Annotated in this window: 53 protein-coding genes (1 of these 53 running past the window's edge); 20 read left to right on the forward strand and 33 right to left on the reverse strand. The window is 72.3% G+C overall.

The window, feature by feature from the left end:
• Both ACGFQC_RS09010 and trpS read left to right on the forward strand, forming a co-directional pair.
• The coding region (locus ACGFQC_RS09010; RefSeq protein WP_393287985.1) for a hypothetical protein at positions 1-217 on the forward strand (217 nt) is incomplete at its 5' end.
• 419 nt (positions 218-636) lie between these two features.
• Entirely contained in the window at positions 637-1,662 is a 1,026-nt protein-coding gene (gene trpS / locus ACGFQC_RS09015; protein WP_363092773.1) for a tryptophan--tRNA ligase, read from the forward strand.
• Here the strand turns inward: trpS and ACGFQC_RS09020 are convergent.
• Entirely contained in the window at positions 1,602-2,627 is a 1,026-nt protein-coding gene (locus ACGFQC_RS09020) for a helix-turn-helix domain-containing protein (protein ID WP_363092774.1), read from the reverse strand. The two genes, trpS and ACGFQC_RS09020, sit on opposite strands and share 61 nt — an antisense overlap.
• A 74-nt stretch (positions 2,628-2,701) precedes the next feature.
• Here ACGFQC_RS09020 and ACGFQC_RS09025 point away from each other — a divergent pair, with 74 nt between their 5' ends.
• Complete coding sequence (locus tag ACGFQC_RS09025) at positions 2,702-3,286, forward strand: cysteine hydrolase family protein (protein ID WP_363092775.1); 585 nt, start codon at positions 2,702-2,704, stop codon at positions 3,284-3,286.
• A gap of 40 nt (positions 3,287-3,326) precedes the next feature.
• Here ACGFQC_RS09025 and proC read toward each other — a convergent pair whose 3' ends face one another.
• From proC to ACGFQC_RS09040, 3 genes are all read right to left on the reverse strand, one after another.
• Positions 3,327-4,139 carry a pyrroline-5-carboxylate reductase gene (gene proC / locus ACGFQC_RS09030; RefSeq protein WP_363092776.1) on the reverse strand — a complete coding sequence of 271 codons (813 nt, stop codon included), beginning with the start codon at positions 4,137-4,139 and terminating at the stop codon, positions 3,327-3,329.
• A gap of 256 nt (positions 4,140-4,395) precedes the next feature.
• Positions 4,396-5,187: an ABC transporter permease gene (locus ACGFQC_RS09035; protein ID WP_363092777.1), complete on the reverse strand. Its 792-nt coding sequence runs from the start codon at positions 5,185-5,187 to the stop codon at positions 4,396-4,398.
• Positions 5,184-6,017: an ABC transporter ATP-binding protein gene (locus ACGFQC_RS09040; protein WP_363092778.1), complete on the reverse strand. Its 834-nt coding sequence runs from the start codon at positions 6,015-6,017 to the stop codon at positions 5,184-5,186. Before ACGFQC_RS09040 ends, ACGFQC_RS09035 begins: the two co-directional genes overlap by 4 nt.
• Positions 6,018-6,262: 245 nt before the next feature.
• On the opposite strand from ACGFQC_RS09040, the gene ACGFQC_RS09045 reads away from it, so the two are divergent.
• Complete coding sequence (locus ACGFQC_RS09045; protein WP_363092779.1) at positions 6,263-7,429, forward strand: SulP family inorganic anion transporter; 1,167 nt, start codon at positions 6,263-6,265, stop codon at positions 7,427-7,429.
• Here the strand turns inward: ACGFQC_RS09045 and ACGFQC_RS09050 are convergent.
• From ACGFQC_RS09050 to ACGFQC_RS09060, 3 genes are all read right to left on the reverse strand, one after another.
• The gene (locus tag ACGFQC_RS09050) at positions 7,393-8,163 is read right to left on the reverse strand and encodes a class I SAM-dependent methyltransferase (RefSeq protein WP_363092780.1); all 771 of its coding nucleotides are present in this window, start codon (positions 8,161-8,163) and stop codon (positions 7,393-7,395) included. The two genes, ACGFQC_RS09045 and ACGFQC_RS09050, sit on opposite strands and share 37 nt — an antisense overlap.
• 190 nt (positions 8,164-8,353) lie before the next feature.
• Entirely contained in the window at positions 8,354-8,926 is a 573-nt protein-coding gene (locus ACGFQC_RS09055; RefSeq protein ID WP_363092781.1) for an EamA/RhaT family transporter, read from the reverse strand.
• Between the two features lie 100 nt (positions 8,927-9,026).
• Positions 9,027-9,365: an SH3 domain-containing protein gene (locus tag ACGFQC_RS09060; RefSeq protein WP_363092782.1), complete on the reverse strand. Its 339-nt coding sequence runs from the start codon at positions 9,363-9,365 to the stop codon at positions 9,027-9,029.
• Between the two features lie 182 nt (positions 9,366-9,547).
• On the opposite strand from ACGFQC_RS09060, the gene ACGFQC_RS09065 reads away from it, so the two are divergent.
• Complete coding sequence (locus ACGFQC_RS09065; RefSeq protein WP_363092783.1) at positions 9,548-11,743, forward strand: PQQ-binding-like beta-propeller repeat protein; 2,196 nt, start codon at positions 9,548-9,550, stop codon at positions 11,741-11,743.
• Between the two features lie 218 nt (positions 11,744-11,961).
• Here the strand turns inward: ACGFQC_RS09065 and ilvD are convergent, their stop codons facing one another.
• The 4 genes from ilvD to ACGFQC_RS09085 all read right to left on the reverse strand — a co-directional run bounded on the left by ilvD (position 11,962) and on the right by ACGFQC_RS09085 (position 16,669).
• Complete coding sequence (gene ilvD, locus ACGFQC_RS09070; protein ID WP_363092784.1) at positions 11,962-13,815, reverse strand: dihydroxy-acid dehydratase; 1,854 nt, start codon at positions 13,813-13,815, stop codon at positions 11,962-11,964.
• 135 nt (positions 13,816-13,950) lie between these two features.
• Positions 13,951-14,556, reverse strand: coding sequence for a TetR family transcriptional regulator (locus ACGFQC_RS09075; protein ID WP_363092785.1), 606 nt, complete (start codon positions 14,554-14,556; stop codon positions 13,951-13,953).
• Positions 14,553-15,377 (reverse strand): sugar phosphate isomerase/epimerase, encoded by an 825-nt coding sequence (locus ACGFQC_RS09080; RefSeq protein WP_363092786.1) that lies wholly within the window; start codon positions 15,375-15,377, stop codon positions 14,553-14,555. The genes ACGFQC_RS09075 and ACGFQC_RS09080 overlap by 4 nt, the downstream gene beginning before the upstream one ends.
• Before the next feature lie 359 nt (positions 15,378-15,736).
• A complete protein-coding gene (locus tag ACGFQC_RS09085; RefSeq protein ID WP_363092787.1) occupies positions 15,737-16,669 on the reverse strand; it encodes a Ppx/GppA phosphatase family protein in 933 nt (310 codons plus the stop codon).
• 95 nt (positions 16,670-16,764) lie between these two features.
• On the opposite strand from ACGFQC_RS09085, the gene ACGFQC_RS09090 reads away from it, so the two are divergent.
• A complete protein-coding gene (locus ACGFQC_RS09090) occupies positions 16,765-17,745 on the forward strand; it encodes a hypothetical protein (protein WP_393287988.1) in 981 nt (326 codons plus the stop codon).
• Positions 17,746-17,827: 82 nt separating this feature from the next.
• On the opposite strand, the gene ACGFQC_RS09095 is transcribed toward ACGFQC_RS09090, so the two are convergent.
• Entirely contained in the window at positions 17,828-19,540 is a 1,713-nt protein-coding gene (locus ACGFQC_RS09095; protein ID WP_393287990.1) for a hypothetical protein, read from the reverse strand.
• 313 nt (positions 19,541-19,853) lie between these two features.
• Between ACGFQC_RS09095 and radA the strand changes: the two genes are divergently transcribed.
• Together radA and disA are read left to right on the forward strand one after the other, a co-directional pair.
• Entirely contained in the window at positions 19,854-21,263 is a 1,410-nt protein-coding gene (gene radA / locus ACGFQC_RS09100) for a DNA repair protein RadA (protein ID WP_363092789.1), read from the forward strand.
• 81 nt (positions 21,264-21,344) lie between these two features.
• Positions 21,345-22,469 (forward strand): DNA integrity scanning diadenylate cyclase DisA, encoded by a 1,125-nt coding sequence (disA, locus tag ACGFQC_RS09105; RefSeq protein ID WP_363092790.1) that lies wholly within the window; start codon positions 21,345-21,347, stop codon positions 22,467-22,469.
• Positions 22,470-22,650: 181 nt separating this feature from the next.
• Here disA and ACGFQC_RS09110 read toward each other — a convergent pair whose 3' ends face one another.
• Positions 22,651-23,475: a hypothetical protein gene (locus ACGFQC_RS09110; protein ID WP_363092791.1), complete on the reverse strand. Its 825-nt coding sequence runs from the start codon at positions 23,473-23,475 to the stop codon at positions 22,651-22,653.
• 313 nt (positions 23,476-23,788) lie between these two features.
• Between ACGFQC_RS09110 and ACGFQC_RS09115 the strand changes: the two genes are divergently transcribed.
• The 5 genes from ACGFQC_RS09115 to cseC all read left to right on the forward strand — a co-directional run bounded on the left by ACGFQC_RS09115 (position 23,789) and on the right by cseC (position 28,566).
• Positions 23,789-24,778 carry an A/G-specific adenine glycosylase gene (locus tag ACGFQC_RS09115; RefSeq protein WP_363092792.1) on the forward strand — a complete coding sequence of 330 codons (990 nt, stop codon included), beginning with the start codon at positions 23,789-23,791 and terminating at the stop codon, positions 24,776-24,778.
• 301 nt (positions 24,779-25,079) lie between these two features.
• A complete protein-coding gene (locus ACGFQC_RS09120; protein WP_363092793.1) occupies positions 25,080-25,622 on the forward strand; it encodes a SigE family RNA polymerase sigma factor in 543 nt (180 codons plus the stop codon).
• Positions 25,607-26,278 carry a hypothetical protein gene (locus ACGFQC_RS09125; RefSeq protein WP_393287993.1) on the forward strand — a complete coding sequence of 224 codons (672 nt, stop codon included), beginning with the start codon at positions 25,607-25,609 and terminating at the stop codon, positions 26,276-26,278. The genes ACGFQC_RS09120 and ACGFQC_RS09125 overlap by 16 nt, the downstream gene beginning before the upstream one ends.
• 230 nt (positions 26,279-26,508) lie before the next feature.
• Positions 26,509-27,210: a two-component system response regulator CseB gene (cseB, locus tag ACGFQC_RS09130; RefSeq protein WP_363092795.1), complete on the forward strand. Its 702-nt coding sequence runs from the start codon at positions 26,509-26,511 to the stop codon at positions 27,208-27,210.
• Between the two features lie 12 nt (positions 27,211-27,222).
• Positions 27,223-28,566, forward strand: coding sequence for a two-component system sensor histidine kinase CseC (gene cseC / locus ACGFQC_RS09135; protein ID WP_363092796.1), 1,344 nt, complete (start codon positions 27,223-27,225; stop codon positions 28,564-28,566).
• A gap of 179 nt (positions 28,567-28,745) precedes the next feature.
• Here cseC and ACGFQC_RS09140 read toward each other — a convergent pair whose 3' ends face one another.
• Positions 28,746-30,335, reverse strand: coding sequence for an MDR family MFS transporter (locus ACGFQC_RS09140; protein ID WP_363092797.1), 1,590 nt, complete (start codon positions 30,333-30,335; stop codon positions 28,746-28,748).
• Between the two features lie 170 nt (positions 30,336-30,505).
• On the opposite strand from ACGFQC_RS09140, the gene ACGFQC_RS09145 reads away from it, so the two are divergent.
• Positions 30,506-31,102 (forward strand): TetR/AcrR family transcriptional regulator, encoded by a 597-nt coding sequence (locus ACGFQC_RS09145; protein WP_363092798.1) that lies wholly within the window; start codon positions 30,506-30,508, stop codon positions 31,100-31,102.
• A gap of 22 nt (positions 31,103-31,124) precedes the next feature.
• Here ACGFQC_RS09145 and ACGFQC_RS09150 read toward each other — a convergent pair whose 3' ends face one another.
• Entirely contained in the window at positions 31,125-31,727 is a 603-nt protein-coding gene (locus tag ACGFQC_RS09150) for a M23 family metallopeptidase (RefSeq protein ID WP_363092799.1), read from the reverse strand.
• Between the two features lie 515 nt (positions 31,728-32,242).
• Here ACGFQC_RS09150 and ACGFQC_RS09155 point away from each other — a divergent pair.
• Complete coding sequence (locus tag ACGFQC_RS09155; protein ID WP_363092800.1) at positions 32,243-32,884, forward strand: HAD family acid phosphatase; 642 nt, start codon at positions 32,243-32,245, stop codon at positions 32,882-32,884.
• 73 nt (positions 32,885-32,957) lie between these two features.
• Here ACGFQC_RS09155 and ACGFQC_RS09160 read toward each other — a convergent pair whose 3' ends face one another.
• The gene (locus tag ACGFQC_RS09160) at positions 32,958-35,483 is read right to left on the reverse strand and encodes an ATP-dependent Clp protease ATP-binding subunit (RefSeq protein ID WP_363092801.1); all 2,526 of its coding nucleotides are present in this window, start codon (positions 35,481-35,483) and stop codon (positions 32,958-32,960) included.
• 430 nt (positions 35,484-35,913) lie between these two features.
• Here ACGFQC_RS09160 and ACGFQC_RS09165 point away from each other — a divergent pair, with 430 nt between their 5' ends.
• Entirely contained in the window at positions 35,914-36,591 is a 678-nt protein-coding gene (locus tag ACGFQC_RS09165; protein WP_363092802.1) for an SCO3374 family protein, read from the forward strand.
• On the opposite strand, the gene ACGFQC_RS09170 is transcribed toward ACGFQC_RS09165, so the two are convergent.
• The 10 genes from ACGFQC_RS09170 to ACGFQC_RS09215 all read right to left on the reverse strand — a co-directional run bounded on the left by ACGFQC_RS09170 (position 36,570) and on the right by ACGFQC_RS09215 (position 44,899).
• Complete coding sequence (locus ACGFQC_RS09170) at positions 36,570-36,905, reverse strand: Lsr2 family protein (RefSeq protein ID WP_363092803.1); 336 nt, start codon at positions 36,903-36,905, stop codon at positions 36,570-36,572. The two genes, ACGFQC_RS09165 and ACGFQC_RS09170, sit on opposite strands and share 22 nt — an antisense overlap.
• Before the next feature lie 227 nt (positions 36,906-37,132).
• Positions 37,133-37,666, reverse strand: coding sequence for an amino-acid N-acetyltransferase (locus ACGFQC_RS09175; protein ID WP_363092804.1), 534 nt, complete (start codon positions 37,664-37,666; stop codon positions 37,133-37,135).
• Positions 37,667-37,675: 9 nt separating this feature from the next.
• Positions 37,676-38,074, reverse strand: coding sequence for a BlaI/MecI/CopY family transcriptional regulator (locus tag ACGFQC_RS09180; RefSeq protein ID WP_393288113.1), 399 nt, complete (start codon positions 38,072-38,074; stop codon positions 37,676-37,678).
• A gap of 219 nt (positions 38,075-38,293) precedes the next feature.
• On the reverse strand, positions 38,294-38,473 hold the full coding sequence (locus tag ACGFQC_RS09185) for a hypothetical protein (protein WP_363092806.1): 180 nt from the start codon (positions 38,471-38,473) through the stop codon (positions 38,294-38,296).
• Positions 38,474-38,549: 76 nt separating this feature from the next.
• The gene (locus ACGFQC_RS09190; RefSeq protein ID WP_363092835.1) at positions 38,550-39,254 is read right to left on the reverse strand and encodes a hypothetical protein; all 705 of its coding nucleotides are present in this window, start codon (positions 39,252-39,254) and stop codon (positions 38,550-38,552) included.
• 212 nt (positions 39,255-39,466) lie between these two features.
• Positions 39,467-40,264 carry a type III pantothenate kinase gene (locus ACGFQC_RS09195; RefSeq protein WP_363092807.1) on the reverse strand — a complete coding sequence of 266 codons (798 nt, stop codon included), beginning with the start codon at positions 40,262-40,264 and terminating at the stop codon, positions 39,467-39,469.
• Positions 40,265-40,279: 15 nt separating this feature from the next.
• Positions 40,280-41,269 carry a carboxylating nicotinate-nucleotide diphosphorylase gene (gene nadC / locus ACGFQC_RS09200; protein ID WP_363092808.1) on the reverse strand — a complete coding sequence of 330 codons (990 nt, stop codon included), beginning with the start codon at positions 41,267-41,269 and terminating at the stop codon, positions 40,280-40,282.
• Between the two features lie 5 nt (positions 41,270-41,274).
• Positions 41,275-42,984 (reverse strand): L-aspartate oxidase, encoded by a 1,710-nt coding sequence (locus ACGFQC_RS09205; RefSeq protein ID WP_363092809.1) that lies wholly within the window; start codon positions 42,982-42,984, stop codon positions 41,275-41,277.
• Complete coding sequence (gene panC / locus ACGFQC_RS09210) at positions 42,981-43,973, reverse strand: pantoate--beta-alanine ligase (RefSeq protein WP_363092810.1); 993 nt, start codon at positions 43,971-43,973, stop codon at positions 42,981-42,983. Before panC ends, ACGFQC_RS09205 begins: the two co-directional genes overlap by 4 nt.
• The gene (locus tag ACGFQC_RS09215; protein ID WP_363092811.1) at positions 43,970-44,899 is read right to left on the reverse strand and encodes a DUF2520 domain-containing protein; all 930 of its coding nucleotides are present in this window, start codon (positions 44,897-44,899) and stop codon (positions 43,970-43,972) included. The genes panC and ACGFQC_RS09215 overlap by 4 nt, the downstream gene beginning before the upstream one ends.
• Positions 44,900-45,129: 230 nt before the next feature.
• Here ACGFQC_RS09215 and ACGFQC_RS09220 point away from each other — a divergent pair, with 230 nt between their 5' ends.
• Positions 45,130-46,236 (forward strand): DUF5937 family protein, encoded by a 1,107-nt coding sequence (locus tag ACGFQC_RS09220; RefSeq protein ID WP_363092812.1) that lies wholly within the window; start codon positions 45,130-45,132, stop codon positions 46,234-46,236.
• Positions 46,237-46,276: 40 nt separating this feature from the next.
• Here ACGFQC_RS09220 and ACGFQC_RS09225 read toward each other — a convergent pair whose 3' ends face one another.
• The 4 genes from ACGFQC_RS09225 to ACGFQC_RS09240 form a co-directional block, all read right to left on the reverse strand.
• Complete coding sequence (locus ACGFQC_RS09225; RefSeq protein ID WP_363092813.1) at positions 46,277-46,456, reverse strand: hypothetical protein; 180 nt, start codon at positions 46,454-46,456, stop codon at positions 46,277-46,279.
• A gap of 133 nt (positions 46,457-46,589) precedes the next feature.
• The gene (locus ACGFQC_RS09230; protein WP_363092814.1) at positions 46,590-47,222 is read right to left on the reverse strand and encodes an AAA family ATPase; all 633 of its coding nucleotides are present in this window, start codon (positions 47,220-47,222) and stop codon (positions 46,590-46,592) included.
• 90 nt (positions 47,223-47,312) lie between these two features.
• Complete coding sequence (locus tag ACGFQC_RS09235) at positions 47,313-47,984, reverse strand: response regulator transcription factor (protein WP_363092815.1); 672 nt, start codon at positions 47,982-47,984, stop codon at positions 47,313-47,315.
• 81 nt (positions 47,985-48,065) lie between these two features.
• Entirely contained in the window at positions 48,066-49,271 is a 1,206-nt protein-coding gene (locus ACGFQC_RS09240; RefSeq protein ID WP_363092816.1) for a sensor histidine kinase, read from the reverse strand.
• Between the two features lie 147 nt (positions 49,272-49,418).
• Here ACGFQC_RS09240 and ACGFQC_RS09245 point away from each other — a divergent pair, with 147 nt between their 5' ends.
• Positions 49,419-50,447 (forward strand): SAM-dependent methyltransferase, encoded by a 1,029-nt coding sequence (locus ACGFQC_RS09245; RefSeq protein WP_363092817.1) that lies wholly within the window; start codon positions 49,419-49,421, stop codon positions 50,445-50,447.
• 10 nt (positions 50,448-50,457) lie between these two features.
• Here ACGFQC_RS09245 and ACGFQC_RS09250 read toward each other — a convergent pair whose 3' ends face one another.
• On the reverse strand, positions 50,458-51,609 hold the full coding sequence (locus ACGFQC_RS09250; RefSeq protein ID WP_363092818.1) for an NADH-quinone oxidoreductase subunit D: 1,152 nt from the start codon (positions 51,607-51,609) through the stop codon (positions 50,458-50,460).
• A 31-nt stretch (positions 51,610-51,640) separates the two neighbouring features.
• On the opposite strand from ACGFQC_RS09250, the gene ACGFQC_RS09255 reads away from it, so the two are divergent.
• Together ACGFQC_RS09255 and ACGFQC_RS09260 are read left to right on the forward strand one after the other, a co-directional pair.
• A complete protein-coding gene (locus ACGFQC_RS09255; protein ID WP_363092819.1) occupies positions 51,641-52,165 on the forward strand; it encodes a PH domain-containing protein in 525 nt (174 codons plus the stop codon).
• Positions 52,162-53,496, forward strand: a complete 1,335-nt coding sequence (locus ACGFQC_RS09260) for a PH domain-containing protein (protein WP_363092820.1) — start codon at positions 52,162-52,164, stop codon at positions 53,494-53,496. Before ACGFQC_RS09255 ends, ACGFQC_RS09260 begins: the two co-directional genes overlap by 4 nt.
• Positions 53,497-53,622: 126 nt before the next feature.
• On the opposite strand, the gene ACGFQC_RS09265 is transcribed toward ACGFQC_RS09260, so the two are convergent.
• The gene (locus ACGFQC_RS09265; protein ID WP_363092821.1) at positions 53,623-55,047 is read right to left on the reverse strand and encodes a hypothetical protein; all 1,425 of its coding nucleotides are present in this window, start codon (positions 55,045-55,047) and stop codon (positions 53,623-53,625) included.
• A gap of 154 nt (positions 55,048-55,201) precedes the next feature.
• On the reverse strand, positions 55,202-55,532 hold the 3' end of the coding sequence (locus ACGFQC_RS09270; protein WP_363092822.1) for an alpha/beta hydrolase-fold protein. Its footprint extends 794 nt past the window's final position; only the last 331 of its 1,125 coding nucleotides appear in the window; its start codon lies beyond the right edge, outside the window — the gene reads right to left on this strand; it ends in the stop codon at positions 55,202-55,204.

Below are 55,532 nucleotides of genomic sequence, written 5' to 3' on the forward strand. Positions count from 1 at the left end.
AGACTCTCTCAGGCTTTCCTCCGGGCGCTTCCCTTCGGTCCTGCGCTTCCGACTCTACCAGACCGTTTCCCGGCCCGATTTCCTCGGCGCTTTCCAGGCTCCCGCTTTTGTTTCGCGGTTTCCTTTCCGGCGGTTCCGACTCTATCAGATCCTTTCGGTTCCGATTCCCCGTCAGAAGGGGTTGCCTTCCCGGCTGTTGGGCCGTTCCGACGAGTGAGACTTTAGCGGATTCCCCGGCCCCGAAGCCAATCGGGGCCGCGCCCTTTCGAACACGGATTCCTCATTTCGCGAATACACACGCCAATGACGCGACGGCAGACGAATCGACTGCTCGCCGAGGAGTGGTTGGTACTTGCGGAATGGCTGTCCGGGGACCGACCGGAGTCGACGCTCACGTCGGACAACTCGGAGAACACTACGTATGCGCCCGGGGTGTGTCAACCCAGCTCCCAGAGGCGCCCGGAGGCGTACGCTGATTCGCATGACTACGCACACGTGCAGCACCCAGCTGTGGTGGGCCGCCTGACGGCGGCCGGACTGACGTGTGCACTCAACGGCCGCCGCCTCGGCGGCCGTTTCTGTTTCTCCCTCCTGGAGGCCGGCCGGGTGCGGCGGCCTCGACCAGGAGGTGGAGAGATGAAGCGGGTCTTCAGCGGGGTCAAGCCGACCGGGCATCTGACGCTGGGGAACTACCTGGGGGCCATGCGGCAGTGGGCCGAGGTCGATCAGCGCCGGGCGGACGCGCTGTTCTGTGTGGTCGACCTGCACGCCCTCACCGTGGACCACGACCCCGCGCGGGTGCGTCGGCTGAGTCGGCAGGCCGCGACGCTGCTGCTCGCGGCCGGGCTCGATCCGAAGTTGTGCACCCTCTTCGTGCAGAGCCATGTGGACGAGCACGCGCGGTTGTCGTACGTACTGGAGTGCGTGGCCACCGACGGCGAGATGCGGCGGATGATCCAGTACAAGGAGAAGGCCGCGCGGGAGCGTGAGCGGGGCGGGAGTGTGCGGCTGTCGCTGCTCACCTATCCGGTGCTGATGGCGGCGGACATCCTGGCGTACGGGACGGACGAGGTGCCGGTCGGGGACGACCAGAGCCAGCATGTGGAGCTGACCCGGGATCTGGCGCTGCGGTTCAACCAGCGTTACGGGCAGGCGTTCGTGGTGCCCAGGGCCACTCATCCGCCGGTGGGGGCAAGGGTCATGAACCTCCAGGAACCGACGTCGAAGATGGGCAAGAGCGACGACTCGGGTCCCGGCGTCGTCTACCTGCTGGACGAGCCGGACGTCGTACGGAGGAAGGTCATGCGGGCCGTGACCGACAGCGGGCGGGAGGTCGTGTACGACCGGGAGGAGCGGCCCGGCGTCGCGAACCTGCTGGAGATCCTCGCGGCGTGCACGGGCGGGAACCCGCGGGCCCTGGCAGACGTATACGAGTCGTACGGCGCTTTGAAGAAGGACACCGCCGACGCGGTGGTGGAGGTGCTGCGGCCGGTGCGGGCCAGGCACCAGGAGTTGTGCGCCGACCCGGTGTTCGTGGAGGGGGTGCTGAGGGATGGTGCGGAGAGGGCGCGGGCGATGGCCCGGCCGGTCGTGGACGCGGCCTACCGGGCGATCGGACTGCTGCCCGCGGTGGCGGAGCCGGCGCTGAACGCGGCGCGGTAGGCGCGTGGGCTGGTGGCGAGGCGCGATGCGAAGTGCTGGCGCATCGTGACCTCGCTGCCGAAGCCCGCGCGGCGGGCGACCTCGGGCATGGGGAGGTCGGTGCGTTCGAGGAGCCTCTGGGCGGCGGCGAGGCGCTGGTCGAGGAGCCAGCGGAGGGGGGTGGTGCCGGTGGCCGCCGTGAAGTGACGGGCGAAGGTGCGCGGGGACATGCCGGCGCGAGCCGCCAGGTCGGCGACCGTGAGCGGTTCGTGGAGGTGGCGGAGCGCGTGTTCGCGGACGGCGGCGAGGGCGTCGGCGTCGCGGTCGGTGTGGGGTGTGGCGTGCTCGATGAACTGGGCCTGGGTGCCGGTGCGGAAGGGGGCGGTGACCATCGAGCGGGCGATGGTGGCGGCCGCTTCCGCGCCGTGGGACCGGCGGACCAGGTGGAGACAGAGGTCGATGCCGGCTGCGGTGCCGGCGGCGGTCCAGATGTTGTCGTCCTCGATGAAGAGGGCGTCGGGGACGACGGTGACCTCGGGATGACGGGCGCGCAGCAGGTCGACCAGGTTCCAGTGGGTGATCGCGCGGCGGCCGTCGAGGAGGCCGGCCTGGGCGAGGGTGAAGGCTCCGCCGCAGAGGGCGGCGATGGTGGTGTCGCGCGCGTGGGCGCGGCGGAGGGCCTGGAGGACGGGTGGTGGTGCGGGGGTGACGTGGTCGTCGAGGCCGGGGACCAGGATCAGGTCGGCGCGCGGCAGCCAGGAGAGGGTGCGGTCGGGGAGGAGGCTGAGTCCGCCGCGCATGGGGACGGGCGTGGCGGTTTCGGGGGCGACGCGGCGCAGGTCGAAGGCGGGTGCGCCGCGGTCGGTGCGGTCGGTGCCCCAGACCTCGGTGATGACGGAGACGTCGAAGGCGCGGACACCGGGGAAGGCGACGAGGGCCACCCGGTAGGCGTTCTGCCGTTCCCTGCGTGCGTCGCCCTGCTCCATGTGTGGCAGTAAACCATCGATCGCCGACTTTTCGCCCTCTGGGACGGGTGGCGTCACGGCGGCAGGATCGGGGCATGGACATCGCCGAGAACGCAGCACTGGTGGTCGTGGACGTACAGAAGGGCTTCGAGGAGGCCGGGTTCTGGGGGCCTCGGAACAACCCCGGTGCCGACGACAACGTCGCCACGCTCATCGACGTGTGGCAGGCCACGGGGCGGCCGGTCGTGTTCGTGCGGCACGACTCGGTCGAGCCGGAGTCACCGTTGCGGCCGGGGTACGGGGGGAACGGCTTCAAGACGTACGTGGAGGACAGGAGGGGCAAGGGTGCCGGTGCCGAGCTGTTCGTCACGAAGACCGTGAACTCGGCCTTCTACGGGACGCCGGATCTGGACGCCTGGCTGAAGGCGCGCGGGGTCGCACAGGTGGTGCTGGCCGGGATCCAGACCAACATGTGCGTGGAGACGACCGCGCGGATGGGCGGGAATCTGGGGTACGACGTCGTGGTCGCCCACGACGCCACCTACACGTTCGACCTGGAGGGGCCGTTCGGCTGGCGGCTGAGCGCGGACGAGGTGGCGCGGGCGTCGGCGGTGTCGCTCCACGGGGGCGGCTTCGCGCGGGTCGTCACCACCGGGGAGGTGGTGGACGCGGCGAAGTGACCGCCCCCGGTGGGGTGGTGGGGCGGTGCGCCCCGTGCCGTCAGTCCTTGGTGCCGGCGGCCAGCTCGCGGCTGCGGTCGCGGGCGGCCTCCAGGGCGGCGATGAGGGCGGCGCGAACGCCGTGGTTCTCGAGTTCGCGGATGGCACTGATGGTGGTGCCGGCCGGGGAGGTGACGTTCTCGCGGAGCTTGACCGGGTGTTCGCCGCTGTCGCGGAGCATCGTCGCGGCGCCGATCGCGGACTGCACGATGAGGTCGTGGGCCTTGTCTCGGGGCAGGCCGAGCAGGATGCCGGCGTCCGTCATCGCTTCGACCAGGTAGAAGAAGTACGCCGGACCGGAGCCGGAGAGGGCCGTGCAGGCGTCCTGCTGCGACTCGGGGACCCGGAGCGTCTTGCCCACGGAGCCGAAGATCTCCTCGGCGTGTGCGAGGTGGTCGGCGCTGGCGTGGCTGCCGGCGGAGATGACGGACATGGCCTCGTCGACGAGGGCGGGCGTGTTCGTCATGACGCGGACGACGGGGACACCGGCGGTGAGGCGCTCCTCGACGAAGGCGGTCGTGATGCCGGCGGCTCCGCTGATGACGAGGCGGTCGGCGGGGACGTGCGGGGCGAGCTCGTCGAGGAGGGCGCCCATGTCCTGCGGCTTGACCGTGAGGATGAGGGTGTCGGCGGTCTTGGCGGCTTCGGCGTTGGTGACCGGGGTGACGCCGTAGCGGGCGCGGAGTTCCTCGGCGCGGTCCGCGCGGCGGGCGGTGACGAGGAGGTCGGCGGGGGGCCAGCCGCCTCGGAGCATGCCGCTGAGAAGGGCTTCGCCGATCTTGCCGGTGCCTAGGACTGCGACTTTCTGGGACATGGCGGGGTCCTCCGGGGGGTTGCGTCGTCCGGGGTCATCCTCGCATCGGGGCCGGTGCGCGGGTGGGAGCTGTCCGGTGGGTGGGCGGTGCGGGCCGTCCCCGCCGCCGCTCCCCCCGCCCGTCCCGCTCCGTTCTTCGGGCCGCGCCGCCGGCGTCCCCCGGGCCGCGCCGCGCCCTCCCCTGTGGCGTTCTTCGCGCCTCGTCCGCGAGGCCCTCCCGGCGGGGGCGGGCCCGGAGCGGGCCGGCACAGGTCCGTCATGTCGTCCTGCGGCGCAGTGTCGCCGCTCCCAGGCCGAGGACCAGCAGGGCGCAGCCCGCCACGACGAGGACGTCACGGACGAAGGCCGCCGTCATGTCCGTGTGGGTGAGGACCTCGTTCATGCCGTCGACCGCGTAGGACATGGGGAGGACGTTCGAGATGGCCTCCAGGACGGGGTGCATGGTGTCGCGGGGGGCGAAGAGGCCGCAGAGGAGGAGCTGGGGGAAGATCACCGCCGGCATGAACTGGACCGCCTGGAACTCGGAGGCGGCGAAGGCCGAGACGAAGAGGCCGAGGGCGGTGCCGAGGAGTGCGTCGAGCAGGGCCACCAGGAGGAGCAGCCAGGGACTGCCCGTCACGTCCAGGTCGAGGAACCAGAGCGCCAGACCGGTGGCGAGGGCGGACTGGACGATCGCGAGGGCGCCGAAGGCCAGGGCGTATCCGGTGATCAGGTCGCCCTTGCCGAGGGGGAGGGCGAGGAGGCGTTCGAGGGTGCCCGAGGTGCGCTCGCGCAGGGTAGCGATGGATGTGACCAGGAACATCGTGATCAGGGGGAAGATCCCGAGGAGGGATCCGCCGATGTTGTCGAAGGTGCGGGGGCTGCCGTCGAAGACGTAGCGGAGCAGGACCAGCATCAGGCACGGGACGAGGATCATCAGGGCGATCGAGCGGGGGTCGTGGCACAGCTGGCGCAGGACGCGGGCGGCGGTGGCGGTGGTGCGGAAGGGGTTGAGGGGGGTCGTGGGAGCGGCGGGGGCGGTGGGCGCCGGTCCGGTGTCCGTGGTCATCGGGTCTCCTCCTTCTTGCGGGTCGCTTCGGCCGCCTCGTCGACCAGGTGCAGGAAGGCCGCCTCGACCGTGTCCGAGCCGGTGCGGGCGCGCAGTTCGTCGGGGGTGCCGTCGGCGAGGATCTCGCCCTCGCGCATGAGGATCAGGCGGTGGCAGCGCTCGGCCTCGTCCATGACGTGGGAGGAGACGAGGAGGGTGGTGCCGCGGGAGGCGGCGATGTCGTGGAAGAGGTTCCACAGGTCGCGGCGGAGGACCGGGTCGAGGCCGACCGTCGGTTCGTCCAGGACGAGGAGTTCGGGGGCGCCGAGGAGGGCCACGGCCAGGGAGACACGGCTGCGCTGGCCTCCGGAGAGGTTGCCGGCGAGGGCGTCGGTGTGGCTGGTCAGGTCGACGTCGGCGATCGCGCGGGTGACGTTGTCGTGGCGGCGGTCGGCCGCCGCGCGGCCGGGGTCGAGGACGGCCGCGAAGTAGTCGAGGTTCTGACGGACCGACAGGTCGTCGTAGACGGACGGTGCCTGGGTGACGTAGCCGATGAGGGTGCGCAGGGCGGGGTGGCCGGCCGGGTGGCCGAGCACGTCCAGGGTGCCGGTGACCTTGGCCTGGGTGCCGACGATCGCCCGCATGAGCGTCGACTTGCCGCATCCCGAAGGGCCGAGGAGGCCGGTGATCCGGCCGCGCGGGACCGCGAAGTCGAGGGTGCGCAGGACCGTGCGGGGGCCTCGGACGACGGTGAGGGCGCAGGCGCGCACGGCGGCGGGGGTGGTCGTGGTGGGGTCGCCCGGTCCCGTGTCGTCAGGAGGTTCGGGGGTCCGGGTCCTGTAATTCATCATGCGATGAATAATCTCTCCGTGGGACGGTGGTCGTCAAGCGGCCGGGGGCGCGTCTGCGCGGCGCGGGCGCACGGCGGCGTACGGGAGGCGGAGCGGTTCTGCCGGCACGCTTCCCCGTTCGTGTGGTGATCGGCGGTTCCCGGTGCGCGGCCGGCCGATTTCGTGAAGATGGGATTCAGATCGCCGTGTCCTCCTCCGGCACGGCGCCCACGCATCTCCCGTTCCCGGCCGGAGGTGCCGTCGTCATGCGCCATGGTGTCCGTGAAACCGAACTGCCGGCTTTCCCCGTCGTCCTGCTCGTCGCGCTGCCCGTATGTGTGGGCGTCGCCCTGATCTGCGGAGTCCCCGCCGAGTCGGTACTGGTCACCGGCCTGGGCGGCGCACTGGCCGCCTCACTGGTGCGGCTGGGGAGGTGGTTCCGGATCGTGCCGGTGGCGGTCGTACGGGGGATGCTCGCCGGGATCGGGCTCGTCCTGGTCGCCGGGCAGGCGTACGCCCTCGGGGACGCGGCGGTGCCGGTGAGCGGGCTCGGGAAGATCACCGGGCTGACGGGCCTGCCCGGGCGAGTGGATCCGGTGGCGTTGTCGGTGGGGGGTGCCACCCTGGTCCTGTCGTTGCTGTGGCGGCGGTGGCGGTGGGGTGCGCGGCTGGTTCCGGCGCCACTGGTCGCCGTGGTGTCGGCGGCGGCCGTGACCTGGGCGTTCGACCTGGAGGTGCGGCGCGTCGAGGTACGCGCACCGGGAGGTGCCGCAGGCCTGCCGGACGTGGCGGAGTTCGCCCGGCTCGCGGAGGCGGGGGTGACCGGGGCCGTCGTGGCGCTCGTGCTGGTCGCGTCGGCGCGGTGGTCGTTCGCGCGGGTACCTCATCGCGTGGGGCCGCCGGCGGTGGCGGTCGTCGTGGCCGGAGCGCTCACGGCGCTCGGGGTGGCGGGGGTGGTGCCGGCCGCGGCGGTGGCCGTCCTGGTCCTGTACGTCGGCTGCGGCCTCGTTCCCGTCCGTGAGGTGCGGGCGTGGTGGCGTGGGCATCGCGGTGAGGTGGCCGTGCTGGGCGCGACGGCGGTCGTGGTGGCCGTGGGGAACCTGTTCGAGGGGGTGCTGGCCGGGCTGGCGCTGGCCGTGGCGAAGACGGCCTGGGAGGTCAGCCAGGTGCACGTGGAGACCGAGGACCGGGGTGACGCCGGGATCGTCGTACGGCTGCTGGGGCATGCGACGTTCCTGCGGCTGCCGAAGCTGCTGGACGCCCTGCACGCGCTGGACGTCCTGCACCGGGACCGGGAGGTACGGCTGGAGCTGGCCGGGCTGCGGCATGTGGACCACGCGTGCGCGGTGGCCCTGGAGGGGTGGGCCGCCGCCCGCGAGAGGCGGATGTCGCGGGGTCAGGGGCGGATCGCGAGCAGCAGTCCGACGTCGTAGGTCTCCTCGACCACGCCGTCGGGGAAGACGGCCAGGAGGTGTCGGCGCTCCCCGTCGAGGAGGGCGTCGGTGCTCTCCTGGCCGTGCACCAGGAACAGCGAGTGGCTGCTGATGTTCGCCAGGTGCGTGTCGACGTGTACGCGACGGCTCCAGCGGACTCGGCGGCGCGCGAAGCCGAGGCGGCCGGCGGAGGCGGCGAGGGCGTGGTGCGTGCCGTCGCCGTTGCCGCCCACGGCCCGGTCGAGACCGAAGTGACGCTCGACGCGGGCCGTCTGCGCGTCGATCCACGGTACGTCGAGCGCGGCGGCGTTCCACCAGAGCGCGAGGGCGCCGCCGGGCCGCAGGACGCGCAGGGCCTCCGGGATCGAGCGGTCCGGGTCGCTCCAGTGCCAGGACCGGGCGTAGGTGAGGAAGTCGAGGGAGGCGGTGGCGAGGGGGAGGTGATTGCCGTCGCCGCGGACGATCGGCACGTCGGGGAGGTCCCGGCGGAACTGCTCCGCCATGCCGTCCCCCGGCTCGACGGCCACGACCCGGGCGCCGCGGGCGTGCAGGAGGGCGGTCCCGATCCCGGTGCCGGCGCCGACGTCGGCGACCCGCGCGCCGGACAGCGGGCGGCCCGCCATCTCCTCGACCGCTGCGAAGAGTGCCGCCGGGCAGGAGGGGCGGTTCGCGGCGTACTGGGCCGCGGCGGAGCCGAAGGAGAGGGCCCTGGGTGTGCTGGAGGCGGGGGTCATGAGGGCCATGGTGTCGGGAGGGGGGAGGGGAGGCCAGAAGGCCGGGTGCGCCGGAGCTGCGTGGCGGCGGCCGGCCGGGGGCTGTTGGCGGCGGCCGGCCGGAGGCTGTTGGCGGCGGCCGGTGCCGCTGTGGAGGTGCGGTTGCTCGGCCGCTTCACGCTCCGTGAGGCCGCCCGCGCAGGGGGCGTGCTCAGGAGCGGCGGCGCTTCTTCGACGGGTTGCGGGTGCGGCGGGCGGTGCGGCGTTCGTGCTCGGCGCGGGCCGCCTCGTACTCCTCGCGGTGCAGCTTCTCGCCGGGGGCCTCCGTGAGCGAGCGGAAGAAGTAGGCGAGGAGGGAACCGACGAAGCCGATGGCCAGCAGTCCGCGCAGGGAGGCCTGACGATCGGGGTCGGGGCGCTTGGTGAAGCCCTCCCAGGTGTTCCGGAAGGCCAGGGCGCTGGAGATCGCGAACATGACGGTGACCAGCACGGTCACGAAACCGCCGGTGCCGGCGAGCGCGACGCCCTCGTAGGCCAGGCGCAGGACGAGGCACGAGGCCACCGCGGCGGCCAGCGAGCCGACGGCCACGCCGATGCGGCGGAACGGGTAGCCGTGGTCGTGGTCCACCCAGGTGGTGCCGAAGAAGCGGAGGGGCTCCGGGCGGGGCCCGGCGGGGGCGCCCCCGGCCGGGGCACCGGCCGGGTGGGCCGGCCGGCCGGAGGGGCCCGCCCCGGTCTCCGGGGAACCCGCCTCGGCGTCCGGCATGCCGTTCTCGTCGCTCACGGGACGATTATGGCTCCGGGCCGGGCGGGCTCCCCGGCAGGGTGCGCGGTGGAGCGCACGGGATGCGCACGGGATGCGCGCGGTGGAGCGCGCGGTCGGGTCAGGCGCAGCGGGGGGCTACGTAGCCGTCGCTGCCCGTCCTCACGTACGCGTCCGAGACGAACTGGCCGTCGGCGATGTTGTCCCAGATGTTCGTCGTGCCGTACGGGCCGCTGACCGAGGTGCCGGACGTCTGGCAGAAGATCGGCACCCTCGTGCCCTCGGGCAGCACCTTGACGATCGGGTAGCTGGTGGCCGGTCCGCTGCGCACGTTGAGGCGGACACCGGGCGCCACCGGGTAGTACGTCAGCGCCGCCGTCACGGCCTGCGCCTCGGCGCCGCCCCCGGCCGCCTCGGTTGCCTGGGTCTCTTTCACTTCTTCCACGCGGTCGACAGACATGAAAAAACCTCCCCCGTCGGACCCCATGACTGCCATGGGGTCCCGTTGATTCCCCGGAATCACGACATGAAACACATGTACACGATTCGCACAGGAGGACCAGCAAGCCGCCTCGGCCGCGTAAACGCCATCGACTAGGCTCCGTGCGTCGCGCGCGCGGACGAACAGCACGGGGGTGGTCCATGGCGCCACAGCACGACACCGGGGCGGACGCGGAAGCGGAACTTCCGGAGTACGCCGGTCACTACCACCTGGAGTCCTGCCTGGGCTCGGGCGGCATGGGCGTGGTCCACCTGGCCCGCAGCACCTCGGGCATGAAGGTCGCGGTGAAGGTCGTACACGCCGAATTCGCGCGGGATCCCGAGTTCAGGGGGCGGTTCCGGCAGGAGGTGGCGGCCGCGCGGCGGGTGAGCGGCGCCTTCACCGCGCCCGTCGTCGATGCCGATCCGGAGGCCGAACGGCCCTGGATGGCCACGCTGTTCATTCCCGGCCCGACCCTGTCCCAGCATGTGAAGCGGAACGGACCCATGGGGGCGGGCGAGTTGCGGCGGCTGATGGCCGGGCTCGCGGAGGCGCTGCGGGACATCCACCGGGTCGGGGTGGTGCACCGCGATCTCAAGCCCAGCAACGTCCTGCTCGCCGAGGACGGCCCGAAGGTCATCGACTTCGGCATCTCACGGCCGAAGGACAGCGAACTACGCACCGAGACAGGCAAGTTGATCGGGACACCGCCGTTCATGGCGCCGGAGCAGTTCCGGCGGCCGCGGGAGGTCGGGCCCGCCGCGGACGTGTTCGCGCTGGGATCCGTGCTGGTGCACGCGGCGACCGGGCGGGGGCCGTTCGACTCGGACAGCCCCTACGTCGTCGCCTACCAGGTCGTGCACCACGAGCCGGATCTGACCGGTGTGCCGGAGAGCCTGGCCCCGATGGTGCTGCGCTGCCTCGCGAAGGAGCCCGGGGAGCGGCCGACGCCCGACGAGCTGATGCGGGAACTGCGGTCGGTGGCGGCCTCGTACGACACGCAGGCGTTCATACCGGCACAGCGTTCGCCCGACGACGGCGTACGGGGGTCCGAGCGACCGGAGCCGGCCGGGTCGCCGCGTTCCCCGGGGGCGGGGAGCTCTCCGGGGTCCCCGGCGGACCGGGCCGGTGGCGCGGCTCGGGTGGGCGTGCGGCGGTGGGTCCGGCGGCAGGGGGGCCGGCGGCGGCAGGTCGCGCTCGCCCTCGGCTCGCTGGTGCTCGTCACGGGCGGCGGGCTCGCCTCCGTCCAGGCGTTCGGCGAGGACACGGCCGGGGCGGCGTCCCGGGGCACGGACGGCTCGCGGTCCGCCGCGGACGTCCACGCGCCGTGGGCGACGCGCCCGGCGGAGGGCGGCGGGCTGCCGCAGTGCGCGTACGACGCCCGGCGGCTGCTCTGTGTCCAGGCGGGGCAGGTGTCCGCCCTCGACGCGTCCGACGGGCGCGTGCTGTGGCGGCACGCCCTGTCCGCCGGGGACAAACCCCACGGGGCACCGGTCGTCGCGGGCGGGCTGGCGCACGTGCTCACGCACTCCGGCAAGCGCGTCGAGGCCCTCGACCCGGCGTCGGGGCGGGTGCGCTGGGAGCGGGACGTGTCGACGTACCGGGGGGTGCGGTACGCGGGCGGGACCCTGCTGCTGACGGCCGCCGACGGCACGGTGACCGGGGTGGACGCGGCGTCCGGGCGTACCGGATGGAGCCGGCGGATCCCGGGGGCGGGCGATCCGTACTTCGTGTCGTTCCCCGGGGACGCGCTGGTCTACGCGACCAGCACCTCCGGCGAGGGCCGGACCCGGGTCACCGCGGTGGACCCCGTCACCGGAGAGGTGCGCTGGGACGAGCGGTTCGACGAGACGGTGACGCCGGTGGGCGCCGCGGACGGCAGCGTCGTCCTGCTGGCCGAGGACGGCGACGGGGGTTACGGGACGGCGGACGCCGTGATCCACTTCTCCCCCGCGACCAAGGTGTCGCGGCGGGTGGCGCTGTCCGTCGCGCTCCAGCAGCCGACCGCGGCCGTCGACGGCGACCGCGTCTACCTCATGACGTACGACGGCGCCCTCGTGGCCGTCGACACCCGCGAGGAGAAGCGGCTGTGGTCCCTCCAGACGGCCGTGAGCAGGGGGTCGGTGCCGACCGTGGACGGCACGCACGTGTTCTTCAGCGCTCCCGACGGGCGTCTGCTCGCCGTCGACGCGGAGGCGGGCGAGCTCGTCGGCCAGACGGAGCTGCGGCTCGGCGCGCGGTCGGACGAGGTGGTCAGTACACTGCCCGCGCCCGAGGCGGCCGAGGGGCGGGTGTACGCCGGGGCTCCCGACGGGACGGTGTTCGCGGTGGACGGGCGTGATCCTGCGGGCTGGTGAGGCTCGTGAGGCGAGCGCCCGGACTTCCCGGGCTTCCCGGGCTTCGTGAGTTCCCCGGGCTTCGTGAGTTCCCCGGGCTTCGTGAGTTCCCCGGGCTTCGTGAGTTCCCCGGGCTTCGTGAGTTCCCCGGGCTTCGCGGACTTCGTTCGTGGACCTCGGCTCGTGCGGAAGGGCCGCCCCCGGTCGACGGAGGCGGCCCTTCGGCGTCCGGTCGGGCGTCAGCCCAGCTTCGACACGTCCCGCACCGCGCCCTTGTCGGCGCTCGTCGCCATCGCGGCGTAGGCCCGCAGGGCGGCGGAGACCTTGCGCTCGCGGTTCGAGGGGGCGTACGCCCCGTTCAACGCCTCCTCGCGGCGGGCGAGTTCCGTCTCGTCGACGAGCAACTCGATCGTGCGGTTCGGGATGTCGATGCGGATGCGGTCGCCGTCCTCGACGAGGGCGATGGTGCCGCCGGAGGCCGCCTCCGGGGAGGCGTGGCCGATGGACAGGCCCGAGGTGCCGCCGGAGAAGCGGCCGTCGGTGATCAGGGCGCAGGTCTTGCCGAGGCCGCGGCCCTTGAGGAAGGACGTCGGGTAGAGCATCTCCTGCATGCCGGGGCCGCCCTTGGGACCCTCGTAGCGGATGACGACGACGTCGCCGTGGGTGATCCGCTTGTTGAGGATCTTCTCGACGGCCTCCTCCTGCGACTCGCAGACGACCGCGGGGCCCTCGAAGGTCCAGATCGACTCGTCCACGCCGGCCGTCTTCACCACGCAGCCGTCGACGGCGAGGTTGCCCTTGAGGACCGCCAGGCCGCCGTCCTTGGAGTAGGCGTGCTCGGCGGAGCGGATGCAGCCGTTCTCGGCGTCCTCGTCGAGGGTCTCCCAGCGCTCGGACTGGGAGAAGGCCTCGGCGGAGCGGACGCAGCCGGGAGCCGCGTGCCACAGTTCCACCGCCTCGGCGCTCGGCGAGCCGCCGCGGACGTCCCAGGTCTTCATCCAGTCCGCCAGGGACGGGCTGTGGACCGTGTGCACGTCCTCGTTCAGCAGGCCGGCACGGTGCAGCTCGCCGAGGAGGGCGGGGATGCCGCCGGCTCGGTGCACGTCCTCCATGTAGTACGTGCGGTCCTTGGCGACGTTCGGCGCCACCTTGGCCAGGCAGGGGACTCGGCGGGAGACCGCGTCGATCTCGTTCAGTCCGAACGGGACGCCCGCCTCCTGGGCCGCCGCCAGCAGGTGCAGGATCGTGTTGGTCGAGCCGCCCATCGCGATGTCCAGCGCCATCGCGTTCTCGAACGCGGCGACGGTGGCGATGTTGCGCGGCAGGACCGTCTCGTCGTCCTGCTCGTAGTGGCGGCGGGTGATGTCCATGACCGTGCGGGCGGCGTCCACGTAGAGCCGCTTGCGCGCGGTGTGGGTGGCCAGCACCGAGCCGTTGCCCGGCAGGGAGAGGCCGATGGCCTCGGTCAGGCAGTTCATCGAGTTGGCGGTGAACATGCCGGAACAGCTGCCGCAGGTCGGACAGGCGTTCTCCTCGATACGGAGGATGTCCTCGTCGGAGATCTTGTCGTTCACGGCGTCGGAGATCGCGTCGACCAGGTCGAGGGTGCGGACCGTGCCGTCCACGAGGGTGGCCCGGCCGGACTCCATCGGGCCGCCGGAGACGAAGACCGTCGGGATGTTCAGGCGCAGGGCCGCCATGAGCATGCCCGGGGTGATCTTGTCGCAGTTGGAGATGCAGACCAGGGCGTCGGCGCAGTGCGCCTCGACCATGTACTCCACGCTGTCCGCGATCAGGTCGCGGGAGGGCAGGCTGTACAGCATGCCGCCGTGACCCATCGCGATGCCGTCGTCGACGGCGATCGTGTTGAACTCGCGCGGGATGCCGCCGGCCTCGGTGATCGCCTCGCTGACGATCCGGCCGACCGGCTGGAGGTGCGTGTGGCCGGGCACGAACTCGGTGAAGCTGTTGGCCACCGCGATGATCGGCTTCCGGCCGATGTCCGCACCGGGTACACCGGAGGCGCGCATAAGGGCGCGGGCGCCCGCCATGTTGCGGCCGTGGGTGACTGTGCGGGACCTCAGCTCGGGCATCGTCGCTCGCTCCTTCAGACAGGTATGGCTGTCCCCGAGCGTACGCCGGTCATCCAGGGGGCGGGACGAGGTGTCCGGAATGCGGGATACGCATCTCGTGCCGCACCCCGCGCCGGCCCGTGCGGCACGTCGCGCTCAGGACCCGGTGAGGTGGCCCTGCACCACCGGTGCCAGGCGCGCGATGATCTGCTCGATGTCCACCGACGCCAGCGGCTCCACCTTGATCACGTACCGCAGCATCGCCGTCCCGACCAGTTGCGCGGCCGCCAGCTCGGCCCGGAGTTCGGCGTCCGGCACGTCGAGCTGCGCGGCGATGCGGCGCAGCAGTTGCGCGGCGACGAGACGGCGGAAGACGGCCGCGGCGGTCTCGTTGGTGACCGCCGAGCGGACGATCGCCAGCAGCGGCAGGCGCGTCGTGGGGTTCTCCCAGACGCCGAACATGAAGCGGGTCAGCCGTTCCCCGACCTGGTCCAGCGGGGCGTCGGCCACCGCGTCCGGTCCTTCGAGGACGGGCGCGACGGCGATCTCGACGGCCGCCGCGAAGACCTGTTCCTTGGTGCCGAAGTAGTGGTGCACCAGCGCCGCGTCGACCCCGGCGGCTTTGGCGATGCCCCGCACCGTCGACTTCTCGTAGCCCCGCTCCGAGAACTCCTCGCGGGCCGCGACGAGGATGCGGTCGCGGGTGTCGGCGGACTCCGCGCGCGGGGGGCGGCCGCGGCGGCGCGCGGCGGTGTCGGTCACCGGCCGGTCACCTTCGCCGCCGAGGCCAGGTGCAGGCGCGTGAAGGCCAGGGCCTCCGCGAGATCGGCCTCGCGTTCGGCGCTGGACATCGCGCGCCGGGTGTTGACCTCGATGACGACGTGCCCGTCGAAACCGCTCAGCGCGAGCCGTTCCAGCAGCTCGGCGCAGGGCTGCGCGCCACGGCCGGGCACGAGGTGTTCGTCCTTGGCGGAGCCGTTGCCGTCGGCCAGGTGCACGTGGCCCAGCCGGTCGCCCATGAGGTCGAGCATGTGGATCGCGTCCGCACGGGCGGTCGAGGCGTGGCTGAGATCGATCGTGAAGTGCCGGTAGTCGTCCTTCGTCACGTCCCAGTCGGGCGCGTACGCGAGCATCTCGCGGTCGCGGTAGCGCCAGGGGTACATGTTCTCGACGGCGAACCGTACGTCCGTCTCGTCCGCCATCCGCCAGATCCCCCGGACGAAGTCACGCGCGTACTGGCGCTGCCAGCGGAAGGGCGGGTGCACGACGACGGTGCTCGCGCCCAGCTTCTCGGCCGCCGCGCGCGCCCGCTGGAGCTTGACCCACGGGTCGGTCGACCACACGCGCTGCGTGATGAGCAGGCACGGGGCGTGCACGGCGAGGATCGGGACGCGGTGGTAGTCGCTGAGTCTGCGGAGCGCGTCGATGTCCTGGCTGACCGGGTCGTTCCACACCATGACCTCGACCCCGTCGTAGCCGAGGCGTGCCGCGATCTCGAAGGCCGTCGCCGTCGACTCCGGGTAGACCGAGGCAGTCGACAGGGCGACCTTCGCATTCGGAATGCGCACGACCGGCTCTGCCATGGGGGACAGGTTACGGGGTGCGGCGACCGGACTGCCGGGGGTCCGTACGCCGTTGTGGCGCATGCCACGGGTGGGGTGGCCGGGGTCGGCCGGTCGCGGCGGCCGTATGCCCAGCGGGCCGATCACCTCGCGGCTCACACGCGCGTGCCCACCGGGCCGGCCGCATCGCGCATCACGCGTGCGTGCCCACCGGGCCTGGTGGCGTCGCGGCTCACGCGCGCGTGCCCACGAGGAGCAGGGCGACGTCGTCGCGGTGGGCGCCGAACACCCCACGCGCGCGTGCCCACGGGGTCCGATTCACCCATGCGCGCGTGGGGTCCCGGCACGCCGTCCCGCCCCGGCCCCGCCCCGGCTGTGCGCTACGGCGAAGGCATGTGGTCGAGCTTCCGGAGGATCACGCCCTCCCGGAGCGCCCACGGGCAGATCTCCAGAGCCTCCACCCCGAACAGGTCCATCGCCCCCTCGGCGACCAGCGCGCCCGCCAGCAGCTGGCCCGCGCGGCCCTCGGAGACACCCGGCAGCTCGGCGCGCTGGGCGGTGGTCATGCCGGCCAGGCGTGGCACCCAGGCCTCCAGGGACTCCCGCTTCAGCTCTCGCTGGACGTAGGGGCCGTCGGCGAAGGGGGCGGCGCCGGCGAGGCGGGCGAGCTGCTTGAAGGTCTTGGAGGTGGCGACGACGTGGTCGGGGGAGCCGATGCGGCTGAATTCCCCGACCGTCCGGGCGATCTCGGCCCGCACGTGCCGCCGCAGCGCCCGTATCCGCTCGGGTTCCGGCGGGTCCCCGGGCAGCCAGCCCGCGGTGAGCCGGCCCGCGCCGAGCGGGAGGGAGACGGCCGCGTCGGGCTCCTCGTCGATGCCGTAGGCGATCTCCAGGGAGCCGCCGCCGATGTCCAGGACCAGCAGCTTGCCGGCCGACCAGCCGAACCAGCGGCGGGCCGCGAGGAAGGTGAGCCGGGCCTCCTCCTCGCCGGTGAGGACCTGCAGCCGGACACCGGTCTCGGCCTGCACGCGCGCGAGGACGTCGTCGGCGTTGCCGGCCTCGCGCACGGCGGAGGTCGCGAACGGCAGCACGTCCTCGACGCCCTTGTCCTCGGCGGCCTGGAGCGCCTCCTGGACGACGGTGATCAGCTTGTCGACGCCCTCACGGCCGATCGCGCCGGACCCGTCGAGAAGTTCGGCAAGGCGCAGTTCGGCCTTGTGCGAGTGGGCGGGCAGCGGGCACGCGCCGGGATGCGCGTCCACCACCAGCAGGTGCACCGTGTTCGATCCCACGTCGAGGACACCGAGTCTCATGGAGGGCACGCTACTGCCAGCCGTCCTGACCTCGACCCCCGGTGCGCATCCTGAGACAGTCCCGTTGCCGCGCGCGGGCGACTTACCCTGGTCGGGTGCCAAAGACGAAAAAGGCGAAGGACGAAAAGGCCGACAAGGCCGCCGAATCCGCCACCGGTTCCCCGGGTTCTTCGCGGGTGAAGTCCCCGAAGAGGTCACCGAAGAAGTCGCGCAAGGCCCTCGAAGCCGACGAGAAGGGCCTCGACTTCGCGCGCGCGTGGGTCGAGTTCCCCGATCCGGCGGACGACGACCAGGTCTTCCGCTGCGATCTGACGTGGCTGACCTCGCGCTGGAACTGCATCTTCGGCAGCGGCTGCCAGGGCATCCAGGCGGGCCGCGCGGACGACGGCTGCTGCACGCTGGGCGCGCACTTCTCCGACGAGGACGACGAGAAGCGCGTGGCGGAGCACGTGGCGCGGCTCACCCCCGACGTCTGGCAGCACCACGACGAGGGCGTGCGCGGCGGCTGGATCTCGGAGGACGACGAGGGTTCCCGGCAGACCCGCCCGTTCAACGGCTCGTGCATCTTCCAGAACCGCCCGGGTTTCGCGGGCGGCGCCGGCTGCTCCCTGCACATCCTCGCCCTCAGGGAGGGCCGCGAGCCGCTGGAGACCAAGCCGGACGTCTGCTGGCAGCTGCCGGTGCGGCGGACGTACGACTGGATCGACCGGCCCGACGACACGCGCGTGCTCCAGGTGTCGATCGGTGAGTACGACCGGCGGGGCTGGGGTCCGGGCGGACACGACCTGCACTGGTGGTGCACGTCGGCCACCTCGGCGCACGGCGCGGGCGCCCCGGTGTACGTCTCGTACCGGCCGGAACTGATCGAGCTGATGGGCAAGGCCGGCTACGACCGTCTGGTCGAGCTGTGCGAGGAGCGGCTCGCCTCGCAGCTGCCGCTGCTGGCCCCGCACCCGGCGGACCCGGTGCCGGCGCCGCACGCGGCGGCGGAGAGGCCGGCCACGGTGGATTCCGTCGATCCGGTGGGTCCAGGGGATCCGGGGGGTCTGGAGGGTCCAGGGGATCCGACCGTCTGAGGCCGTCGGCCCGGCTCTCCGGAGCCGGGCCGACCCGCTTCGCCGACCGTGCGGCCGCACCCGCGTCGCGGCCCGCCCCGGCCTACGGCGTCGACGGGCTCGGGTCGCCGTTGCCGTCGGACGGCGGGGTCGAGCCGCCCGGGTCGGACGGGGACGGGCCGGTGGACGTGGGCTCGGGACCGGCGGAGGTCGGCGGGTCGCTCGGCGTGGGACCGGTGGTGGGCGGGGCCGTCGGGGTCGGCTCCGGGTCGGGCGAGGGGGGTGGCCCGCTCGGCGTGGGCCCGGGGTCCGAGGGGGTGGGTGCGGCGCCGTGGCCCTCGATGGAGACGACGGCGCCGGCCGGCGAGACCGCCACGCGCGCGTGCCAGGGCCCGGTGGGCTCGCGCAGGTGGTCGACGTACACCTTGACCGTGATCGATTCGCCGGGCCGGAGGGTGCCCGTGGTGCGGCTCAGGTAGAGCCAGGAGGCGCCGGTGGTCGCCGACCAGTGGACCGGTCCGTCCGCGTCCCGTGCCGTGGTCAGGGTGATCAGGGTGGTGGCGCCGCTGTTCCCGGCCGTGACGGACAGGTGTCCCGCGCCCTTGTCGCCGAGTCCGGGGACGCTGACGACCTCCACGGAGACGCCGGGCTCGCCGCCCTCGGGGAGGCGGGAGCCGGGCCGGGTGCTGGCGTTGCCGGCGTTCTGGTAGCCGCCCGACCCGTCTCCCTGGAGACCGTCGGGTCCCTTGGTCTCGCTGGTGGTGGGCGAGCGGCTGTCGGAGTCGGCGGTCGGTGTGCCCCGGTAGGCCGCCCACAGGGCGAGCACGGGCGCGGCGACGACGGTGGCGACGACCGTCGTGGTGACGGCACGCGCACGGATGCGGTCCCGCCGGGCGGCGCGGTCCTTGGGGTCCATCGGGAAGCCGCGCCGGTCGAAGCGTGGCACGGCGGCCCCCCGCGCGCGCGGCAGGTGCGCCAGGACGGTGTGCAGGGCCGCGCGGGGCGCTTCCAGAACCGGCAGTTCGGCGGGTGTGACGCCGGCGCCGGGCCAGCGGCCGGGGACCGCGCACTCCGCCGCGCGGCGGCAGCGCGGGCAGTCGTCGACGTGCCGGACGAGTTCGCGGCGCAGCGCGGCACTGAGCACGAACTGGTGGTCGCCGGTGAGGCGGGCCACACCGGGGCAGCCGCCGGTCTCGACGACGGCCAGGGCCGCCCGGGTGCGTTCGACCTCGCAGGCGGCGGAGGCGAGCAGCTCGCGGGCCGCGGCGACCTCCATGCCGAGAACGGCCGCCACCTCGTGGGCGGCGAGGTGGTGCCGTACGGCGAGCTCGAGCGCCTCGCGCTGTTCCGGGCTGGTGCCTGCGGCCTCCGGCCAGGCGAGCAGGGCGAGTTCGCGTCGCCGTCGCTCCTGGAGGCCGTCGGGCACGGGCTCGGTGGCGGGCTCGGCGCCGCTCTGCCGGTGGGCGCTGTGCCGGCCCGGCGCGTGCGTGCCCTGACGTTTCTGCTTGGCCTCGGCGAGCTTGCGCAGGCAGGCCCAGCGGGCCAGCGCGTAGAGCCAGGCCCTGCGGTCGCCGACGGCACCCGGGACGCGTTGTCCACGCCGCTCGGCGAACGCCAGGACGTCACCGAGGGCCGCCGTGGCGGTGTCGTGATCGCACAGGACGGACAGGCAGTAGGTGAACAGGCCGTCGAGGTAGGGCTCGTAGCGCGCGGGCGGGCGCTGTGCCGCCGCGCGCGCCGCAGCGCGGTCTCGCGCCTCCCTGTGCGCCCGGTGTGCGCCGGTCGTGCGGGTCGAGGTTTCCGGACTGCTGCTCATCACCCGTGCGACCGTAGGCGTCACGGAACGACCTCTTCTGCCCCCTTGAGTCCTTTTAATCCGTACGGGTGAAACGATCCCTCATAAGGGGACAGGAACAGAGGCTCGGGGGGCTCATTCGTGACGGGGCCGGCCGGTTCACAGGGGGTGAGGTGGCCCGGCCGGGGGGAATGGCCGGGCACACCTCGCCCGGTGTCCGCCGCCCCGGGGGGGGTGGGAGCGGTGGACGCCACCTCGGCTCTCGTGTGCCCCGGCGGGCCCGCTTCATGCACGGGCTTCTCGCGTTGTCGGACCCGGCGGTTACGGTTTCCCCATGGCTGCCCGCACGAAGACCACCAAGGACCGCCCGTCGTACCGCTGCACGGAGTGCGGGTGGCAGACGGCGAAGTGGCTCGGCCGCTGCCCCGAATGCCAGGCCTGGGGCACGGTCGAGGAGTACGGCGCGCCCGCGGTCCGTACGACGGCGCCCGGCCGCGTCACCACCTCCGCCCTGCCGATCGGCCAGGTCGACGGCCGTCAGGCCACCGCCCGCCCCACCGGGGTCCCCGAGCTGGACCGCGTGCTGGGCGGCGGGCTGGTCCCCGGCGCCGTCGTCCTGCTGGCCGGCGAGCCGGGCGTCGGCAAGTCCACGCTCCTGCTCGACGTGGCCGCCAAGTCCGCGAGCGACGAACACCGCACGTTGTACGTCACGGGCGAGGAGTCGGCGAGCCAGGTCCGGCTGCGGGCCGACCGCATCGGCGCCATCGACGACCATCTGTATCTCGCCGCGGAGACCGATCTGGCCGCTGTCCTGGGCCACTTGGACGCCGTGAAGCCGTCCCTGCTGATCGTCGACTCGGTGCAGACGGTGGCCTCCCCGGAGATCGACGGCGCCCCCGGCGGCATGGCCCAGGTCCGCGAGGTCGCCGGCGCGCTGATCCGTGCCTCGAAGGAGCGCGGCATGTCCACGCTGCTGGTGGGCCATGTCACCAAGGACGGCGCGATCGCCGGCCCGCGCCTCCTCGAACACCTCGTGGACGTCGTCCTGTCCTTCGAGGGCGACCGGCACGCGCGCCTGCGTCTGGTGCGAGGCGTCAAGAACCGCTACGGCGCCACCGACGAGGTCGGCTGCTTCGAGCTGCACGACGAGGGCATCACGGGCCTCGCCGACCCGAGCGGACTTTTCCTGACCCGTCGTGACGAACCGGTCCCCGGCACCTGCCTGACGGTCACCCTGGAGGGGCGCCGTCCCCTGGTCGCCGAGGTGCAGGCGCTCACCGTCGATTCGCAGATCCCCTCACCCCGCCGCACCACCTCCGGCCTGGAGACCTCCCGCGTCTCGATGATGCTCGCGGTCCTGGAGCAGCGGGGCAGGATCAGCGCGCTCGGCAAGCGGGACATCTATTCCGCGACGGTCGGCGGCGTGAAGCTCTCCGAGCCCGCGGCGGACCTGGCGATCGCCCTCGCGCTGGCCTCCGCGGCGAGCGACACCCCCCTGCCCAAGAACCTCGTCGCGATCGGCGAAGTGGGCCTCGCGGGCGAGGTCAGACGGGTCACGGGCGTGCAGCGCAGGCTCGCCGAGGCGCACCGCCTGGGCTTCACGCACGCGCTCGTACCGGGCGATCCCGGCAAGATCCCCGCGGGGATGAAGGTCCTGGAAGTCGCGAACATGGGGGACGCCCTGCGGGTGCTGCCGCGCTCCCGTCGGCGAGAGGCCCCGCAGGAGGCGGAGGAGCGCCGGTAGACTTTGCCCAGGTCTCGCCCGTCCGTACGAACCGAGTGCGCGAAACGGGAGCATCCCAGAACCTGTGACCGGAGGAGTGCAGTGGCAGCCAACGACCGGGCGGCAGCTCCCGGAAAGTCCGGTGGGAGTCCCGGTGCCGAAGGCCTGATGCGTGCCGCGCTGAGCGCGGTGGCTCCCGGCACGGCCCTGCGCGACGGCCTGGAAAGAGTGCTCCGCGGCAACACCGGTGGACTCATCGTGCTCGGCTCCGACAAGACGGTCGAGACGATGTGCACGGGCGGATTCGTCCTGGACGTCGAGTTCACGGCCACGCGCCTGCGCGAGCTGTGCAAGCTCGACGGCGGCATCGTGGTCTCCTCCGACCTGTCCAAGATCCTGCGGGCCGGCGTGCAGCTCGTGCCGGATCCCACCATCCCCACGGAGGAGACCGGCACCCGTCACCGCACGGCGGACCGCGTGAGCAAGCAGGTCGGCTTCCCCATCGTCTCGGTCTCCCAGTCCATGCGCCTGATCGCGCTCTACGTCGACGGCCAGCGCCGCGTCCTGGAGGACTCCGCGGCGATCCTGTCCCGCGCGAACCAGGCACTCGCGACCCTGGAGCGCTACAAGCTCCGCCTGGACGAGGTCGCGGGAACGTTGTCAGCGCTGGAGATCGAGGACCTGGTGACGGTCCGGGACGTCTCGGCGGTGGCGCAGCGCCTGGAGATGGTGCGCCGCATCGCCACCGAAATCGCCGAATACGTGGTCGAACTGGGCACCGACGGCCGTCTTCTCTCTCTCCAGCTCGACGAGTTGATCGCGGGCGTGGAGCCGGAGCGCGAACTGGTGGTCCGGGACTACGTCCCGGAGCCCACCGCCAAGCGTTCCCGCACGGTCGACGAGGCGCTGTACGAGCTGAACGCGCTCAGCCACGCGGAGCTTCTCGAGATGTCCACGGTGGCGCGCGCGTTGGGTTACACCGGCTCCCCCGAGGCCCTCGACTCGGCGGTCTCCCCGCGCGGGTTCCGTCTGCTGGCCAAGGTTCCCCGCCTCCCCGGCGCGATCATCGACCGTCTGGTGGAGCACTTCGGCGGCCTCCAGAAGCTCCTGGCTGCGAGCGTCGACGACCTTCAGACGGTCGACGGCGTGGGCGAGGCGCGGGCGCGCAGCGTGCGCGAAGGCCTGTCCCGCCTGGCGGAGTCGTCGATCCTGGAGAGGTACGTCTGAGACCGGTGGCCCCTGAGGCCGACGGCGTCTCCGGAACCGGTGGCGCCTCGGAGACCGACGGTGGCCAGGAGACCGACGGTGGCTACGAGACCGGCGGTGTCTACGAGCCTCTCGGCACCTGTGTCGCGTGCGCGGGCCCGACCGCGTCCCGGGTGAGGAGTGACGGCCGGGCGGCCCTGCCTCAGTCCTGCTCCAGCACGAAGGAGGTCTGCGCCTTCGTGAAACCGGGCGCCTCCGCCTCCACCAGGTAGGTCCCGGACCCGGCCACCCCTGCCGGAGGCGTCGCGCACTCCGGCGCACTCGGCTTCCGGTCCCAGGTCACGGGGTACGTGAAGCTGCCCCCGGCCGGCACCCGGTACAGAAGGCTCGTGGCCCCCTTCGGGCAGTCGGCGGACGACCAGTAGTCGTCGGTGCCACCGGCCCGAGTGATCGTCAACACCGCCTTCTTCGGCCCGAGATCGACCTTGCAGTCGCTTCCGGAGGAGTTCTTCGCCGTCAGCCGGAACATGGGCTTCTGGTCCGGCGAGTACGTGTTGCGGACGCTGCGCAGGCTCAACGTGACCACGCTGGCGGTGCAGTTGGGAAGTGTCGTACCGGCCGGCAGAGTCATGCCCGACCCGCTGCCGTTGGCGCCGTCGTCCGAACCACCGGATCCCGCCGAGCCGGCACCGCCCGTGTCCGCGCCGCCGGACCCGGACCCTGCACCGCCACCCGAGCCCGAGCCCGAACCGGAACCCGAGCCGCCGGAGTCCTCGTCGCCCGACTCGTCGCGTCCGCCGGGGTTTTGACTGATCGCGGGCCCGGACCCGGACGGACCCGGCGTGATGGAGGACGCGGGATTCTTGCCGTTGGAGCCGTCCGCCCCGTTCCTGCCGCCACCCCCGCCCGAGCTGACCACCCAGGTGACCAGCAACGCCAACAGGGCGACCACGGACAGCAGTACGCCCCTCCGTCGCCAGTAGATGGAGGAGGGAAGCGGCCCGACCGGATTGCGCAGAGATCCCACGGCGCAAACTGTACGAGAGATCCTTGCGTTGTCCGGCGCCACCCGCCGCCCGGGCCACAACTTTTCCGGATCATCATCCCGGACAGGGCCGCTCCGCCGCCGACTTGAGTCCTCGTGCGCCCGCTCCGGCGCCAGGACGTGACAGTGGAGCCACGTGACGCACACGGAGCGTGACGGCGCACGCCTCCGCTCTCGCGCCCCTCGCAGCTGCGGCCGCGCCCGCGGCACACGCGCGCGGACGCCTCGCGCGCCCCGCCCCACCGGTGGCGGTACGCGCGCGTCCCCCTGCCCGCATGGCAGGATCGGAAGGGCCATGACTGCGCCCACGAAGCCCCCGCACAACAGCCCCGCCGACACCGTCTGCGGACCGCCCCCCGCAGAGCGGCCGCGCCAGGCCGCGCCCGGCCCGACGGCGGCCGCACCGGCCTCCGGCGCGCGCCTGCACTCTCCCGTCATCGACTGGTTCGACGACCACGCCCGCGACCTGCCCTGGCGGCGCCCCGAGGCCGGTGCCTGGGGAGTGATGGTCAGCGAGTTCATGCTGCAGCAGACTCCGGTCAGCCGTGTCCTGCCGGTCTACGAGCAGTGGCTCGCCCGCTGGCCGCGCCCCGCCGACCTGGCCGCCGAGTCCCCCGGCGAGGCCGTCCGCGCCTGGGGCCGACTCGGCTACCCGCGCCGTGCCCTGCGGCTGCACGGCGCCGCGGTGGCCATAACGGAACGGCACGACGGCGACGTACCGGCGGACCACGCGCAACTGCTGGCGCTGCCCGGCATCGGCGAGTACACGGCCGCCGCCGTCGCCTCCTTCGCGTACGGACAGCGGCACGCCGTCCTGGACACGAATGTCCGGCGGGTGTTCGCGCGCGCGGTCACGGGGGTGCAGTACCCGCCGAACGCCACCACGGCCGCCGAACGCAAACTGGCGCGCGCCCTGCTGCCCGAGGACGAGAGGACCGCCGCGCGCTGGGCGGCCGCGTCCATGGAACTGGGCGCCCTCGTGTGCACGGCGCGGAACGAGAGCTGCCAGCGCTGCCCGATCGCCGCCCAGTGCGCCTGGCGACTGGCGGGCAAGCCGGAGCACGACGGCCCGGCACGCCGCGGCCAGACGTACGCCGGTACGGACCGGCAGGTGCGCGGCAATCTGCTCGCCGTGCTGAGGGAGGCTCACACGCCCGTGCCGCAGACGGACCTCGACCGGGTGTGGCACGAGCCGGTGCAACGCGCGCGTGCGCTGGACGGCCTCGTCGCGGACGGCCTGGTGGAACCGCTGCCGGGCGGCCTGTACCGGCTGCCGCTCACCTGACGCGCGGTCAGTTCACAAGCGTCCGGCGGCCCGGGGCCGCTGGGCGACCCTCCGGCACGGTCGACCGAAGGGCGAATCATTTCAAACCGCCCGCATTCGGCTCTCCTCCCTACCCCTGACCCGCCTTCGTTACACAACCGACGGACAGCCGACTGCCAGCCGCAGGCTGCCTCGGACAGTGCCGTGACAACAGCTCCGTAGCTTCCTTCGTGTGCCCGACAGCGACACGAGGGCCACAGACCACGAGCGGGAAACCGGCGGACCACAGCCAGCCGGAACGGGGACACGGAGGCGGTTGATCATGGCGCAGGGAGAGGTGCTCGAGTTCGAGGAGTACGTCCGCACCCGGCAGGACGCACTGCTGCGCAGTGCCCGTCGCCTGGTCCCGGACCCGGTGGACGCCCAGGACCTGCTGCAGACCGCGCTGGCACGTACGTACGGCCGCTGGGACGGCATCGCGGACAAGCGGCTGGCGGACGCCTACCTGCGCCGGGTCATGATCAACACGCGGACCGAGTGGTGGCGCGCCCGCAAGCTGGAGGAAGTGCCCACCGAGCAGTTGCCGGACGCCAGCGTGGAGGACTCCACCCAGCAGCACGCGGACCGCGCCCTGCTGATGGACGCCATGAAGGTGCTCGCTCCGAAGCAGCGCAGTGTCGTCGTACTGCGACACTGGGAGCAGATGTCCACTGAGGAGACGGCCACCGCCCTCGGCATGTCGGCCGGTACGGTCAAGAGCACGCTGCACCGGGCGCTCGCCCGGCTCCGCGAGGAGCTGGAAACCCGCGATCTGGACGCACGCGCGCTGGAGCGTGAGGAGCGGGAGCGTTGCACGGCGGCCTGACCGAGGCCGGGCCCCCACCGGCCCGAGGCACCTTCCAGGCGGTGACCACGGCGCTGGCCGTGCTCGCCGCCGTCGGCGTTTTCCTGTCCTCGTGCGCCACCGGCGGCACCGGCGCCCGTGACGAGGGCCCGGCGTACGCCGAAGCGGTCGTCGGCGTCACCGCCACCGCCTTCCCGTCGAGCGCCCCCACCGACGCCCCCGACCGCATCAACGCCGTCCGGCTCGTCAAGGACGACCCCGAGGTCTCGGAGGAGGTCAAGCGCGAGCTGAAGCCGTGCGTCGGCGACGAGTACCCGGTCGACGTCTCCTTCGGCGATCTCACCGGCGGCGCCGAGAGCGATGTCGTCGTCAACGTGCTGACGTGCGGTGACGCGGTCGGCGTCGGGTCGTACGTGTACCGCCGGACGAGCGGCCGGTACGAGAACGTGTTCAAGACCGAGGAGCCGCCGGTCTACGCCGAGATAGACCGCGGCGACCTGGTGGTGACCAAGCAGGTGTACGAGAAGGGCGATCCCGTCTCCAGCCCCTCCGGCGAGAACGTGATCACGTACCGCTGGAGGGCCTCGGGCCGCTTCGTCAAGGAGTACAGCTGGCACAACGACTACAGCAGCGTCGTCGGCGGGGACGACGCGACGCCGGTGCCGGAGAGCGGCTGACGGCCTCCGCGCACCGACGCCGAACGCCCGTACCGCCGTGCCTCCGCGAAAAAATCCTCCACCGCGTGAACCGTTCGGGCCTCTCGGACCGATGAACCAGTGAACGCACCAGGCGCTCCGGGCGTCCCCTCTAGGGACGGCCGACCTGACAGCGGACCGGCAGACAGAACAGACCCGCGACCGCCCACCACCGCCCACCCACGACACCACCGAGGACTGAGAGCACCGGGATGGCAGACCAGACCCACGTCCTGTTCGTCGAGGACGACGACGTCATCCGCGAGGCCACCCAGCTGGCCCTGGAGCGGGACGGTTTCATGGTCACCGCGATGCCCGACGGCCTGTCCGGCCTGGAGGCGTTCCGGGCGGACCGACCCGACATCGCCCTGCTGGACGTGATGGTGCCCGGACTGGACGGCGTGAGCCTGTGCCGGCGCATCCGGGACGAGTCCACCGTGCCGGTGATCATGCTCTCCGCGCGCGCCGACTCCATCGACGTCGTGCTCGGCCTCGAGGCAGGCGCCGACGACTACGTGACCAAGCCGTTCGACGGCGCCGTCCTGGTCGCCCGCATCCGCGCGGTGCTGCGCCGGTTCGGGCACGCGGGCGGACCCGACCGGGGCGAGGCGGATTCCTCCGCCGCCGGGGGCGTGCTGACCTTCGGGGACCTGGAGATCGACACCGAGGGCATGGAGGTCCGCCGGGCCGGGCAGCCGGTCGCGCTCACCCCGACCGAGATGCGCCTCCTGCTGGAGTTCTCCTCCGCCCCGGGCACGGTCCTCTCGCGGGACAGGCTGCTGGAGCGGGTGTGGGACTACGGCTGGGGCGGAGACACCCGCGTCGTCGACGTCCACGTGCAGCGGCTGCGGACGAAGATCGGCCAGGACCGGATCGAGACGGTCCGCGGCTTCGGCTACAAACTGAAGGCCTGAGCGGACAGGGGTATGCGGGGGATGTTGCGGCACCTGGTTCCGGCCCGCCTCGAGCGCACGGGCATCCACACCGGCCTGCGGTGGAAGCTGAGCGCGGCCATCGCACTGGTCGGGGCGCTGGTGGCGATCGTGCTCAGCCTCGTCGTCCACAACGCCGCCCGGGTCTCCATGCTGGACAACGCACGCGACCTCGCCGACGAGCGCATCCAGATCGCCCAGCGCAACTACGAGCTGTCCGGGCGCCCCCATTTCCCCAACAGCAAGATCGACGACCAGGACCTGCCGTCGGAGCTGAGGTTCAAGGTCGAGGAGGGGCGCCGGGCCACGTTCGTCTCCGACCACGGCGGCGGGGCGCCCGACATCTGGGCGGCCGTGCCCCTGAAGGACGGCCGTGTGCTCTCCCTGCACACCGGCTTCACCGACCGCAGCACGGACATCCTGCACGACCTCGACCAGGCCCTGGTGATCGGCTCCATCGCGGTCGTCCTCGGCGGCAGCGCGCTCGGGGTGCTGATCGGCGGGCAGCTTTCGCGCCGGCTGCGCAAGGCGGCGGCCGCGGCGAACCAGGTCGCCAGGGGCGAGGCGGAGGTGCGGGTGCGGGACGCCATCGGCGGGGTCGTGCGCGACGAGACCGACGACCTGGCGTCCGCCGTGGACGCCATGGCGGACGCCCTCCAGCAGCGGCTGGAGGCCGAGCGCCGGGTCACCGCCGACATCGCGCACGAGCTGCGCACACCGGTGACAGGGCTGCTGACGGCCGCCGAGCTGCTGCCTCCGGGCCGGCCCACCGAGTTGGTCATGGACCGGGCGAAGGCCATGCGCACACTCGTCGAGGACGTCCTGGAGGTGGCCCGCCTCGACGGCGCCTCCGAGCGCGCCGAGTTGCAGGACATCCTGCTGGGCGAGTTCGTCACCCGGCGAGTGGCGGCCAAGGACCCGGAGGTCGAGGTGCGGGTGGTGCACGAGTCCATGGTCACCACCGACCCCCGACGCCTGGAGCGCGTGCTGTTCAACCTGCTCACCAACGCCGGCCGGCACGGCAGGCCGCCGGTCCAGGTCACCGTCGAGGGCCGGGTCATCCGGGTCCGCGACCACGGCCCCGGATTCCCCCAGGACCTGCTCGCGGAGGGCCCGAGCCGCTTCCGCACCGGGAGCAGCGACCGGGCGGGCCGCGGCCACGGCCTGGGCCTCACCATCGCGGCGGGGCAGGCCCGCGTCCTGGGCGCCCGGCTGACCTTCCGCAACGTACGACCGGCCGGGGCACCGGTGCACATACCGTCCGAGGGTGCGGTGGCCGTGCTGTGGCTGCCGGAACACGCCCCGACGAACACGGGAAGCTATCCGATGCTGCCGTGAGGGCGGGCCGCGGGCGGGTTGGAGCGGGTGCCCTCGTGTGGCGGCGCGCCGATCACGCGCATCGCCCGCCCCGCGCCGCAGGCCCCCGGGGCGGACACCGGCCGGGGACCTCTCACATGACTTCCACGGCGACGCGGGACCGCCGCTCTCAGCAGGCGGCAGCGGCCCCTCCGGGTGGATCAGACGGGCTCGGCCACCGACATCTCGGGGGCGGTGGACTCGTCCGCCGCGCCTTCCGTCTTCGGTCCGGCTCCGCGGAGGGGGACCTCCTTGACGAACACGGCCGCCACCAGCGCGACCACGGCCACGACGGCTCCGAGGACGAACGCCGCGTGGGTGCCGTCGGAGACCGCGTACTGGTAGGCCTCCCGTACCGGGGCCGGGAGCTTCGCGAGGCCGGCGGCGTCCAGTTGCGCGGACTGATCGGTGATCTTGGAGCCCAGTGCGCCGGCCCGCTCGGACATGGCGTCCTGGACCCGGCTGTTGAACAGGGCGCCCATGATCGCGACGCCGAAGGAGGAGCCGAGCGTGCGGAAGAGGGTGGCCGAGGAGGACGCGACGCCCATGTCCTTCATCTCGACGCTGTTCTGCGCGACCAGCATGGTGATCTGCATCAGACAGCCCATGCCGAGGCCCACGACGGCCATGAACACACCGGAGGTGAACCGGGAGGTGCCGGTGTCCATCGTCGAGAGCAGGTACAGGCCGACGATCATCAGCGCGCCGCCGACGACCGGGAAGACCTTGTAGCGGCCGCTGCTGGTGGTGATCCGGCCGGCGACCATCGAGGTCACGAGCATGGCGCCGAGCATCGGCAGGAGCAGCAGGCCTGAGTTGGTCGCCGAGGCGCCCTGCACCGCCTGCTGGTACAGCGGCAGGAACAGGGTGGCGCCGAACATCACGAAGCCGGTGATGAAACCGATCACCGACATCAGCGTGAAGTTGCGGCTGCGGAAGATGTGCAGCGGCAGGATCGGCTCCACGGCCCTGGTCTGCCAGAACACGAACCCGACGAGCGCGGCGACACCGATGCCGATCAGCTCCATGATCCGCGCGGAGGACCAGGCGTACTCGGTGCCGCCCCAGGTGGTGACGAGCACGATGGCGGTGATACCGACGATGAGCAGTCCGGCGCCCAGGTAGTCGATGCGGGCCTGGGACCGCTTCTTCGGCAGGTGCAGGACGGCGGTGATCAGGCCGAGCGCCATCACGCCGAGCGGCAGGTTGATGTAGAAGGCCCAGCGCCAGCCCCAGTGGTCGGTGATGGTGCCGCCGACCAGCGGTCCGCCGATCATCGCTGTCGCCATCACGGCGGCCATCATGCCCTGGTACTTACCACGCTCCCGCGGCGGGACGAGGTCGCCGATGATCGCCATGACGCCGACCATCAGGCCGCCGGCGCCCAGCCCCTGCACCGCGCGGAAGCCGATCAGCTGGCCCATGTCCTGGGCCATGCCGCTCAGCGCCGACCCGGCCAGGAAGATGACGATGGAGCCGAGGAAGGCGCCCTTGCGCCCGTACATGTCGCCGAGCTTGCCCCAGATCGGGGTGGAGGCGGCTGTGGCGAGGGTGTACGAGGTCACCACCCATGACAGGTGTTCGAGGCCGCCGAGGTCACCGACGATCGTGGGCATCGCGGTGCCGACGATCATGTTGTCGAGCATCGCGAGCATCATGGTGATCATCAGCGCGAGGATCACGACCCGCACGCTCTGCTGTTTCTTCTCCTGCGCGCCGGTGTCCGGCTCAACGGTTCGGGTGTCCGCCATCCTCATCCCACTCCCCCAGGGCAGTTACTTACTTGCCGCCCGGCTAGTTCACTACACTGGGAAAGTAGAACCCCAACTAGCCGGGCGTCAAGTAAGTTTCAACCTGAGCGGAAGGTAAGCGCCTCTTACCTTCCGACCGCCGGTTTCGCGGCGGCGCGAGGAGTACGAGGATGGACGTCACCATGGACGGCACCACACAGCGACGCCGCGGCAACACACGCCAGCGCATCCAGGACGTGGCACTGGAACTCTTCGCCGAGCAGGGCTACGAGAAGACCTCGCTCCGCGAGATCGCGGAGCATCTGCAGGTCACCAAGGCGGCCCTGTACTACCACTTCAAGACCAAGGAAGAGATCATCGTCAGCATCTTCACGGATCTGACGAAGCCGATCGAGGACCTGGTCGAGTGGGGCCGCAGCCGGCCGCACACCCTGGAGACCAAGCAGGAAGTCCTGCGGCGCTACAGCCAGGCGCTCAGCGAGGCGGCCCCGTTCTTCCGCTTCATGCAGGAGAACCAGGCGACGGTCCGTGAACTCCAGATCGGCGACTCCTTCAAGGACCGCATGCGCGGGCTGCGCGACATCGTCATCGACCCGGACGCCCCGCTCGCCGACCAGGTCCGCTGCGTCAGCGCCATCTTCACGCTGCACGCCGGGATGTTCTTCCTGCAGGACCTCGAAGGCGACCCCGAGGAGAAGCGCGAAGCCGTCCTCGAGGTCGCCGTCGATCTGATCACCCAGGCCCATCAGGGCTCGCAGCCGTCCTGACGACGGCCGTCGATCACCGTCGTCAGACGGTCACGCCCTTGCCGCGCAGGAACTTCACCGGGTCGATCGCCGAACCGTAGTTGGCGGTGGTCCGGATCTCGAAGTGCAGGTGCGGGCCGCTGGAGTTGCCGGTGTTGCCGGACAGGGCTATGCGCTGGCCGGTCTTGACGATCTGGCCGACCTTCACGTTGACCTTCGACAGGTGTGCGTACTGGGAGTACACGCCGTTGGCGTGCTTGATGACGACGGCGTTGCCGTAGGCGGGGCCGTCACCGGCACCGTTCCCACCGGCCTTGACGACCTTGCCGCCGTGGGTGGCGAAGACCTTGGTGCCGGTCGCCACGGCGAAGTCCTGACCACTGTGCTTGGAGGCCCACATACCGCCGGCCTGGGCGAAGCTGGCGGACAGCTTGTACTTCTTCACCGGGTCGACCCAGGTGGCCGCCGAGGACTTCTTGGCCACCGACACCGCGGCCGCGGGCGCCGCCGCCTTCGCCTGGGACGTGGCCGCGGACGCCACTCCGCTCCCCAGCACGACCGTGGCGCCGAGAGCGGCGGCGCCGACGGCCACGCGGGTGCGGAGCTGGGGCGTACGGGAAGAACGGAACATGACGCGCTGGAACATCGAAACCTCATGGTGCCGGGGACAGAGAGAACCACCCGACGTACGGACGTCGCCGGATGGCCATCCCTTGGTAACCCGCGACCCGCCAATGCCTCAAACGTGTGATCTACGACGGAAGCTAGTATTACGCACCAAAACGGAACACTTGCCGACAGTCCGCCCTTCACCCGGCACAGGCCCCCGTTCCACGCGGCAGGCCTGCCCCATGAACTCCCGTGGGGCGATAAGTCCCTTTCATCACAATAGGGGTCAGTACTATTCCACGTAGTACGTGACGTAGCTCCTGTGCGACACATCACCGGCCGCCCTCCGTACGGCACTTCGGAATGTGACGGCGGCTACTCCCCCGCCCCCAGAGGCACTTGTGACCCCCGTCACGAAGCACGCACGAGGGTGTGACGGGCCTCTCAGGGCCCTCTACCGTCCAGTAACCCGTTGGTTCCCCTCAGGCCATCCCCAGTGATGAGCATGCTCACGACACCCGCAGCGCCTGGACGCGAGAGGACCCCCACACCATGACCAGAGGCACCTGGACGCGCCGTATCGGCATGACCGCCGTGGCGGCGGCTGCCATCACCGCGATGGCCGTCCCGGCCGGCGCCCAGGCGGCGACGGCCACCGGCACCGTCTCCGTCGCCACCACCACCGCCACCGCGCAGGCCGAGGTCGGCTACGACACCTGGCAGGCGGACTGCCTGGCGGTGATGAACCAGGCCCTGCCGTACCTGAAGCAGCGCATCGCCGCCGCCAAACCGGGCGAGAAGCAGGCTGTCGTCCTCGACATCGACAACACCACCCTGGAGACCGACTTCGGCTTCAGCTACCCGCAGCCGGCCAACAAGCCGGTCCTCGACGTCGCCAAGTACGCCCAGGAGCACGGCGTCTCCCTGTTCTTCGTCACCGCCCGCCCCGGCATCATCTCGGGCGTGACCGACTACAACCTGAAGTACGTGGGCTACAAGGTCTCCGGCCTCTACGTCCGCGGTCTGTTCGACCTCTTCAAGGACGTCGGCGCCTACAAGACCGCCCAGCGCGTCAACATCGAGTCCAAGGGCTACACGATCATCGCGAACATCGGCAACAGCGCCACCGACCTGTCGGGCGGCCACGCCGAGAAGACCTTCAAGCTGCCGGACTACGACGGCCAGCTGTCCTGAGGAACACCACGAGAGGGGCCGCCCCGGGACTGGTGTCCCGGGGCGGCCCCTCTCTCGTGCTCGACCCTTCGGGTCAGGCGTCCTTGCTCAGGTTCGGACCCGCGCCGCCGGCCGCCTGCTCGATCGGCGGGACGTCCGGCAGGGCCGACTTCTCCTCACCCCGGAAGGTGAAGGTCTTGGCGTCGCCCTCGCCCTCGGTGTCCACGACCACGATGTGACCGGGGCGCAGCTCGCCGAAGAGGATCTTCTCCGAGAGCGTGTCCTCGATCTCGCGCTGGATGGTGCGGCGCAGCGGTCGCGCACCCAGCACCGGGTCGTACCCCTTCTTGGACAGCAGCTCCTTGGCGGACGGGGAGAGCTCGATGCCCATGTCCCGGTCCTTCAGGCGCTCGTCGACCTTGCCGACCATCAGGTCGACGATCTGGAGGATGTCCCCCTGGGTCAGCTGCGGGAAGACGACCACGTCGTCGACGCGGTTGAGGAACTCGGGCCGGAAGTGCTGCTTCAGCTCGTCCGAGACCTTGTTCTTCATGCGCTCGTAGTTGGACTTCGTGTCGCCCGCGGCGGCGAAGCCGAGGTTGAAGCCCTTGGAGATGTCCCGCGTGCCGAGGTTGGTCGTCATGATGATGACCGTGTTCTTGAAGTCCACGACCCGCCCCTGGGAGTCGGTCAGACGACCGTCCTCCAGGATCTGGAGCAGCGAGTTGAAGATGTCCGGGTGGGCCTTCTCCACCTCGTCGAAGAGGACGACGGAGAACGGCTTGCGGCGGACCTTCTCGGTCAGCTGGCCGCCCTCTTCGTAACCCACGTATCCGGGGGGGGAACCGAAGAGACGCGACACCGTGTGCTTCTCGCTGAACTCCGACATGTCGAGGGAGATCAACGCGTCCTCGTCGCCGAAGAGGAACTCGGCGAGCGCCTTGGACAGCTCGGTCTTACCGACACCGGACGGGCCGGCGAAGATGAACGAGCCACCCGGACGCTTCGGGTCCTTGAGGCCCGCACGCGTACGGCGGATCGCCTTCGAGAGCGCCTTGACGGCGTCCTTCTGGCCGATGACCCGCTTGTGGAGCTCGTCCTCCATGCGCAGCAGACGCGAGGACTCCTCCTCGGTCAGCTTGAAGACCGGGATGCCGGTGGCGGTCGCGAGGACCTCGGCGATCAGCTCGCCGTCGACCTCGGCGACGACGTCCATGTCGCCGGCCTTCCACTCCTTCTCGCGCTTGGCCTTGGCGGCCAGGAGCTGCTTCTCCTTGTCACGGAGGGAGGCGGCCTTCTCGAAGTCCTGCGAGTCGATCGCGGACTCCTTGTCGCGGCGGACGCCGGCGATCTTCTCGTCGAACTCGCGCAGGTCCGGCGGCGCGGTCATCCGGCGGATGCGCATCCGGGAACCGGCCTCGTCGATCAGGTCGATCGCCTTGTCCGGCAGGAAGCGGTCCGAGATGTACCGGTCGGCCAGGGTGGCGGCCTGGACCAGCGCCTCGTCGGTGATCGAGACGCGGTGGTGCGCCTCGTACCGGTCGCGCAGACCCTTGAGGATCTCGATGGTGTGCGGCAGCGACGGCTCCGCGACCTGGATGGGCTGGAAGCGGCGCTCGAGGGCCGCGTCCTTCTCCAGGTGCTTGCGGTACTCGTCCAGCGTGGTCGCACCGATGGTCTGGAGCTCACCGCGGGCCAGCATCGGCTTCAGGATCGAAGCGGCGTCGATGGCACCTTCGGCGGCACCCGCACCGACCAGCGTGTGCAGCTCGTCGATGAACAGGATGATGTCGCCGCGGGTGCGGATCTCCTTGAGGACCTTCTTCAGGCGCTCCTCGAAGTCACCGCGGTAGCGGGAGCCGGCGACCAGCGCGCCGAGGTCCAGGGTGTAGAGGTGCTTGTCCTTGAGGGTCTCGGGCACCTCGCCCTTGACGATGGCCTGGGCGAGGCCCTCGACGACGGCGGTCTTGCCGACGCCGGGCTCACCGATCAGGACCGGGTTGTTCTTGGTACGGCGGGACAGCACCTGCATGACCCGCTCGATCTCCTTCTCGCGCCCGATGACCGGGTCGAGCTTGGACTCACGAGCGGCCTGGGTGAGGTTCCGGCCGAACTGGTCGAGGACCAGGGACGTCGAGGGCGTGCCCTCGGCAGGCCCGCCGGCGGTGGCGGTCTCCTTGCCCTGGTAGCCGGAGAGCAGCTGGATGACCTGCTGCCGCACCCGGTTGAGATCTGCACCCAGCTTGACCAGGACCTGGGCGGCGACGCCCTCGCCCTCACGGATCAGGCCGAGCAGGATGTGCTCCGTGCCGATGTAGTTGTGGCCCAGCTGAAGGGCCTCGCGGAGCGACAGCTCCAGGACCTTCTTGGCACGGGGGGTGAAGGGGATGTGCCCGGACGGGGCCTGCTGGCCCTGACCGATGATCTCCTCCACCTGCTGGCGGACCGCCTCGAGCGAAATCCCGAGGCTCTCAAGGGCCTTGGCGGCGACACCCTCACCCTCGTGGATCAGGCCCAGGAGGATGTGCTCGGTGCCGATGTAGTTGTGGTTGAGCATCCGGGCTTCTTCCTGAGCCAGGACGACAACCCGCCGCGCGCGGTCGGTGAACCTCTCGAACATCGTTAATCGCTCCTCAGAGCGGTCAGGCAGTGAAGGGAACTTCCCCTCCCTGTCCTTCCGCAGCTTAGTCCCGCAAGCGGGGACCGCTCATTCCAACTGCCGACACCGTCGATGGCCTCCTGACCCCGAACGCCGACATCTGCTCCAACCCGATGGTGCGAGACGATGTTCCCGCAGGCCAGACAGTTACCCCAGTCGCCAGTACGCCGATGGCGAACGTGAGACTCCCGTTTCCTGCGTGTCGCCCCCTCCCACTAGGGATGTCTTACCCGCTGGGACCGACACTCCATGCCGCGGGCGCCCGTTCCCTCCGCTACGGGCGAACAACCCCGCGCCTCCCGGCACCCCCGCACGCCCCCGTTTCGCCACTCTGCGCTCTCGCCTGAGAGCCCAGCGTAACCCTGGAGGCTTCGGGGCCGTTGCACTCGGCATGGTTGGCCCCGTCCTCCCGCCCGCGTCCCGGATCACTTCTTCCACCGCCGCGGACGCCTCCGCGGCGCCCCCTCCGGCAACCGTGTCCCCGGCCGTCGCTGCGGCATCCACGGTCCCCCTTCCCCGCGGGGCGCTCGATCCGGACCGTCCGACCGAGAGCGTCCGCCGCTGGTACGAGAACGAACTGGGGTGGGCGACGGTGCCCGGAGAGCCGGTACGGCTTCGGGTGGGCCTGTGTTTCGACGTCCTGGACGCGCCGGCCGAGGCGGGTCACCCGGCGCTGCGGCACCTGGCGCCGGGTTCTCCGGTGGCCGTGCGGGGCGACCGGATGCGGCTGCTGGTGGCGGCGGGGAGCGCGGAGGAGCTGCCGGGAATCCTGCGGTGGCTGGAGTGGGACGCGTTGCCGCTGGATCTGACGGCGACCGGTGCGGGCGGGGTCCTCGAGGCGCCCCTGCCACCGGGCCTGACGCGTCCCGGAACAGCGCTGCAGGGGGCCGCCGTGTGGATGCGGCCCCCCGTCGGAGGGTGCGGGGTCGAGGCCTCGCTGCCGACGATGTCGGCCTTGGGGGGCGTTGGGGGCGCCCCCGACCTGGTGCGCTTGGTGGACACGCTGGCGACGCACTGTCACCGTGTCCGGCTGCGGCGCGCCTGCGCTCAGCCGTTGGCCTTCTCGTAGGCCTCGCGAATGGTCGCGGGAACACGGCCGCGGTCGTTGACCTCGTAGCCGTTCTCCTTCGCCCACGCGCGGATCTGAGCGGTGTCCTGGCTGCCCCCGGCAGCGACGCGCGCCTTTCCGCGTCCACCCGAAGCACGACCTCCGGTACGCCGGCCGCCCTTCACGTACGGGTCGAGAAGGCTGCGCAGCTTGTCCGCATTGGCAGTCGTGAGATCGATCTCGTACGTCTTGCCGTCCAGCGCGAACGTCACGGTCTCGTCGGCCTCGCCGCCGTCGAGGTCGTCGACAAGAAGGACCTGAACCTTCTGTGCCACGGGATTTCCTTTCATCGATTACGTGAGGGCCGGGGGTCTGCGGCGTTCCGCCGTTTCGCCGCCCCCTGATATATGCAGTACTGCAGTACATCGGAAAGCAAACCGCTTTTGACGAGAAAACACAAACCCTCAGGAGAGACCGGCCGCCCGTCCCCCGCACGGAAACGTGCGCGTTTCGGACATAGGGCACCCGGGCAAGGCGACTCCACCGGAATGGGACCCGGCGATCACAGATGCAGAAGCATCCGGCTGTTGCCCAAGGTGTTCGGTTTCACTCGTTCGAGACCGAGGAACTCCGCGACGCCCTCGTCATAGGAACGCAGTAGCTCCGTGTAGACATCGGTGTCGACGGGCGTCTCACCGATCTCCACGAAGCCGTGCTTGCCGAAGAAGTCCACTTCGAAGGTCAGACAGAAAACCCGGCGAACACCGAGCCAGCGCGCGGTCTGCAGCAGCTTCTCCAACAACTGGTGACCGACGCCGGAGCCCTTCAGGCCGGGCTTCACCGCGAGCGTGCGGACTTCGGCGAGGTCTTCCCACATCACGTGCAGCGCGCCGCAGCCGACGACCTCGGCGTTGTCGTCGCGTTCGGCGACCCAGAACTCCTGGATGTCCTCGTAAAGGGTCACCGTCGCTTTGTCGAGCAGGATGCCGCCGCGGACGTACGCGTCAAGGAGGCGACGCACTGCGGGGACATCACTGGTCCGGGCCCGGCGGACGGTGATGGCTTTAGCGCTGACTTCAGGGCTCTGTGCTGACATGAGCGGACGCTATCGCCCGTCGGTCTCCGTCGGGGACCCGGGGTTCTCCCGCGCGCTCCCGGCTTCCGGGCGTTCGGAAGTTTCGGGTCCCTGGGCGATGCGTACCGCATCGCTCAGGGCGTGACGCTGTTCGTCGCTCATCATGCCGAAGAAGGCGACGAGAGCGGCGGCGGGGTTGTCGCTCTGCGACCAGGCCTCGTTCATCAGGGCGGCGGCGTAGGCGGCACGCGTGGAGACCGCCTCATATCGATAGGCCCGGCCTTCCGCCTCACGGCGCACCCAGCCCTTCTGATGGAGATTGTCCAAAACGGTCATCACCGTGGTGTAGGCGATGGACCGTTCCTTCTGAAGGTCTTCCAGGACTTCTCGAACGGTGACCGGGCGGTTCCACTTCCACACCCGCGTCATGACCGCGTCTTCGAGTTCTCCCAAGGGGCGAGGCACAACTCAGAACAATAGTGGGAGAGAACGCCAATCGCGTGCCGGACGTGAACTTTCCTCGACAAGAGCGAACAAAAAGGGCGTACGGCACCCGTCGGCGGTGCCGTACGCCCGAAGGGCGCCCGTACCCGTCGGCGGCGCCGTACGCCCGAAGGGCGCCCGTGGGACGTGCGAGGACCTGCGCGGTCAGGCCTCGGTGTTCGCGGAGGGCCGGCGCGTGTTCTCCGCGCGCGCGAGGGCGGCGTCGACGGCCGCGTCCTCCTTGGCCTTGTTGGTGCCGCCCTGGGTCTTCACGATCACCCTGATCAAGCCGATGAAGAAGACGGCCATGACGACGGGGGGAAGGAGCGCGGAGACGTAGTCCATGGATCCAGGGTAGCCAGGAAGGTACGGGACACCGGGCCGGGGTCGCGCTACCGCGGATCGTGTCGGCGGTGCCCGGTCAGCCGACGGCGAGCCGCTCCCGGGGGCCGGTGGACGGCGAGGCGGAGGACGGCGGGACGGGCTTGCGCCGCGGGAAGACCTCACCCGGCGTGGGGACGGGCCGACGGGAGGGCTCCGGCTCCTGCGGCTTCACGGGGACGGGCCCGGGAGCGGGCGCGGCCGGCTTCTCGACGGGTTTCCGCCCGGGCCGCGGCGTCGGCTCCTCGGCGGCGACCGCCAGGCGGTCGGGGCCGGCCTCCTCCGTGGCCGCGCAACGGCCCCCGGGAAGGGCCAGGAGGCGCGTACGGGACGCCGGCACCACGGGAGCGGCCGGTACCGCCCGGCGGACCGCACGACGGGCCAGGCGGGCGCGCACGTCCTGCTCCGCGAGGACCTGACAGCGCTCCAGGAGGACGGCCGCCTTCGGGTTCCCGCGCAGGGCGCGCAGGGCGGCGAGGTCGTCGGCCTCGGGCCGGTGGCCGGCGCCGAGCACCTCCTCCAGGAGCGTGAGGTATCCGGCGACGGTGCCGGGGAGGGCGGCGCGGTACCGGGCGAGGTCGGACACCAGGAAGGCCCGCAGCCGGGCGGCCTCGCACACGGCCTCGTCGAGGGACACGGCGAGACGGTGGCAGTCCTGGACGTCCTCGGCCGAGGCGGGACCGGGATGGAGGGCGAGGGCGAGGGCACGGCGGAGCACGCGCAGCTCCTCCGCACCGAACACCATGCCGCCGCGGGATCCGTAGGGCGTGGGCATGCGGCGACGATACGCGCTAATCGGACAAATTCGACACAAGGAGTGGGTGTGGCGCGCCTCGTTCCCCGGGTCGGGCGCCCCGGCCGGGTCGGGCCCACGATTCCGCCGGGTCGGTCCGTCCCTGCCGGTCCGGGCACCCGCTCCGACCGGGGCGTCCCGCCCTCACGTGCCCGCCCACCCGCTCACATCCGCGAGACGTTCCGTTCGTACACCAGGCGCAGCCCGATCAGCGTCAGCCACGGCTCGTGCTCGTCGATCACCGAGGACTCGCCCAGCACCATCGGCGCCAGCCCGCCCGTGGCGATCACCGTCACGTCGTCGGGGTCCTCCGACAGTTCCCTCGCCATCCGGCCCACGACGCCGTCGACCTGGCCGGCGAAGCCGTAGACGATGCCGGACTGCATCGCCTCGACCGTGTTCTTGCCGATCACGCTGCGGGGCCGGGCGACCTCGATCTTGCGCAGCTGCGCGGCCTTGACGCCCAGGGCCTCGACGGAGATCTCGATGCCGGGCGCGATGACGCCGCCGACGTACTCCCCGCGCGCGCTGACCGCGTCGAACGTGGTCGCCGTGCCGAAGTCCACGACGATCGCCGGGCCGCCGAACAGCTCGTTGGCGGCGACCGCGTTGATGATGCGGTCGGCGCCGACCTCCTTGGGGTTGTCGAAGAGGATCGGTACGCCCGTCTTCACACCGGGCTCGACGAGCACCGCGGGGACGTCGCCGTAGTAGCGGCGGGTCACCTCGCGCAGCTCGTGCAGGACGGACGGGACCGTCGCGCAGATGGCGATGCCGTCGATGCCGTCGCCCAGCTCCACCCCGAGGAGGGGGTGCATGCCCATCAGGCCCTGGAGGAGGACCGCCAGCTCGTCGGCCGTGCGGCGGGCGTCCGTCGAGATCCGCCAGTGCTCGACGATGTCCTCCCCGTCGAACAGGCCGAGCACGGTGTGCGTGTTGCCTACGTCGATCGTCAGCAGCATGGCCGGATCCCGCTCCTACTCCGCCGCTCGCAGGTCCAGGCCGATGTCCAGGATCGGCGAGGAATGGGTCAGGGCGCCCACGGCAAGGAAGTCGACACCGGTGTCGGCGTACACCTTGGCGTTGTCCAGGGTGAGCCGGCCGGACGCCTCCAGCAGCGCGCGCCCGCCGACGACAGCGACGGCCTCCACGCACTCCCCGGGCGTGAAGTTGTCCAGCAGGATCAGGTCGGCGCCGGCCTCCACGACCTCGCGCAACTGGTGCAGGGTGTCGACCTCGACCTCGATCGGCACGTCCGGGAAGGCCTCCCGCACGGCCTGGAAGGCCTGGGCGACACCGCCCGCGGCGACCACGTGGTTGTCCTTGACCAGTGCCGCGTCGGACAGCGACATGCGGTGGTTGACGCCGCCGCCGCAGCGCACGGCGAACTTCTCCAGCGACCGCAGGCCCGGCGTGGTCTTCCGGGTGTCGCGCACGCGTGCCCCGGTGCCCTCCAGGGCGTCCGCCCACGCGCGCGTGGCGGTCGCGATGCCGGAGAGGCGGCACATCAGGTTCAGCGCGCTGCGCTCGGCGGTGAGGAGGTCACGCGTGCGCGTGGTGACCGACAGCAGCTTCTGTCCGGCCTCCACGCGGTCGCCGTCCTCGACGTGCCGCTCGACCTCGAACTCGTCCGTGCAGACGACCGAGAGGACGGCCTCGGCGACCCTGAGGCCCGCCACCACGCCCGCCTCGCGCGCGCTGAAGTCGGCGGTGGCCACCGCGTCCTCGGGGATGGTCGCGACCGTCGTCACGTCCACGCCGTGGGCCAGGTCCTCCTGGATGGCGACGTTGGCGATGTCCTCGACCTCGACCGGGTCGAGCCCGGCGTCGGCCAGGAGCTGGGCGAGTGCGGGATCCAGCCCGCACTCCAGGTACTCCTCGTCGGTGAGGCCGGCGTCCGTGCCACAGGCACAGCCGTCGCCGCAGCCGCCGCTCTGGACGAGGGGAAGGTCCTCGGGGGTGCTCACTTCTGTCACTGCTCCTGCTGCCGGGTCGGGGGGAAGTCTGCGGTATCGGTGGTGTGTACGGCGAGCGTCCGGTCCGGATTCAGCCGTACGACGATGTGGCGGCGCCAGTCGGTGTCGTCGCGCTCGGCGCGGTCCTCGCGCCAGTGGCAGCCGCGGGTCTCCTCGCGCAGCCGGGCGGCGGTGACCAGGACACGCGCCACGCACAGGAGGTTGGTGGCCTCCCAGGTGTCGACGCCGGGCTCGGCGGTCTTGCCGTTCTCGTCGAGGGCGTCGCGGGCTTCCGTGTGCAGCCGCTGGAGCTGCTCGGCGGCTCTCCCCAGGGAGTCGGCGGAGCGCAGGACGCCCGCGCCCCCGGTCATGATCCGCTGGATCGCGAACCGGGCCTCGGGGGCGAGGAGGGGGTGCGCGGGCCTGTCGGGGTGCTCGACGGGTGCGGGCACGCGCGCGGGGAGGCCGTCCGCCGACCGGCTCGCCGCGATGTCGGCGGAGATGCGCTCGGCGTAGACGAGGCCCTCCAGGAGGGAGTTGGAGGCGAGCCGGTTCGCGCCGTGCACGCCGGTGCAGGCGACCTCACCGCAGGCGTAGAGGCCCGGCACGGTGGTCCGGCCCTGCGAGTCGGTGCGCACGCCGCCGGAGGCGTAGTGGGCGGCCGGGGCGACCGGGACGGGCTCGGTGACAGGGTCGATGCCGTGCGCCCGGCAGGCGGCGAGGATGGTCGGGAAGCGGTGCTCCCACATCTGGGCGCCGAAGTGGCGGGCGTCGAGGTACATGTGCTCGGCGTCCTGCTCCTGCATGCGGCGCATGATGCCCTTGGCGACGATGTCCCGGGGCGCCAGCTCGGCCAGCTCGTGCTGACCCAGCATGAAGCGCGCGCCGTCGCCGTCGACCAGGTGGGCGCCCTCGCCGCGCACCGCCTCGGAGACGAGCGGTTGCTGGCCCTCCGCGTCCGGGCCGAGGAACAGCACGGTCGGGTGGAACTGCACGAACTCCAGGTCGGAGACCTCCGCACCCGCGCGCAGCGCGAGCGCGACGCCGTCGCCCGTCGACACGGACGGGTTGGTGGTCGCGGAGAAGACCTGTCCCATACCGCCGGTGGCGAGGACCACCGCGGGCGCGTGCACGGCGCCCACGCCGTCGTGCTGGCCCTCTCCCATGACGTGCAGGGAGACGCCGGCGGTGCGGCCGTCGGCGTCCGTGAGGAGGTCCAGGACGAGCGCGTTCTCGATCGTGCGCAGTCCGCGCGCGCGGACCGCCTCGACGAGCGCGCGGGAGATCTCCGCGCCGGTCGCGTCACCGCCCGCGTGCGCGATGCGGCGGCGGTGGTGGCCTCCCTCGCGGGTCAGCTCCAGGCCGCCCCCCTCGGACTCGTCGAAGTGGGCGCCGGTCTCGATGAGCCGCCGTACGGCGTCGGGGCCCTCGGTGACGAGGAGGCGTACCGCGTCCTCGTCGCACAGGCCCGCGCCCGCCACCAGCGTGTCCTCGAGGTGCTGTTCGGGCGTGTCGCCCTCGCCGAGCGCGGCGGCTATGCCGCCCTGCGCCCAGCGGGTGGAACCGTCGTCCAGGCGGGCCTTGGTGACGACGACCGTCGTCAGTCCCGCGGCCTCGCAGCGCAGGGCTGCGGTGAGGCCGGCCACCCCGGACCCGACGACCACGACGTCCGCGGAGATGGACCACCCGGGCGCGGGCGCGTGCAGTCGTATGCCTGTGCTGGTCACGAGGCGGCTCCGAAGGTGAGGGGGAGGTTGTCGATCAGCCGGGTCGTGCCGACCCTGGCGGCGACCGCGAGGACCGCCTCGCCGGTGAAGTCGTCCTCGATGTCGCCGAAGTCGGACGGGTCGACGAGGGCGAGGTAGTCCAGTCGCAGCGGCGGGACCATGCGCGCGGCCTCGTCCAGGACCGTGCGGGCGGCGGCCCGGACGGCGGCCACGGAGCCGGGGGCGGCCTTGGCCACGGCGTGCGCGTCGGCGGCGGCACGGGACTCGCCCAGGGCGCTGAGCGCCTCCGCACGGGCGCGGGTGGCGGGCACCTCACGCGCGCGTGCCCGCAGCGCCTCCTGCGCGGCGTGCCGGTCGCGGCCCGCGAACAGGGCCCGGGACAGGGCGAGCGCGGTGCGCCGCTCGGCCGGTGACAGGTAGCGGTTGCGGCTGGACAGGGCCAGGCCGTCGTCCTCGCGAACGGTCGGCACGGCGACGATGTCGACGCCGAAGTTCAGGTCGCGCACCATGCGCCGGATCAGGGCGAGCTGCTGGGCGTCCTTCTGCCCGTACAGGGCCACGTCGGGACGCGTCAGGTGCAGCAGCTTGGCGACGACGGTGAGCATGCCGTCGAAGTGCCCGGGGCGTGCGGCGCCTTCCAGGCGCTCCCCCATCGGGCCGGCGCTGACGCGGACCTGGGGCTCGCCGCCGGGATAGACCTCGTCGACGGACGGGGCGAACACGACGTCGGCACCGGCCTCCTCGGCGATCTTGAGGTCGGCGTCGAGGGTGCGCGGGTAGCGGTCCAGGTCCTCGCCGGCGCCGAACTGGAGCGGGTTGACGAAGACCGTGACGACGACCTCGCCCCGCGGTCCGGCGATCTCGCGCGCGGTGCGCACGAGGGTGGCGTGGCCCTCGTGCAGGGCACCCATCGTCATCACCACGGCGCGACGGCCCGCACGCGTGCGTGCGTGCAGTTCACCCGCGGTGCGCAGCAGGGTCGTGGTCATCGGGCATCTCCCTCGGCACCGTCGGTCCCCTTGGCGAGCACACCGAGGAGGTCCTCGGCGAGTTCCGGCTTGAGCAGGCCGCTGGCGAGGGCCCGGTCGGCCGTCGCGCGGGCCATCGCCAGATAGCCGTCGACGCTCTGCGGGGCGTGCCTGCGCAGCTCCGAGACGTGAGCGGCGACCGTGCCCGCGTCGCCGCGCGCGACGGGGCCGGTGAGCGCCGCGTCGCCGGAGCGCAGCGCGTTGTCCAGGGCGGCGCCCAGCAGCGGGCCGAGCATCCGGTCGGGGGCCTCGACGCCGGCCGCGCGCAGCAGCTCCAGCGACTGGGCGACCAGGGTGACGAGGTGGTTGGCGCCGAGGGCGAGGGCCGCGTGGTAGAGCGGCCGCCTCTCCTCGGCGATCCACTCCGGCTCGCCGCCCATCTCGATGACGAGGGCCTCGGCGGCCAGCCGCAGTTCGTCGGGCGCGGTGACGCCGAAGGAGCAGCCGGCCAGGCGCTGGACGTCCACCGCGGTACCCGTGAAGGTCATCGCCGGGTGCAGGGCCAGCGGCAGCGCGCCCGCGCGCAGGGCGGGGTCCAGCACGTGCGCGCCGTACCGGCCGGAGGTGTGCACGAGCAGTTGCCCCGGGCGGACGGCGCCGGTCTCGGCGAGGCCCTCGACGAGGCCTGGGAGGGCGTCGTCGGGGACGGTCAGCAGCACGAGGTCGGCGCGCCGCAGGACCTCGGCGGGGGTCACGAGGGGGACGTCCGGCAGCATCGTCGCGGCGCGCCGCCGGGAGGCGTCGGAGACGCCGGAGACGGCGACCGGCCGGTGCCCGGCGAGCTGGAGGGACGCGGCGAGGGCGGGGCCCACCCGACCGGCGCCGACGACACCGACGGTGAGCCGCGCGGGGCGGTCCCTGGGGTCTGGCTGTTGGACTGTACTCACGCGACGGCGGCCTTCCCGTTCCAGTCCGCTCTGGGTACCGGACGATTTCTCGTCATGTTAACGCGATCGGTTGCCGGGGGTCCCGGTCGTCCACAGGCTGTGGGTAACCGCACTTCCTCTCCGGTGCGGAAATCCGGTGCCCGTGCGGCGGGCGAGCCGCGCGTCGCGCCGGTCGGCGCCGTCCGCCGACCAGCGACGGCGTTGTCGGTGGCGGGGTGCACCATGAGGGCATGAGCGTGAGCATCGACATCGCGGGGCTGCGGCCGGAGAGGGTCGCGATCGTGCCGTCCCCCCTCGCCGAGCTCGGCATGGCGCTGCACGCGCTGTCCGAGCCGGGGCACCATCCGGGCCTCCAGGGCTGGGTCACGAGTGTCACCGCGCGCCTGGACCCGCATCTCGCCGACCGGATGTGCGAGGCCGACTTCCTGTGGCGGTCGACGTTCTCGGACCTCTTCCTGCCGTACGCCGGCATCCCGGGTCGCAGCACGCTGCCGCGCGGGACGCTCGCCGAGGAGCTGGACCTCCTCGACAAACTGACGGACGAGCAGTTCGTGGATGCCGCACTGGAGTTCACCTGCGCGATCACCTACGACTCCTACGAACCACTGGCGCTCACGGACGAGCGCGTGCGGCGGCGGGCCCTGGAGGTGGCCGCCTCGCGCGGTCCCCGGCAGGTGCGGTTCACCCAGCGGCTGCTGGACGATCCGCCCAGCGTGCGCGCGTGGCTGCGGCGCTTCCTGGAGGACTGCGACGAGGCGTTCTTCGCGGAGGTCTGGTCACGGTTGGGCCACCAGCTGACGGCGGACGCCCGACACAAGACGGAACTGCTGCGGCACCGCGGACTGGCGGAGGCCCTGGCGGCGGTGTCCCCCGTCCTGAGCCTGGACGAGGCGGCCGGCCGGATCGAGGTCGACAAACTCGTCGAGGGCCGTACGGTCACCGCGGGCGGCGGGCTGCTCCTGGTGCCGACCAGCCTCGGCTGGCCCCACCTCAGCGTGCTGCACCGCAGCGGCTGGCAGCCCGTGCTGCACTACCCCGTCGGCTCCCCCGAGCCGGCCTCGCCGCCGTCGGTCGAGCAGCTCACCCTGCGGATGACGGCCCTGTCCCACCCCGTCCGGATGCGGATCTGCCGCCATCTGGCCCGCAGCGCGTACACCACGAGCGAGCTGGCTCAGGTGCACGGCATGACGGCGCCCGAGATATCGCGGCACCTGGCCGTCCTGAAGAAGGCGGGCCTGATCACCACCCGTCGGCGCGGCCGCTACGTGCTGCACCAGCTCGACGTGACGAGGGTGGCCCGGCTGGGCAGCGACTTCCTGGAGGGACTCCTCAGGTAGGACGGGGGCTTCGCCGTTCCCGGACGGCCGGGCGTCGGCGTCAGCCCGCGGAGCCGCCGGTGCCCGCCGGTGCCCTCGCCGCGCGGTTCCTCGCCCGCCGGCGTCGCAGGCCGTCGCCGAGTTCTCCCGCGAGGATCGCGAGGACGGCGGTCGCGGCACACCCCAGGAGGTCCGGCCGTTGGCCCCCGATGCGGCCCAGGAGCCAGAGGGCCGGCGTCATGGCGGCTCATCACGCGGTCCAGCGGGCGGGCGTGCTCCGGCTCCGTCCCGGAAGCAGTTTCACGCCGTCACCGCAGCCCGCCGGGCCCCGTTCCCGGACGGGGCGGCCGGGCGGCCTCCACCGGAGCCGGTCCTCAGTCGAACCGGACGTGCTTCAGGCCCACCCGCGCCTGGCGCAGTCGGGTGCGCAGCGCCCCGTCCGTGTTCGGCCGCAGGGTCAGCCCGGCCAGGACCGCGATGCGGTCGGCCGTCTTCGGCACGCTCGTGTGGTCCGTCCACAGGTGTTCGGCGAACTCCGGCTCGCACAGCCGCTCCAGGCAGTGATCGAGTCGGCGAACGGCCCAGCTCTCCCCGTCCGCAGCCGGTTTCCTCCCGGTGAGGAACCGCAGGAGGTGCATCAGCCCGCGCTCACGCAGCCGCTTCAACACGGTCTCCCGCTCGGCGAGGAGCGTGAAGTGGTGTACGTCGTGTCCCAGTTCACGCAGTCGGCCGACGGTCTCGGCGAAGTGGCGCGGGTCGGTGACCGTCATGGGGGCGATCACCACGCCGTCGTGCTCGCGGAGCGCCAGGTCGAGGACCTCGACGACGCCCTGCCGCCAGGACGTCAGGTCCTGGAAGTCGCCCCGCAGGTCCGGCGGCAGCATGCGGTGCAGCCCGAAGCCGACGTGTTCGGGGTCGCAGACGACGCTGCCCGGCAACCGGCGCCGGATCTCGTGTGCGGTCTGTGTCTTGCCGCCCCCGAAGGGACCGTTGATCCACAGGAGCATGCGCCGACCCTAGAGCCTGTCGGGCGCGCGCGGGGCGCGTTCGGCGGTGATCCGTGCGCTGCCGGGGAGGCGCCGGCGGACATGTCCCGCTCAGCCGTGGCCCCCCGCCCGCACCAGCCCCGTCTCGTACGCCAGGACCACCACCTGCACCCGGTCCCGCAGCCCGAGCTTCGTCAGGATGCGCCCCACGTGGGTCTTGACGGTCGCCTCGGACAGCACCAGGTGTGCCGCGATCTCCCCGTTGGACAGCCCCTGTGCGACGAGGATCATGACCTCCCGCTCCCGCTCGGTGAGCCGCTCCAGCTCCTTGTGCTGAGGCTCCTTGCCCGCGCTGGGCAGCATCGGCGCGAACCGGTCGAGGAGACGGCGGGTGGTGGAGGGCGCGACCACCGCGTCGCCGCTGTGCACGGAACGGATCGCGGCGAGCAGCTCGCCCGGCGGCACGTCCTTCAGCATGAAACCGGAGGCGCCCGCCTTCAGTCCGGAGAAGGCGTACTCGTCGAGATCGAAGGTGGTCAGGATCAGCACCTTCGGCGGGTCCGGCTCCGCGCAGATGCGCCGGGTGGCCTCGACGCCGTCCAGCTTGGGCATGCGCACGTCCATCAGCACCACGTCGACGGGGGTGGAGCGCACCACCTGGAGGGCCTCGACGCCGTCGCCCGCCTCCGCCACGACGTCCATGTCCGGCTGGGCGGCGAGCACCATCCGGAACCCGGTGCGCAGCAGCATCTGGTCGTCGACGAGCATCACGCGGATCGTCATCGGGTCCTCTTCCGTGGGTGGTGACAGGTGTCGGCACCGGGCGTGCGCCGATGTCGGTGTGCCGGCGTCGGTCCGTCGGCGTCAGTGCGCCGGTTTGAGCGGGAGCAGCGCGCTGATGCGGAATCCTCCGCCGGGGCGCGGACCGGCGTCCAGCGTGCCGCCGACCATGCCGACCCGCTCCCGCATCCCGATCAGGCCGTGGCCCCGGCCGTCGGCGCCGCCCTCCTCGTACAGCTCGTGCGGGGCGCCCTTGCCGTCGTCCTCGACCAGCAGGCCGAGACCGTCGTCGAAGTAGACCAGGCGCACGCTGGCGCCCGCGTCCGGCCCCCCGTGCTTGCGCGTGTTGGTGAGCGCCTCCTGCACGATCCGGTACGCCGTCAGCTCGACGCCGCTGGGCAGGGGCCGCGGGGTGCCCTCGACCTTGAAGTCCACGGGCAGGCCGGAACCGCGGCACTGCTGGACGAGGTCCTCGATCTGCTCGACGTCCGGCTGCGGGACGTACTCCCCGCCCTCCTGGTGCTCGCCGGTGCGCAGGACGCCCAGCAGGCGACGCATCTCGGCGAGGGCCTGCCGGCCGGTGGACGAGATCGTCTCCAGGGCCTTCTTGGCCTGGTCGGGCGCCGCGTCGAGGACGTAGGCGGCGCCGTCGGCCTGCACGACCATCACCGACACGTTGTGCGCGACGACGTCGTGCAGCTCGCGCGCTATCCGGGCGCGCTCGGCGGCGACCGCGACCTTCGCCTGCGCCTCGCGCTCCTTCTCCAGGCGCGCCGCGCGCTCCTCGAGCTGGGCGAAGTACGCGCGGCGGGTGCGCACGGAGTCACCGAGCACCCAGGCCAGCGCGAACGGAACCGTCTGGAAGACGACTATGGCGACGTTGCCCGCCATGGTCGTCTGCTCGTTCGGCCAGCGCAGCTGTGCCAGGGTCGCGGCGATCAGGCCCATGCCCAGCGCGAGCCGCGACGCCCAGCGGGCACCCGTCGCGGCGACCGTGTAGACGATCATCAGCAGGGCGAAGTCGGCGGCCGTCGTGGCGACGTCCAGCACGAGCTGGGCGAGGCCGAGCGCGCCGGCGAGCAGCAGCATCCGCTCCGGCATGCGCCGCCGGAGCGCCATCACCAGGCCCAGCAGGAGCGCGATCGGCACGAGCAGCGCCAGGGAGTCCGTCCCCTGGTGGTTCTGGCCGGAGGTGGTTCCGGCCACCACAGAGATCCCGAACAGGACGAGGGCCCAGAAGCCGTCGACCAGGGTCGGGTGTCTGCGGAGAAAATCGTAGAGGCGCTGCACGTAACCCAGAGTAGGGAAGCCGGATGCGTGCAGGGGTCAACCGGAGGGCCGATCCGGGCCCGGCGCGCGTACTCCGCAAGGTGGAGACCGTGATCACCTGTGCGCCTAGTCTGATCCGGTGGTGGAAACGATCCGGGGGTCGCAACGGTGACGGGCGACGGCGGCTGGCGCGGCTGGCGGGCGGCGGCCGAGGACGCCCTGTACGGGCCGCACGGCTTCTACCTGCGTCCCGAGGGCCCGGCCGGGCACTTCCGCACGTCCGTGCACGCCTCCCCGCTCTTCGCCCTGGCCGTGGCCCGGCTGCTGTGCCGGGTCGACGAGGCCCTGGGCCGGCCCGCGTCGCTCGACTTCGTCGACATGGCAGCCGGCCGCGGCGAACTGGTCACGGGCGTGCTCGACGCCCTGCCGGCCGACGTGGCCGCCCGCACGCGCGCGTACGGCGTCGAGGTCGCCGCCCGTCCGGTGGGCCTGGCCCCCCGGATCACCTGGCTGCCCGAGCCCCCGCCGCAGGTCACCGGCCTGCTGTTCGCCAACGAGTGGCTGGACAACGTGCCGGTGGACGTCGCCGAGGTCGACTCCGCGGGCGTGCCCCGGCTGGTCCTGGTCCGCGACGACGGAACCGAGCGGCTCGGCGAGCCGGTGTCCGGGGCTGACGCGGAGTGGCTCGCGCGGTGGTGGCCGCTGCCGGGCGAGGAGGGGCTGCGGGCGGAGATCGGGCTGCCCCGGGACCGCGCCTGGGCCGCCGCCGTCTCCCGTGTCGCACGGGGGCTCGCGGTGGCCGTGGACTACGCGCACACGGCGCGGGCGCGCCCTCCGTTCGGCACCCTCACCGGCTTCCGGGAGGGCCGCGAGACGGCTCCTGTCCCGGACGGCACGTGCGACATCACGGCGCATGTGGCCCTGGACGCCTGTGCGCAGGCGTCCACCCCGGCGCACGCGCCCGAGCACCCGCTCGTCCTGCGCCAACGCGCCGCCCTGCGCGCCCTCGGGGTGGCGGGCGACCGTCCGGCGCTCGCGCTCGCCTCCACGGACCCCGCCGCGTACGTGCGGGCCCTCGCCGGCGCCGGGGAGGCGGCCGAACTGACCGCGCGGGGCGGACTCGGGGACTTCGGGTGGCTTCTGCGGCCGGTGGGTGTCCCCCACCCGCTCGGTCCGCGCCTCCCGGCCTCCGGGTGAGCCGCGCGGCCTACTTGTCGATGTCCCCGACGACGAAGAACAGCGACCCCAGGATCGCCACCATGTCCGCGACCAGCGTGCCCGGCAGCAGCTCGGTGAGCGCCTGGATGTTGTTGTAGGAGGCCGACCGCAGCTTCAGCCGGTACGGCGTCTTCTCGCCCTTGCTGACGAGGTAGTAGCCGTTGATGCCGAGGGGGTTCTCGGTCCACGCGTACGTGTGCCCCTCGGGCGCCTTGAGGACCTTCGGGAGCCGCTGGTTGATCGGGCCGGGCGGCAGGTCCCCGAGGCGGTCCAGGCAGGCGTCCGCGAGGTCGAGCGCGTTGTGCGTCTGCTCCAGGAGGCACTCGAAGCGGGCGAGGCAGTCGCCCTCGGTCCGGCCCACCACCTCCAGGGTGTCCTGGAGGTCGCCGTACGCGAGGTAGGGCTCGTCGCGGCGCAGGTCGAAGTCGACGCCGGACGCCCGCGCGATCGGCCCGCTCACGCCGTACGCGTGCACGGCCGCCGGGGTCAGGACGCCCACCCCGCGCGTGCGGCCCCGGAAGATCTCGTTGCCGAGCACGAGGTCGTCGTAGACGTCCATGCGCGAGCGCACGGCGGCGACGGCACCGCGCGCGCGGGACGCCCAGCCGGCCGGAAGGTCCTCCTTGAGGCCGCCGACGCGGTTGAACATGTAGTGCATGCGCCCGCCGGACACCTCCTCCATGACGTTCTGGAGCACCTCGCGCTCGCGGAAGGCGTGGAAGACCGGCGTGATCCCGCCCAGCTCCAGCGGATACGACCCCAGGAACATCAGGTGGTTGAGCACCCGGTTCAGCTCCGCGAGCAGGGTCCGCGTCCACACCGCGCGCGGGGGCACCTCCATGCCGAGCATCCGCTCCACGGCGAGGACCACGCCCAGCTCGTTCGAGAACGCCGACAGCCAGTCGTGGCGGTTGGCCAGCATGATGATCTGGCGGTAGTCGCGGGCCTCGAACAGTTTCTCCGCGCCGCGGTGCATATAGCCGATCACCGGCTCGGCCTGCTGGATGCGCTCGCCGTCCAGCACCAGCCTGAGCCGCAGCACGCCGTGCGTGGAGGGGTGCTGGGGGCCGATGTTGAGCACCATGTCGGTGCTCTCCGCGGCACCGCCGATCCCGACCGTGGTCTCCGTCGTAGGAGTCATGGACCCAGTCTCCCCTACGTACGCTGGCCGCATGGAGACGGGGAGCACGGCGGACACCGGCACGACGGCGGACGCCGGGACGACGACGGGGGCCGGGACGCGGTGGACCGGGCTGCCGCCGGGCCTGCTGCGCATGCGGAGGCTGTTGCTGGTGGTGTGGCTGGGGTCGGCCACCGTGGCCGTCGGAGTGCTGCTCGGCCTGTTCGCCGGCCCGGCGTGGGCCGCGTTCGCGCTGCTGCCCCTGGCGGGGACCGTCTGGGGCTGGGCCGGACTCGGCCGCAACTGGCGCTCCTGGCGGTACGCCGAGCGGGCGGACGACCTGCTGATCAGCCGGGGCGTGCTCTGGCGCGAGGAGACGGTCGTGCCGTACGGGCGGATGCAGCTCGTGGAGGTGACCTCCGGTCCCGTCGAGCGGCACTTCGGGCTGGCCAGCGTGCAGTTGCACACGGCGGCCGCGGCGACCGACGCGACGATCCCGGGGCTGGACCCGGCGGAGGCCGAACGGCTGCGGGACCGGCTGACCGCGCTGGGCGAGGCCCGATCGGCGGGACTGTGACGGCGCCGGGCGTCGCGGGGGGCGTACGGCCGGAGCGGGTCGTCGTCGAGCGGCGGCTGCATCCCGTGACGCCGTTCCGGCGGGCGTGGGCGCCCGTCGCCGTGGTCGTCGGGTGGGCGGCGCACGATCCGAACCAGGCGCAGGAGCAGCTGACCCGGCTGACCACGACGACCCTGGTCATCGCGCTCGCGTTGGTCGTACCGGCGGCCTCGCTCTACGGCTTCCTGTCCTGGTGGTTCACGCGCTTCTCGGTGACGGACAGCGAACTGCGCATCCGCACGGGCCTGTTGTTCCGGCGCACCGCGCACATCCGGCTCGAGCGCCTCCAGGCGGTCGACGTCACCCAGCCGCTGCTCGCGCGGATCGCGGGCGTCGCGAAGCTCCGGCTCGACGTCGTCGGCGCCGACAAGAAGGACGAACTGGCCTTCCTCGGCGAGTCGGAGGCGCGTGCCCTGCGCGCGGAGCTGCTCGCGCGCGCGGCGGGTTTCGCGCCCGAGACGGCGCACGAGGTGGGCGAGGCACCCGCGCGCGAGCTGCTGCGGGTGCCGCCGCGCGAACTGGCGGTCGCGCTGATGCTGACCGGCGCCACCTGGGGCGCGCTCGCCGCCGCGCTCGTCGTGCCCCCGGTCCTGTGGCTGGTCACCCACAGCGTGTGGACGGTCCTCGCCACCGGTGTGCCGCTGCTGGGCGCGGCGGGCGCGCGCAGCGCCGGGCGGTTCGTCGGCGAGTACGACTGGACGGTCGGTGAGTCGCCGGACGGGCTGCGGATCGACCACGGCCTCCTCGACCGCGCGCACGAGACGGTGCCGCCCGGCCGCGTGCAGACGGTACGCGTCGTCGAACCGCTGCTGTGGCGGCGGCGCGACTGGGTGCGGGTGGAGCTGGACGTGGCCGGTTCGGCCAACTCCGTGCTGGTGCCCGTCGCCCCGCGCGCGACGGCCGAGGCCGTCATCGCGCGCGTGCTGCCCGGCGCGCGGGTGCCCGCGGCGGCCGCCCTGTCCCGGCCGCCGCGCCGGGCCGGCCGGTGTGTCCCGCTGTGGTGGCGGGGCTACGGCATCACGGTCGCGGACACGGTGTTCGTCGCCCGGCACGGGCTGCTGCGCCGCAGTGTGGCGCTCGTGCCGCACGCCAAGGTGCAGAGCGTGCGCCTGTCCCAGGGGCCCTGGAAGCGGCTGTGGCGGCTCGCCGACGTCCATGTGGACACGGGAGCGAACAAGACGGTGACGGCGCGGCTGCGGGACGCGCGGGAGGCGGCCGAGCTGCTGCGCGGCCAGGCGGACCGGTCCCGGACCGGTCGCCGCGACGCGCGGTCCGACCGGTGGATGGCGTGACCGCCGCACATGCCGCGGCCCGCCGCGCCCGAGTGGGCGTGACGGACCGGAGGGCGTGACGGACCGGGCGGAACCGGGCCTTCGGATCGTCAGCCGTCGGGCTGCGCCCTGAGGATCGCCGGGCGTTCAGGAGGCGGCGCTGCGCAGTCCCTGGACGTCGATCTGCTCGGTCTCGTCGTGCTCGGTGAGGTCGATGACCTGGCCGACGGCGCGTGCGTGCTCGTCGGCCGGCTTGAACTCCGCCTCCGCCTCGGCCTTGTGCAGCGCGAGCGCCTCCTGGCCGACGACGTCGGCGAGGTCCTCGGTCTGCACGGCCTCCAGCGCGGCGGACGTCGGCTCCTTCTGCGTACCGAAGAAGTCGAAACCGCCCTCGGCCGTGGAACTCCGTACCGGCTGCGTGGCCGGTACGACGGCGACGGCGGTCGGGACCGTGAAGTGGCCGGAGGGGCGCTGCGCGGGGGCGGCGGGGTGCGGGACGAGCGCGCCGATGTCGGCGGAGGAGGCCTCGACGAGGGCTTCCGGGGCCTCGGTCGCCCCGGTCGGCTCAGGGGACGAGGCGTCCTCGGTCCTCGTCCGCGCGGCGGGCTCCTGCGCGGCGGGCTCCTGCGGGACGGTCTCCCGCGGGGCGGCCTCCGTCCCCTCCGGAGTGCCGTTCGCCTCGGCGGTCGGGTGGGCGGCGGTCGCGCGCGCGTGCTCGTCGACCGCCTCGGACTTCCCCTTGACCTCGTCCTCCCGCGCGGCCTCCGCGTCGCCGCCGGACTCGGCGGGGGCGGCGGCCCGGACGGGTTCGGCCCCGGCGGGCTCGTCGCCGGCCGCCGCGCTCCTCACCGGCTCCGGTCCGTCGGCGCCGAAGCGGTCCAACGCCGCCTGTGCCCGCAGGAACAGCTGGGACCCGGACGGGGAGAAGACCGCGGGGGTCCGCGGCTCGTCCTCACCGGAGCCGGCGTCCGTGCCCGCGGTCCCGGACGCCTCGGCCGCCTCGGACTCCGTGACGTCGTCGCCCTCGGCCGCCTCGCGCGTCTCGACGGCGTCCTCGCGCGTCTCCGCCGTGTCGTCCTGCGCGGCCCGCGCGGGCGGCAGCGCCAGCGACGGGACGGAGCCCTCTATCTCGAGCAGGCGGCGGCCCTCCAGGGCGCTCGCCCGCTCGGTCTCCGCGGTGGCGTATCGGCGCAGCAGGGACGCGTGTTCGTTGCGCAGGCCGGCCAGTTCGGCGCGCTTGGCCCGCAGCCGCTGCTCCAGCTTGACGCGCAGCTCGCGCGACTCCTCGAGGTCACTCTCCAGTTCGGCGACCCGCTCCTCGTAGCGCCACTCGTCGCCGGCACGCGCGCGCGTGAGGTCGGCCACCTGCTTGCCGGCCTGGATGTCCCAGCGGCGCATGACGAACGCGCTCGCGACCGCCGTCGCCGCCGCGGCGGCGGCCAGACCTCGGAGCGCCAGTGGCTCCGTGAACACCCAGGGGCCCAGGGCGCAGACGAGGGAAACTCCTGCGATCGCCGAAGGAGGCAGCAGCCGGTGCAAAGGTGGGGAATGGCGGTGACGTCCACGTGGCATGGCCAGAAACTTACCGCGCGTAGGCGATTGTTGGCGCCCCGCCCCGTAAAAACACAGCCATGGCGAAGCCTTCACGGGACATCAGGAAACCGACCGGCTGTCGAATTCCCCGGGAATCAAGATCATTTCTGGTCGAACGGGCGGTCCGCCGACGTCACCGGCCGCCCGGCTCCCCGCCCAGCCGCCCGCTGATCCATTCCAGGGTCGGCGGGATCTCGCGCCGCCAGGTGTTGAAGTTGTGCCCACCGCTTTCGAGGATGATCGACGAGATCCTCGTCCGGTGCGTGGCCTTCACCAGTTCGATGAACTTCAGCGTGGCCTTGTAGTTGGATTCCCCCAGCTTGCTGCTGGTGACGAGCAGCGAGGTGTCGGGCGCGGGCCGGTGTTTCAGGAACCACCGCAGATCGGCCTCGTCGCGCCGGGTCGCGTCGCCCTGGAAGAGGTCACCGGTCGTCGGGTCGATCGGCGCCTTGTAGTACGCCGAC

The sequence above is a fragment of the Streptomyces sp. NPDC048734 genome (assembly GCF_043198675.1).
GTDB lineage: Bacteria > Actinomycetota > Actinomycetes > Streptomycetales > Streptomycetaceae > Streptomyces.

Excerpts from the sequence above, each read along its gene's own strand:
- trpS (WP_363092773.1), top strand. The coding sequence starts at position 637 with ATGAAGCGGGTCTTCAGCGGGGTCAAGCCGACCGGGCATCTGACGCTG.
- ACGFQC_RS09020 (WP_363092774.1), bottom strand. The coding sequence starts at position 2,627 with ATGGAGCAGGGCGACGCACGCAGGGAACGGCAGAACGCCTACCGGGTG.
- ACGFQC_RS09025 (WP_363092775.1), top strand. The coding sequence starts at position 2,702 with ATGGACATCGCCGAGAACGCAGCACTGGTGGTCGTGGACGTACAGAAG.
- proC (WP_363092776.1), bottom strand. The coding sequence starts at position 4,139 with ATGTCCCAGAAAGTCGCAGTCCTAGGCACCGGCAAGATCGGCGAAGCC.
- ACGFQC_RS09035 (WP_363092777.1), bottom strand. The coding sequence starts at position 5,187 with ATGACCACGGACACCGGACCGGCGCCCACCGCCCCCGCCGCTCCCACG.
- ACGFQC_RS09040 (WP_363092778.1), bottom strand. The coding sequence starts at position 6,017 with ATGATGAATTACAGGACCCGGACCCCCGAACCTCCTGACGACACGGGA.
- ACGFQC_RS09045 (WP_363092779.1), top strand. The coding sequence starts at position 6,263 with ATGCGCCATGGTGTCCGTGAAACCGAACTGCCGGCTTTCCCCGTCGTC.
- ACGFQC_RS09050 (WP_363092780.1), bottom strand. The coding sequence starts at position 8,163 with ATGACCCCCGCCTCCAGCACACCCAGGGCCCTCTCCTTCGGCTCCGCC.
- ACGFQC_RS09060 (WP_363092782.1), bottom strand. The coding sequence starts at position 9,365 with ATGTCTGTCGACCGCGTGGAAGAAGTGAAAGAGACCCAGGCAACCGAG.
- ACGFQC_RS09065 (WP_363092783.1), top strand. The coding sequence starts at position 9,548 with ATGGCGCCACAGCACGACACCGGGGCGGACGCGGAAGCGGAACTTCCG.
- ilvD (WP_363092784.1), bottom strand. The coding sequence starts at position 13,815 with ATGCCCGAGCTGAGGTCCCGCACAGTCACCCACGGCCGCAACATGGCG.
- ACGFQC_RS09080 (WP_363092786.1), bottom strand. The coding sequence starts at position 15,377 with ATGGCAGAGCCGGTCGTGCGCATTCCGAATGCGAAGGTCGCCCTGTCG.
- ACGFQC_RS09085 (WP_363092787.1), bottom strand. The coding sequence starts at position 16,669 with ATGAGACTCGGTGTCCTCGACGTGGGATCGAACACGGTGCACCTGCTG.
- ACGFQC_RS09095 (WP_393287990.1), bottom strand. The coding sequence starts at position 19,540 with ATGAGCAGCAGTCCGGAAACCTCGACCCGCACGACCGGCGCACACCGG.
- radA (WP_363092789.1), top strand. The coding sequence starts at position 19,854 with ATGGCTGCCCGCACGAAGACCACCAAGGACCGCCCGTCGTACCGCTGC.
- ACGFQC_RS09115 (WP_363092792.1), top strand. The coding sequence starts at position 23,789 with ATGACTGCGCCCACGAAGCCCCCGCACAACAGCCCCGCCGACACCGTC.
- ACGFQC_RS09120 (WP_363092793.1), top strand. The coding sequence starts at position 25,080 with ATGGCGCAGGGAGAGGTGCTCGAGTTCGAGGAGTACGTCCGCACCCGG.
- cseB (WP_363092795.1), top strand. The coding sequence starts at position 26,509 with ATGGCAGACCAGACCCACGTCCTGTTCGTCGAGGACGACGACGTCATC.
- cseC (WP_363092796.1), top strand. The coding sequence starts at position 27,223 with ATGCGGGGGATGTTGCGGCACCTGGTTCCGGCCCGCCTCGAGCGCACG.
- ACGFQC_RS09140 (WP_363092797.1), bottom strand. The coding sequence starts at position 30,335 with ATGGCGGACACCCGAACCGTTGAGCCGGACACCGGCGCGCAGGAGAAG.
- ACGFQC_RS09145 (WP_363092798.1), top strand. The coding sequence starts at position 30,506 with ATGGACGTCACCATGGACGGCACCACACAGCGACGCCGCGGCAACACA.
- ACGFQC_RS09150 (WP_363092799.1), bottom strand. The coding sequence starts at position 31,727 with ATGTTCCAGCGCGTCATGTTCCGTTCTTCCCGTACGCCCCAGCTCCGC.
- ACGFQC_RS09155 (WP_363092800.1), top strand. The coding sequence starts at position 32,243 with ATGACCAGAGGCACCTGGACGCGCCGTATCGGCATGACCGCCGTGGCG.
- ACGFQC_RS09160 (WP_363092801.1), bottom strand. The coding sequence starts at position 35,483 with ATGTTCGAGAGGTTCACCGACCGCGCGCGGCGGGTTGTCGTCCTGGCT.
- ACGFQC_RS09165 (WP_363092802.1), top strand. The coding sequence starts at position 35,914 with ATGGTTGGCCCCGTCCTCCCGCCCGCGTCCCGGATCACTTCTTCCACC.
- ACGFQC_RS09175 (WP_363092804.1), bottom strand. The coding sequence starts at position 37,666 with ATGTCAGCACAGAGCCCTGAAGTCAGCGCTAAAGCCATCACCGTCCGC.
- ACGFQC_RS09180 (WP_393288113.1), bottom strand. The coding sequence starts at position 38,074 with ATGACGCGGGTGTGGAAGTGGAACCGCCCGGTCACCGTTCGAGAAGTC.
- ACGFQC_RS09185 (WP_363092806.1), bottom strand. The coding sequence starts at position 38,473 with ATGGACTACGTCTCCGCGCTCCTTCCCCCCGTCGTCATGGCCGTCTTC.
- ACGFQC_RS09190 (WP_363092835.1), bottom strand. The coding sequence starts at position 39,254 with ATGGTGTTCGGTGCGGAGGAGCTGCGCGTGCTCCGCCGTGCCCTCGCC.
- ACGFQC_RS09195 (WP_363092807.1), bottom strand. The coding sequence starts at position 40,264 with ATGCTGCTGACGATCGACGTAGGCAACACGCACACCGTGCTCGGCCTG.
- panC (WP_363092810.1), bottom strand. The coding sequence starts at position 43,973 with ATGACCACGACCCTGCTGCGCACCGCGGGTGAACTGCACGCACGCACG.
- ACGFQC_RS09220 (WP_363092812.1), top strand. The coding sequence starts at position 45,130 with ATGAGCGTGAGCATCGACATCGCGGGGCTGCGGCCGGAGAGGGTCGCG.
- ACGFQC_RS09225 (WP_363092813.1), bottom strand. The coding sequence starts at position 46,456 with ATGACGCCGGCCCTCTGGCTCCTGGGCCGCATCGGGGGCCAACGGCCG.
- ACGFQC_RS09230 (WP_363092814.1), bottom strand. The coding sequence starts at position 47,222 with ATGCTCCTGTGGATCAACGGTCCCTTCGGGGGCGGCAAGACACAGACC.
- ACGFQC_RS09235 (WP_363092815.1), bottom strand. The coding sequence starts at position 47,984 with ATGACGATCCGCGTGATGCTCGTCGACGACCAGATGCTGCTGCGCACC.
- ACGFQC_RS09250 (WP_363092818.1), bottom strand. The coding sequence starts at position 51,609 with ATGACTCCTACGACGGAGACCACGGTCGGGATCGGCGGTGCCGCGGAG.
- ACGFQC_RS09255 (WP_363092819.1), top strand. The coding sequence starts at position 51,641 with ATGGAGACGGGGAGCACGGCGGACACCGGCACGACGGCGGACGCCGGG.
- ACGFQC_RS09265 (WP_363092821.1), bottom strand. The coding sequence starts at position 55,047 with ATGCCACGTGGACGTCACCGCCATTCCCCACCTTTGCACCGGCTGCTG.